This window comes from Bacillus sp. FSL R10-2780 (assembly GCF_038006125.1).
Classification (GTDB): Bacteria; Bacillota; Bacilli; order Bacillales; family Bacillaceae_G; genus Bacillus_A; species Bacillus_A cereus_U.
Genome location: NZ_JBBOUQ010000001.1, coordinates 806438 through 864108 on the forward strand (window position 1 = coordinate 806438; position 57671 = coordinate 864108).

The window sequence follows — 57671 nt, forward strand, 5'->3', positions numbered from 1 at the left end:
TCTGATTGGCAGGCGAGTGGTAGAAAAGATGAATTTATTAATGCGTATGTAGAGCAAAATGTCCAGCTGTTAAAGACAGAAAAGAGAGTGAAACGCTGGTACCATATTCGAGATAGTATCATTCATTTAATAGTAGGTATTGTAGTTATTTCGATGATTTTGTGGACTGGAAATCAAGCAGCAAGTGAACAAATTGCACCTACAGTTATCGCAGCATTCGTATTAATGACATTATCTGTGACGAATGTGCTTATTCCTGTATCAGATGCTATTGATCGAATTCCATCTTATGTAGAATCTGTTCATCGGCTTAATGGCGTAGAAAGTGATACCGCTTTAGATGATGGTAAGGAGTTACATGGAGATAAAGAATACGTTGTACCAAAACATGTAGATATTGAACTGAGTAATGTGTCGTATAATTACCCGAATAGTAATGAATCCGTATTAAAAGATGTATCATTGCAAATAAAGGCAGGAAAGAAAATTGCTATTTTAGGTAGAAGTGGAACAGGGAAATCTACTTTACTAAAATTGTTAACTGGGGCACTACGTCCGGTGAGTGGCCAAGTTATATTGAATGGTGAACAAGCTCATACGGATTTTCTGTCAAAATATATTTCTGTATTAAACCAAAAACCACATTTATTCGATACGACAATTGGAAATAATGTGCGGATCGGTAAACCAGAGGCTAATGATGAAGAGATATGGAAAGCTTTAGAGAAAGCACAGCTAGCACCACACATTGCTTCTCTTCCTTATGGATTACAAACAAAAATGCATGAAATGGGAAAGAGGTTTTCTGGCGGAGAAAGGCAAAGGGTAGCATTTGCAAGAACTCTTATGCAAGAAGCACCGGTCATTGTACTTGATGAACCGACTATCGGTTTAGACCCTAAAACAGAATTAGCGTTAATAGAAACAATGTTTTCTGCAACAGAAGAAAAGACTGTTATTTGGATTACACATCATCTTGTAGGGATTGAACATGTAGATGAAGTGATTTTCCTTGATAGTGGTCAAATCGCTATGCAAGGTAGTCACGAACAGCTACTGAAAGAAAATGAGAAATATCGTAGGTTATATGAGCTTGATAAAGGTATATAAGAATGAAATGCAAAAAAAACACAAATTCTTGGTAGTTCAAGGTTTGTGTTTTTTTGTATTTGTGGCTTATCATATAAGCCGTATAAGCTATTTGATCATGAAATGGTTATATATTGTTAGAAAGGGTGTTTAAAACCTATCCTTTCAAGGCAATACTTGAGCCATAGTGAATGGATTGTTGGAAGGCGTGATTATATGTTTGAAGAGGATGGCATTGTTTTAATTCTGGAGCCTGCTGATGAGCGGAATATGAGGAAATTTATTTTTACAGTACCGAAGTCAGTTTATGAAAAAAAAGAAATTTTATTACATTACGGAACACCTTTAGGCCAAGGATATACGGACATTATAGAAGATATTATTAGTGTACATATAGACATAGATATTATAACAGTAATAGGGCATGTGAGAGGATAAAGAGAAACTTTAATTAGTGAGAGTTATACGTACCTGGAAAACAGACGTACTTAAAATAAGTATGTCTGTTTTTATATTTAAATGAAGATAGTTTCGAGGTACATGTTGAACAGGATAATAATGATTTTTCTAGAATGTATAAGAGGAAGATTAAAAAATAAGATATGATGTGATAAGGTGTATAAGAAGAAAACAAAGTGTTTATAAATGAATAAAAGTATGACAATTATTTAGGAGGTCAAAATGAAGTTTACAAAAACAATGTTACTTTCAATTGTAGTTTCAATTGGTTTGATGGGATGTTCGCTAGTGGAGGAAGGGAAGAACTCCATAGATTACGCTCAAAAAGCGACAGACTATGTAAATGAAATAAGTGCATTTGCAAATGAAGCGCCAGCATTAGCTGAAAAGGCTGTTAATAATGGAGAAGCTCGAAAAGAACTAGAAACGAAACTTACTGAAATTAAACAAGATATACCAGCTTTTAATGAATTAACACCACCGGATGTAGCGAAGGATCTTCACCAGCAAATCGTCGGATATAATGAAAAGTTAAATACATTAATTGATACCTCTATGCAAAAAATAGAGGAAGGAAAAATGAATGTAGAGCAGTTTAAAAACTCTGAGCTTATGCAGACGATAGAACAAGTTCAGGATTTGAAAGATAAGGTTCAAAATTTAGGACAATAGATGATTACACCAATGACAATAATAATGTTGCCAATGATTTTTCGCTTCGTTATGTTCTCTCCTAGGAAGTACCAACTAAAAATTAAAATGATGATATAACTTAATGATTCTAATGCAGATGCTTGCTTTAATGCCAAGCCTTTTAAGGTGATTACATTTAATCCGACATTAATTATAAATTTGTCTTTAAAATATAAAACAATAGAAGGCCATACGTAGCTTTAGAGTTGAAGATAATAGAGGTAGTAGAGTTAGATTTTCCACTGTTCTATAATTTGTATCGTTTTATTTGTTGCATCCATCTCTACTTGAATACCTATTGGTAAAGTAATCATTGGATGAGTATGACAACAATCAAAATCGGCTAGAAAAGGAAGCTTTTGATTTTGTAATACTTCTAATAGTATTTCGTAAGGATTTCTATTTGTACCACAATCATCAAATTGCTCATGTTTTCCAAGGATGATACCTGAAACTTTATCAAAAACGCCGTTAATTTTAAGTAATGAAAAACTTCTTTCGATAGTAGCTGCATCTTTTGAGCTATCTTCAATAAAGAGAATGTCACCTTCTTGAATATGTGGCATATAGGGGCTACCCCAAATACCTTGTATAGTGTTTAAATTCCCACCAATAATACGTCCAGTAGCTTTTCCACCAATTACTGAAATCCAATTGTTCGGTCGAAGATCTTTTTCTTTCGTTTTTTCTTCCCAATTAATAAATTCATCTGACCAAAATAACGGCTGGTTTATGTCGTAAGGAAGGTGTTGATCAGTTAATAAAGTATCCGCAAAATATTTGTATGTGCAATCTACGAAAGGCTCAAATTCACCAAAAGAAGGAACGAGTGCTGGACCATAAAATGTAGGAATTCCTGTTTTTGCATAAATTCCTAGTAATAATGCTGTTGCGTCTGAATAGCCAATCATTATTTTAGAGTTTTCTTGAAAAGAAGCATAATCAATATAAGGTAATAATGAATTTGAATTCATTCCCCCAATTGTCGACATGATACAAGAAACGTTAGGGTTTCTAATCAATTCATTTAGTTCCTCAGCACGATCTTTAATGCTCCCTGAACGATAATAATCATATTGACCTGTTAGTGAACCTTCTAATATATGAAATCCTTTCTTTTGTAAGTATAATTTTGCTCGCTCAAATCTCTTTGGAGAAGTATGGGTTACTGGTGAAGAGGGAGAGTAGATGCCAATTGTATCGCCATATTTTAATGCTTTTGGAAGTATCATTTGTATAAATCCTTTCTATTATATGGTGTTTTTGTGCTTAGATGTTATTGAATATTCTTATATTTCGTTGTTTTTAGTGTAACATACATGAAAAGAGAAAGAGGTTGAAATTATAATTGCTGTAGATGAATAAATATGCTTTTTACCTTGACGATATAAAGTAATTGTTGTTATGGTTAAACATGAGTGTATAAAAGGTTTGCTAAAGGAGTTTTAGAATGAAGCAGTTAAAATGGGGAAGATTAACAATCCCATTAGTAGTAATTCTGGGTATATGTTGGTTCTTTTTCCAAGGAGTTCAAAAGAGTGAAACAAATGTAGATACTCAGCCTTTACAAGTGGCAGAGCTACCTAAAACAGGGCTATCTGAAAAAGTAGTTCCACCAAAATATATACCACCAGAAATTGATGCAAAAGCAGCTATTATTATCGATGCGAGTAATGGAGATGTTATTTATCAAAATAATGAAAATGAAGCTGTTGCCCCTGCTAGTATGTCAAAAATGATGACAGCATATCTCGTTTTAGAGAGTATACATAATGGGAAAGTCCGCTGGGAAGATCCAGTGAAAATAAGTGCAAAATCGGCACAAACAGAGGGTGCAAAAATCCCAATGCAAGTAAATGATACATTAACTGTTAAGGACTTATATCATGCGTTAATGATTGAATCGGCTAATAATTCGGCTGTCGCTTTAGCTGAACATGTAGCTAAGACAGAAAAAAACTTTGTTCAACTTATGAATGAAAAAGCCCAGCAGTTAGAAATGTCAGATAAAGCTAAATTCGCGAATGCTTCCGGATTACAGGAGCCCGACGGAAGTGAAACAAAAATGACAGCAGCTGACGTAGCAAAATTAGCGTATCATCTTATAAAAGACTATCCAGAGATATTAGAAGTGACTCACTTACGTCAAAGTCAGTTAGCATTTAATAATATTAATGTTACAAACACAAATGAGATGTTAAACAAAAATAATAAAGCTTTATATATAGAAGGAATAGACGGATTAAAAACAGGATTTACAGATAGCGCAGGGTATTGTTTTACAGGTACTGCAAAACAAGGCGATAATCGCATTATTACAGTTGTTATGGGGACAAAAAGTAAAACAAAACGTTTTACAGAAACACAGAAGCTAATGTCCTATGCTTTTCAATTGGTTAATTAGGTGAAGAAGTAAGTTAATTGCTAAAAAAAGACAGACAGTTTATTTGAACCTTGATTTTGGTGATAATAAGCTGTTTTTTAAATTTTGGGAGTATGGGGAGTGAAAACTCAAGTGATATCATTTGAGTTTGTTTTTGTTTGTTGATATTATTAAGTTAAGAACTTATTAATAATAAGTTCGAGGGGCATTATATGCTTCGTACATATGATACTGCCTCAAATGAAAAATTGGAGGGAATTGTAATGGCAAAAGATTTTTACTCAGCGATTGAAGACAGAAGATCTATTTACGCGATTAGTAAAGAGCAAGTAGTTTCTGATGAAAGAATTCAAGAAGTGATTTATCATGCTGTGAAACATACACCTTCGGCTTTTAATTCCCAAAGTGCAAGAGTTGTTGTATTACTAGGTGAACAACACGACAAGTTATGGGACGTTACGAAAGAAACGTTACGAAAAATTGTACCTGAAAATAGTTTTGCACCTACTGAAGAGAAAATGAATGCATTTAAAAGTGGCTATGGAACAGTTTTGTATTTCGAAGATAGTAAAGTGGTAGAAAGTTTGCAAGAGAACTTTGCACTATACAAAGATAATTTTCCTACATGGTCTCAGCAATCTTCTGGAATGTTGCAATTTGCGATTTGGACAGCATTAGAGATTGAAGGTTTTGGTGCTACATTACAGCATTATAATCCGTTGATTGATGAAGAAGTAAGGAAAGAATGGGATGTACCTAAAAATTGGAAGTTAACTGCGCAAATGCCATTTGGTAAACCAGTAGTTTCTGCAGGAGATAAAGAATATCAGCCATTAGAAACTCGTGTAAAAATTTACAAATAAAATAAAAGGTGAACAGAGATATAATCTGTTCACCTTTTTATACGTGGTATGAGTTTGTATGCTGAATTGTTTTCATTTGCTCTTTTAGTTCGTTTTTCTTTGTTTCAATGATTGTTACCTTTTTTAATGTTGTAAACGATAATAAGTGAGTAAGAGCATAGTAAAGTTCGATATTATTATTTATGTGATCGTCTATTATTTTTTCCACAAATGCAACTCCTCTTTTCATGTGATTATACATATTTTATCAATAAAACCCTAATAATTCCATGTTTAGTAGGGAAACAAAATAGTCAATTATGTTTTTGGAATGGGACTGTTCTCGAGTGGGGTGGATTTTTGTGCGTGAAATCTTACAAATCATCACTTTGTTTAAAATCATACATAGTATAGAGAATTCATTTTCTTAAAATATTATACTATTGATAAATAAAGTGTTTTTTGTCATGATAAGAGTGTGCCTCATGAAAAAGAACTTTCTAGAAAAACATATTGTGTTTATGTATTAGATTAATGAAATTTCTATATTAGATAAAGAGTGTAAAATCTATATTGAAATAACGTAGGGAATTTTAAATTTTGATGTAATACATTAGAAATTTGAAAAAATCGTTGCAAAAACACGCAGTTTAATGGTAAAGTTCACATGAAGTTCACACGGAAGTCACTTCAATCGTTTAAAATGAACGACGTGTGAAAAATAAAACTCTTGCTAAAAAATGGAACTGGATGAATATTTTACTTTGATAATATTGTAAAGTACTAAGTTTATAGTTTTTCTCAAGAGGATAGTAGGGAAAGGAAGTAAAGACAACTTATGAAAAAAGTAATCGCAGGTTTAGCAGCAGCATCTGTAGTAGGCGTAGCAGTTCCAGGAATGGATTCTGCTCATGCACAAGTTTCAAATGATGCGCTAAAAGAAATTAATGGACAAACTCAAACACAAACTCAAACGACTGTAACTGAAACAAAAAAGGTAGAAACAACTTCTGAATTAAAATACACAGTAACAGCTGATGTATTAAATGTACGTTCAGGTGCTGGTACAGGACATAACGTTATTTCTAAAGTAAAAGCAGGTCAAGCACTTCAAGTAATTGGACAAGAAAACGGTTGGTTCAAAGTTAGTGTAAATGGTCAAACAGGTTATGTAAGTGGGGACTTCGTAACAACTGGTGGCAATAAAGGAACTACTGTTCAACAAGGAACAGGTACTTACACAGTAAACGTTTCTTCACTAAACGTACGTACAGGCCCAAGTGCATCTCATACTGTTTTAGGTTCTGTAAACAAAGGGAAAACAGTTCAAGTTGTAGGTGAAGTTCAAGATTGGTTTAAAATTAACTTCAATGGTGGAACTGGATACGTAAGCAAAGACTTCGTAACAAAAGGTGGTTCTGCTGTATCTAACGAAACACAGCAACCAACTACAAACAACAACAATACTACTACAGTTCAAACTGGTGGTTCATATGTTGTTAACACGGGTGCTTTAAAAGTACGTACAGGCCCAGCTACATATAACGCTGTAATTGGTGGGGTAACGAACGGTACAGTATTAAACGTTACTGGCGCTGAAAACGGTTGGTACAAAATTAACCATAACGGCCGTACAGGCTACGTAAGTGCAGACTTTGTTAAGTTTGTAAAAGGCGGAGTGAACAATGTAGTTACTGGTGGTAACCAAGGTACTAACCAAGTACAAAAACCAACAGCGCCAACAGGTGGAGATACATCTTCAATCGCTGGATTCGCTAGATCTTTAAATGGTTCAAAATATGTATTTGGTGGTCAAACTACTGCTGGTTTCGACTGCAGTGGATTCATTCACTACGTATTAAATCAAACTGGTCATTCAGGCGCTCGTCAAACAGTTGCTGGATACTGGAGCTCTAAAACAAAAACTAGCAATCCACAACCAGGTGATTTAGTATACTTCTCTAACACTTATAAATCAGGTCTTTCTCACATGGGTGTTTACCTAGGGAACGGTCAGTTCATTAGTGCAGAGAATGAAAATGTTGGTGTAAGAATTAGTTCAATTAATAACTCTTACTGGGCTAAACACCTAACAGGTTACACAAAAGCATACTAAGAAAAAGTAGTTTATATACTACTTTTCGTATAGAGAAAAGGCTTTCCAGGGAAACTTGGGAAGCCTTTTTCATAGTTGGATAAACTGTCAGTATAGTAGTATTTATCCCGCTATTTGCGGGATAATAATCAGCGGGGGATGGACAACCTCCGCTGATTAAAGTTTCACTTTATGTCAATTTTCCATGCAAAAACTTAGCATATAAATCATGAAAATAGTTTGGACGGAATAAGTTTGCTGCATGACCTGCTAATGGAATTTCTTTATATAAAACGTTCGGAAGAATGGACTTCAAATCAAAGAGACACGATTTATAGAGATGATCATGTTCTCCCATCACCCATAATATAGGGTGATGAAGTGCTTTTAATTTAGATTTCAAGTCAAATTCTAAGCGGTGTCGTAATGACTCAGCAATAATGGACGAGTGTAATTGTAATCCGAAACGGTAATAAATATTTCGTGAAATAACAGCGAACGGATTTGCCCTTAGTATTCCACTTGGAAAAATAGTACTAGCATACTGAGAAAGCCAAGATGAATATTCATCACCACGTTTTTCCCAAAATTTCTGAAAAACATTATATAAACGGGAAGGGTTATTATAATGTCCACCAATATGACAAATGCTCAATACTTTTTCTGGATGCATTTGTGCAAATGTCGTAGAGATATAACAGCCATAGCTTAGAGCACAAATATGAGCCTTTTTAATTCCCTCTTTTTCATACAAGTTCAATAATTGATCTACGAGGCGCTGTATTGAAAAGTCGATAGCTTCTCCTTTATCGTCGCCGTGACCTAATAAATCATAAGTTATAATGTTGTAGGATGCAGAAAATCGTTTATGCTCTTTTTTGAAGGCGCGGCGATTTCCAACTAATCCATGAATAAAAATGATTGTTTCCTTTTCGGAATGTGTATTTGTTTGCAAAAAGGATACTCCTTTCAATAACTGGAGATTTATATAGTATTTTAAATTAGTTATCTATAATTCACATAGAATAATAATAAGTACCAGGTAATAATATCAGATGTTTACACTTGTTGTAAAGATGAGTTTATATGTATATTTTGTAAAAATAGAAAAAGTGTGTTTACATTCAGTTTACATTTATAGCGTATTCTAGTTTTAGAGATAATAGTTTTGTTTATAACGAGGAGATGAACGACAATGGAAGTTAGGAATATAGAAAAGAAAAAAGGGAATTGGAGGCAGTTTTTACGTCTCATTAAAGATACAAATCCACCGAAAGGCATTCTTATTTTTGCATTACTAATGAGCTTACTTTCTACTGGAGCGAGTTTGTTTATTCCAATGCTAACAAAAGGTTTAGTTGATAATTTTTCGCTTTCCTCAATTAGTACGGGACAAATTGTTGGATTAATTGCATTCTTTATTATTCAAACAATTGCTGCAGGATTGTCTATTTATTTACTGAATTATATTGGACAAAAAATTGTGGCTGGACTTAGGGAACGATTGTGGAAAAAGGTACTTATTTTACCAGTGTCTTATTATGATCAAAACAGAACGGGAGATACAATTAGTCGTATGACAAATGATACAGGTGTTGTTAAAACATTAATTTCTGAGCATTTGTCAAACTTATTAACAGGCGGTATCTCAATTATTGGATCATTAATTGTATTATTTGTTTTAGACTGGAAAATGACAATTTTACTTTTAACGGTTATTCCGTTATCGGTACTAATTTTAGTTCCACTTGGACGAAAAATGTATAAGATTTCAAAAGCACTTCAAGATGAAACGGCTTCGTTTACAAGTGTGTTAACACAAGTGTTATCAGAGATTCGTTTAGTGAAATCTTCAAATACGGAAAAAAAAGAATATGAGACAGGTAATGCAGGTATCCAAAAATTATTGCAATTTGGTTTGAAAGAAGGAAAAGTGCAAGCATTAATTTCACCAGTTATGTCGTTTGTTTTAATGGCATTACTTGTTATTATCGTAGGGTATGGTGGAATGCGAGTTTCTAGCGGTGCATTAACAACAGGTGAACTTGTAGCATTTATTTTGTATTTAGTTCAAATTATTATGCCGATGAGTCAGTTATCTATGTTCTTTACTCAGTTCCAAAAAGCAATTGGTGCAACCGAAAGAATTAATACGATTTTAGAATATGAAGTAGAAGATCATGAGACAGGTAGGAATGTTACAAATGCGAAGCAGTCGATCGTTATTGAAAATGTACATTTTGAGTATAACGAAGAAGAGAAAGTATTGAAAAATATCGACTTCACGATTGAATCTGGAAAAGTAACAGCGATTGTAGGACCAAGTGGTAGCGGAAAAACAACTTTATTCTCGCTGTTAGAACGTTTTTATGAGCCGACTAGTGGTTTCATAAAATTAGGGAAAGAACCAATTACAGCATATTCATTACAGTCATGGCGACGTCAAATTGGTTACGTTTCACAAGATAGTCCGTTAATTGATGGAACGATTCGTGATAATATTTGCTACGGTGTTGAGGGCGAAGTGACTGACGAAGAAATTGAAAAAGTAGCAGCGATGGCGTATGTTGATGCGTTTATTCATGATTTACCAAGTGGATATGCAACAGAAGTTGGAGAGCGTGGTGTGAAGCTTTCTGGAGGGCAAAGACAGCGAATTGCGATTGCTCGAGCGTTACTACGAAATCCGCAAATCCTGATGTTAGATGAAGCGACTTCAAGTCTTGATAGTAAATCGGAATCAGTTGTTCAGAAGGCGTTAAATAACTTAATGAAAGGCAGAACAACTTTAGTTATTGCACATAGACTTTCTACTGTTGTAGATGCAGATAAAATTATCTTTATTGAAAAAGGGAATCTTACAGGAAGCGGTACGCACGATGAGTTATTACGTACACATGACATGTACCGTGAATTTGCAATGCAGCAGTTAAAAATTAAAGAAGGAGCATTATAGAATGAAAACAATCAGTGAGGGAGCACTTCACTGATTGTTGATTTTAGAGTGCTAAAAAGTATGTTAAGCAGAAAGGATATGATTCCTTGATACCTAAAATATTAATTGTAGATGATGATCCGCACATTAGAGAACTTGTTTCTGTATTTTTGGAACGAGAAGGTTTTCAAACATATGAGGCCGTTGATGGATTAGATGCTCTTCGAAAAATAGAAGAAGTGAAAGTCGATATGGCGATTCTTGATATTATGATGCCAAATATGGATGGGTTTGATTTGTGTTTTGAATTAAGAAAATACTATGATATTCCGATTTTGATGCTAACTGCTAAAGGAGAAACATCTCAAAAGATAAAAGGGTTTCACCTCGGAACAGATGATTATCTTGTGAAACCCTTTGATTCTTTAGAATTAGTTGTGAGAGTGAAGGCATTATTGAAACGTTACCAAATTACAGTATCTCAGTCTATTCAAGTTGGGAATGTACTGTTAAATCGTAAAACATTTGAAGTTAACGCCGGAGAACAAACGGTCACATTGCCTCTAAAAGAATTTGAGTTACTCTTTACATTAGGATCTAAGGCGGGAAGAACTTGTTCAAGAGAGCAATTAATTGAAGACGTATGGGGATATGATTTTGAAGGGAATGAACGCACGCTAGACGTTCATATTAATCGGTTGCGTGAAAAGTTTCAAGAAGAGCAATCGAAGTTTAGTATAAAGACGATAAGGGGTTTAGGGTATCGCTTAGAGGTAAGTAAATGAGACAAAGAAAACGAATGAGTAAGATGAAGATGTTAAAAATAATGGGGGCGATAATAGCACTCTTTACTTTTCTTACTATAATTTGGTCTATAGCCTTTTTTGTATCGTCTAGTGTAATGAAAGCTTTGGAAATAAACGTATCGCCTTTTGTTACGTTTCTAATTAGTGATATGGTCGGCTTTGTATTCAGTGTTCTTATTTGGGTATTGATCGGAATATTAATGAGACCGAAGCGAGAAGCGATGATTTGGACGATCATTGAACCGATACAAAAAATTGCAAAAGGAGATTTCTCCGTAAAAATACGAAATGAAGAAAAGTATGATGGAGAGATTGGAGTACTCGTAAAAAGTATAAATGATATGACAGATGAACTGAATGCGATGGAGAAACTGCGCCAGGAATTTGTATCGAATGTTTCTCATGAAATACAGTCACCATTAACTTCTATAAAAGGATTTGCTAGAGCGCTACAAGATGATAATCTGCCAGCTGAAAAAAGAAAGCATTATCTTACCATTATTGAAACTGAAACAACGAGATTATCTAAACTGAGTCAAAATTTATTAAAGTTAACACTTTTAGAATCAGAAGAGTATGTACCAGAAAGAGTGACTTATCGATTAGATCAGCAGTTAAAGCAAGTTGTATTAAATAGTGAACCGCTTTGGGCTGAAAAAGAAATTGAGTTAGACCTTGATTTAGAAAAAGTGCAAATGATTGCTGACCAAGAAAGTATGAGTCAAGTATGGATAAATTTAATTCATAACAGTATTAAATTTACTCCAAGTGGTGGTACGATTACAATTCAGTTAAAAGAACATGCGGAGTTCCTGGAAGTAAGTATTCATGATACGGGAATTGGTATATCAGAAGAACAGAAGCAACATGTTTTTGAGCGTTTTTATATAGCGGATTCTTCACGAAACCGTGCTTATGGAGGAAGTGGCCTAGGTTTAGCGATTGTAAAAAAAGTACTCGACCTTCATCAAGGAGAAATAAAATTCGAAAGCGTGGAAGGGAATGGTACAAAATTTATTGTACGTATTCCAAATCATGAAGAAAAATAGTGTTAGGAGGAGAACCTTCTAACACTATTTTTTTTTTAAAAATGCATTTACCATTACCATAGTTACCTATAAGTAACCTACGCACATGAAAGTGCATCATTGCCTTTTTGCATAAATATAGATACACTTTTAATATAATAAACAACTGAGATGATTAAGGAGTGTTACACTTGGCAGAATTATTACAAGGAAAAAATGCTTTAATTACAGGAGCAGGTAGAGGGATTGGTCGCGCTGTAGCGATCGCATTAGCGAAAGAAGGCGTAAATGTTGGTCTTTTAGCTCGTTCAGAAGAAAACTTAAAAGCAGTTGCGAAAGAAGTAGAAGCAGAAGGCGTAAAAGCTGTTATTGCGACTGCTGACGTATCTTCATATGAAGAGGTGACTACTGCAATTGAAACGTTAAAAAATGGTTTAGGATCTATCGATATTTTGATTAATAACGCTGGCATTTCTAAGTTCGGTAAGTTTTTAGAACTAGAAGTTGCTGATTGGGAAAAAATCATTCAAGTAAACTTAATGGGTGTATACTATGCAACCCGCGCCGCTTTACCAAGCATGATTGAACAACAATCTGGTGATATTATTAATATTTCATCTACAGCAGGACAAAAAGGTGCACCTGTAACAAGTGCATATAGTGCTTCTAAATTTGGTGTTCTTGGTTTAACAGAATCGTTAGCAATGGAAGTTCGTAAACATAATATTCGTGTAACAGCGTTAACTCCAAGTACAGTAGCAACTGACATGGCTGTAGACTTAGGATTAACTGATGGAAACCCTGATAAAGTAATGCAAGCAGAAGATATTGCAGAGTTTATCGTAGCGCAGCTGAAATTAAATAAACGTACATTTATTAAATCTGCTGGACTTTGGTCTACTAATCCGTAAGGGCTAAAGTTATCCCGCATTAACGGGCAGTAAAACTCCCACCTCAAAATTCGGCTGGAGCAAAGAAGTTAGGTGGGAGATCAACTGCCCGTAAACGCCCGATTGGTTCAACTAATAATCAGTGGGGGATGAACAAAACCCCCACTGATTAAAGTTTCACTTTATAAACAAAGAAGGGACATCTATTCTGTAATGGAATGGGTGTCCCTTCTTTATTTTTTGTATATAAAACAGAATTTTCGGTATAATTAAATATGAATGGTAGAAAAGTATTAAAAACTTTAAGGGGATGGTATTTACATGAGTACGATTGAGAAATGGACGGCTGTGGATCAATATATGAGTGATGTATTAATACCGAAAGATTCTACATTAGAAGAAGTTCTTCTAGCAAATGCTGCAGCTAATTTGCCGGCACATGATGTATCGCCAACTCAAGGGAAGTTTTTACAACTATTAGTACAAATTCAAGGAGCTCGTAATATTTTAGAAATTGGCACTCTAGGCGGATATAGCACTATATGGCTTGCAAGAGCATTGCCATCTGGAGGGCGAATTGTTACATTAGAAGCAAGTGAAAAGCATGCTGAAATTGCACGGAGCAATATTGAACGTGCCAATTTGAATGATAGAATAGAAATACGAGTAGGATTAGCGTTAGATTCTTTACAGAAAATAGAAAACGAGAAGTATGAACCATTTGATTTTATTTTCATAGATGCTGATAAACAAAATAATCCGGCTTATTTTGAATGGGCAATGAAACTATCACGCCCTGGTACTGTAATTATTGGGGATAACGTAGTACGTGAAGGAGAAGTTATTGACAATACTAGCAGCGATCCTCGTGTACAAGGGATACGCCGATTCTATGAATTAATAGCTGCTGAGCCGCGTGTAAGTGCTACGGCGCTTCAAACTGTCGGAAGTAAAGGGTATGATGGATTTGTAATGGCAGTCGTTAAAGAATGATGTAAGGAGATAAGTGGAATGAAAAAGATGTTTCAAAAATTATAACATGTATCGTGTGTAACAAAGTTAGCCCGAGGACCTCCAACATACATAACAATATAAGTTTATATAAAAAATTGGAGGTTAGGAATAGATGAGAACTGAAAAAGAAATGCTAGACTTAATTATAAATACAGCAAAAGAGGATGAAAGAATTCGAGCTGTCATTATGAATGGGTCACGTGTGAATCCAAATGTGAAAAAAGATTGTTTCCAAGACTATGATATTATTTATGTTGTAAAAGATATACAATCTTTTACGTGTAATCATAGTTGGATTCATAGATTTGGAGAAATAATGATTGTGCAAATGCCGGAAGAAATGTCGTTAGTTCCAGCGGATGAAGACGGGGAATTTCCGTATTTAATGCAGTTTATGGATGGAAACCGGATTGATTTAATGCTAGTTCCAGTGGATTTAATAAATAAATTTATTGGACAGGATAGTTTAAGTAAATTACTACTGGATAAAGACAATTGTATTGGAGAATTTCCGCCAGCAAGTGATAAAGATTACGTTATAAAAAAGCCTACAGAAAAAGAGTTTTTCGATTGCTGTAATGAATTTTGGTGGTGCAGCACAAATGTAGGGAAAGGGTTATGGAGAGAGGAATTTTCTTATGCGAAAGGAATACTTGAAGGCCCTGTACGAGATATGTTAATCGTAATGATAGAATGGCATATTGGCATGAAAACAAATTTTACAGTGAATACCGGAAAGTTTGGTAAGCATTTCGAGCAATATGTTGAAAAAGATACGTGGGAGCAATTTAGAAAGACATTTTCAAATGCAGAATATGAAAATATATGGCAGTCATTCTTTGTAATGGGAGATCTATTTAGGGAAGTTGCGAACGAAATTGCTAACGCTTATGGATATCAATACCCGCAAGGTGATGATGACAGGGAGACAAGTTATTTAAAACATGTGAAAGTTTTGCCGAAAGATAGTACATCGATTTATTAATTTTATAAAGCAGTAAGACTGTCCTAATTATGGACAGTCTTATTTTTGTATATTGATAAGAATTTCTCTAACAAAGTGCAGATGAATCACATATGAAATTTTAGGGAGGTTTTTATCATGTATTATTTTTATGCGCCAGAAATGTTCGTTCCATTTCAGTTGGGGACAGAACGTAATATTTCGTATGCTTATATGCCATATCATTCATTTTATTATGGAGACTATATAAACGCATTGCCATACGCATTACATGTTCCTCAAAATTATGAAGCCCAAATGAAAGAAGAGGATCGAGGGTCATGGACACCATTTTCATGGGTCGAAAAATATGCGTATGCATTTTCAGGACCATACAATAAAGCAGAAGTAGCTCTTACATTTGATGATGGACCAGATTTAGTATTTACTCCAAAAATTTTAGATAAGTTAAAACAACATAATGTGAAAGCTACATTCTTCTTGCTTGGTGAAAATGCAGAAAAGTTTCCGAATGTAGTAAAGCGTATCGCGAATGAAGGGCATGTAATTGGTAATCATACGTATAGCCATCCGAATTTAGCGAAAGTAAATGAGGCTGAGTACCATAATCAAATTATAAAAACGGAAGAAATATTAAATCGTTTAGCTGGTTATGCACCGAAATTTATTCGTCCACCATATGGTGAAATACTTGAAAATCAATTGAAGTGGGCAACAGAGCAAAATTTTATGATTGTACAGTGGAGTGTTGATACAGTTGATTGGAAAGGGGTAAGTGCTGATACGATTACAAATAATGTGTTAGGGAATTCATTTCCAGGTAGTGTCATACTTCAACATTCGACTCCAGGTGGACATTTGCAAGGGTCTGTAGATTCGCTAGACAAAATCATTCCGCAGTTAAAAACGAAAGGAGCACGTTTTGTAACACTTCCAAGCATGTTCCAGACATCTAAAGAGAGGAAATAGAAATGTTAATAATTGGAACGTGTGAGGTTGTATAGTATAATAAAAGTGTAAGTTAAGAGGGGATATAGTTGATGTATGCACTAGTAAACATAGGAATGAGCATATTGATTGGTATTATATTTATACTTGCCGCACTTGTTCTTCAAAAGAATCCACCAACAGATATAAACACAGCATATGGTTACCGGACGAAACGATCTATGAAAAATAAAGAGTTATGGGCTGCTGGTAACAGGTATAGTACGGCAGTGATGAAACAAAATGGATACATTATGATGTTAATTGGAAGTGCTATTAGTATATTGTTTAGATATCCCCATACAACAGCAGTGATTGTGGCTGTCATGCTGTTGTTAATCATTCGCTTATTTATGCGGGTAGAGAAAAGGTTGAAGATACTTGAGCAATAATAAAAAAGGACTCCCGAGTAATTTAAACTGGGAGTCCTATTGTTTTTATAAACTATTATTTTTTAGCAATTCTTTTCCTTGTTCTACAACAAATTCATAGTATTCAAGGTCATATGGATAAATATCTTCAAATGTTATCGTTATAGGCTTACTGTTTAAAACAGAAATAGCCGTTAAAGATGAAATATCTTTTTTAAATAGTTGTAGAAATGAAGTTGCATGTACTTTCATCACATCGTCTACTTCTTCACCTGGTGCGAATGGAAGCGGATTGACGACATTGTGAAAATACATATGACAAAACTCGCGATCAGTAAGATTTGAAATTTCATAATCTATTTTAAAGATTCCGTTGTATGCTAAATCAGTCGTTTGAAAGGAAAGCCCCAATTCTTCTTCAATTTCACGTAGGCCACCGATTTGTACATCTTCATCATGCATAATGTGTCCAGCGGATGTAATATCCCATATACCCGGAGCTTCTTTTTTATTTTTAGAGCGTAATTGGAAATATAAGAACATATCCTCAGCATCTTTTTCTACAAACCAGCAATGAAATGTTTCGTGCCAATCACCGTCACGATGCACTTCATCACGTAATTTCTTTCCAAGTGTATTTCTTTCAGGATCAAATATTGTTAACCACTCTGTCATTTTAATTCCCCTTTCTGCAAATTTTATTATACAATATTTGTATTGAATTTTGGGAAAATAAAGAAAAAGGAGTGATTATAAGTGAAGAGAGAGAGTAAGGAAATAAAATCAATAATTTCAACTGAGGAAGAATTACGACAAATATTGGGGCAACCAAGTGAACGTGCTTTGAAAAAAGTTATTTCATCACTTGATCATCATTGTGTAGATTTTCTGTCTAAATCTCCTTTTCTAGTATTATCTACTGCAAATAAATTCGGAGAATGTGATGCTTCGCCGAGAGGAGACGCACCTGGATTTGTATATGTATTAAATAAAAATAAAATTATCATTCCAGAAAGGCCGGGTAATCGTCGTATAGATTCAATTTTAAATATTATTTCAAATCCGCACGTAGGGTTAATCTTTTTTATTCCTGGTCTTGGGGAAACACTCCGAATAAACGGTAAAGCATATATTACAAACGATGAAGAAATTTTGAAAGAAATGCAGGCGAAGGGACGTAATCCGTTACTTGGAATTGTTGTTGAAATAGAAGAATGCTATATTCATTGTGCAAAAGCTTTTATTCGTTCAAAAATGTGGGATCCAGAGTCATGGTTAAATACAACAGAGCTACCTTCAGCAGCGAAAATGTTAATGGAGCATGCGAAAGTGAATGCTTCAGAAGAGGATGTTGCGCGCTCTTTAGAAGAAAGTTATACGAAAAGATTGTATTGAACAATTGTAACTACTCAGTCATTCTATGAAAAACCGACAGAAAAGCACTTTTTTAATGGTCGAGAGGGACTGGCTATGTATAGGAGCGGTCAGGGCCTTTTCCTGCCACGCGCAAAGTTTTAAAATAAAGGAAGGTAGCAAGGTGTAGGTCCATTTTTTATCTTCATGGCAGCAATCTATATGCTGAAAAGTGAAAGTAACTTTCTATAGGTAATAAGGGGCGTATTTTCGCTGGAATAATACTCCTTACCAAACTCCTAAATGAAATGTATGGCTGAGTAGGTACAAAAAATTCACTTTATAAATATAGTGTTAAAGCGTAAAACTCTTTTTGTTTTAGAAAGAAATTTTAATATGGATATTGTTGGCTTGTCTGTGATGAATATATGTGACAGAGAATAAGTTTGTTTTAGATAATTTGTTATTGTAAAATATAATAATGTATTTCCTTTAAAATAGTAAATAAAAATAGGCTTGCTTTTTAAAATTTTCATAACTATAATAAGTTAACAAATAGACATGAACGAAAAAGTAACGATAAGGACATGAGATGATTTTTACGGTTTACAGAGAGGGAAGCCAAGGCTGTGAGCTTCCTAACACGAAAAATGATCTTACCACCTTTGAACTTCAATAGTGAACGAGTAATCTAGTAATTATTGACGGTATCAGCCGTTATCTGAACTTGAGCAACCTAGAAGGAAATAAGCCTGGGTTGGAACAAGGGTGGAACCACGAAAACACATTCGTCCCTTTCCTAGGGATGAGTGTGTTTTTTTATAGTTATTAGATTGAAAATTAAAAATAATTAAAAAATAGTATTGATTTTGTTTTTTATGCGAGTATAATGAGTTAACAAATATATATGAACGGAAAAGTAACGATAAGGACATGAAATCATTTTTACGGTTTACAGAGAGGGAAGCCAAGGCTGTGAGCTTCCTAACACGAGAAATGATCTTACCACCTTTGAACTTCAATAGTGAACGAGCAATCTAGTAATTATTGACGGTATCAGCCGTTATCTGAACTTGAGCAATCTAGAAGAAAATAAGTCTAGGTTGGAACAAGGGTGGAACCACGAAAACACATTCGTCCCTTTCCCAGGGATGAGTGTGTTTTTTTTATTACTTTGAAAGGAGGTGCGGTAACATGAAACGATTAGTACGTACGGAAATAACCACCACCTGCATGAAAAAATGGCAGAGCAAGGTGATTGATAGAGATAAAAAATAAAATTTTAGGAGGAGATTAGAAGATGAATAATGTTATTAATGTTGGGGTATTAGGGTTAGGTACTGTCGGAAGTGGTGTTGTCCATATTTTGAAAGAACATTATAAAAAAATCACTCTTGATACAGGATATGAAGTAAAGGTAAAGACAGTCGTTGTACGTGATTTGGAAAAAGAACGTGATGTTTGCATTGATGGAATCGTAGTAACAAGTAATGTTGATGAAGTTCTAAATGATTCAAATATTGATATTGTAGTAGAGGTAATGGGCGGAATTGAAGAAGCGAAAGAGCATATTGTGAAGGCTTTACAAAGTAAGAAACATGTCGTAACAGCAAATAAAGATTTAATGGCCGTATACGGTGCGGAGCTTTTGCAACTGGCAAATAAAAATGAATGTGATTTATGTTATGAAGCAAGTGTAGCGGGTGGGATTCCGATATTAAGAGGATTAACAGACGGGCTAGCGTCAGATCAAATTGAAAAAATAATGGGAATCGTAAATGGAACAACAAATTATATGTTAACAAAGATGAGTCAAAATGGATGGTCGTATGAAGAGGCTTTACAGGAGGCACAAAAATTAGGTTTCGCAGAATCCGATCCAACAGCGGATGTAGATGGGCTAGATGCTGCGAGAAAGGTAGCAATTCTTGCTAACTTAGGTTTTTCGATGAATGTTTCTTTAGATGATGTTCAAGTTAGAGGTATTCGAAAGGTTGAAAAAGAAGATTTAGAGATGGCCGAAAAATTAGGATTTACTATGAAATTAATTGGTAAAGCTGAAAAACAAGGATCATCCATTCACTTAAGTGTAGAACCGACTTTATTACCAAGTCATCATCCGCTATCGAATGTGAATAATGAATTCAATGCGGTGTATGTTCACGGTCAAGCAGTAGGAGAAGTGATGTTTTACGGACCTGGAGCTGGGAAGTTACCAACTGGTTCTGCTGTAGTAAGTGACATTATTTCAATCGTTAAAAATATGAATCAAGTTCCGAAAAATAAAAGTGTATTAAAAGAACCGGAGCCGTATGAATTACAAGGAGATGAAGAAGTAGTTTCGAAATACTTTTTGCGTATTTCATTACGAGATGAGCCTGGAATGTTACAAAAAATAACAGAATGTTTCGTTGATTATTCTGTGAGTTTAAAAGAGGTAATTCAATTACCTTTGAATCGTGAGCTTGCAGAAGTCGTTGTTGTGACGCATCGAACTTCAAAATATCAATTCGAACAAGTTTTAGGGGCGATAGAAGATGTCGCAAGTGAAATAAACAGTTACTACATTATTGAGGAGGAAAAACAATATGTATAAAGGACTATTAAAACAGTATGCTTCTTATTTACCAGTGAATGAAAACACACCTGATGTCAGCTTAATGGAAGGAAATACGCCCCTTATTCCATTATTAAATATATCAAAACAATTAGGGATTCAGTTATACGGAAAGTATGAAGGAGCGAATCCAACAGGTTCTTTTAAAGATCGTGGTATGGTAATGGCCGTTGCAAAGGCGAAAGAAGAAGGGGCAGAGGCAATCATTTGTGCATCTACAGGTAATACATCGGCATCGGCTGCAGCTTATGCGGCACGCCTCGGGATGAAATGTATTATCGTAATACCAGAAGGGAAAATCGCGCATGGGAAATTAGCGCAAGCAGTTGCTTATGGAGCGGAGATTATTTCAATAGAAGGGAATTTTGATGATGCACTTAGAGCTGTAAGAAATATTGCTGCAGAAGAGCCGATTACATTAGTAAACTCAGTGAATCCTTATCGAATTGAAGGGCAAAAAACAGCGGCATTTGAAATTTGTGACCAGTTGCAAAACACACCAGATGTTCTAGCTATCCCTGTTGGAAATGCTGGGAATATTACAGCGTATTGGAAAGGGTTCTGTGAATACGAGAAAGAAAAAGGCTATAAGAAGCCAAGAATTCACGGTTTTGAAGCGGAAGGAGCCGCGGCAATTGTAAAAGGACATGTCATTGAGGCACCTGAAACGATTGCAACAGCGATTCGCATCGGTAATCCAGCAAGTTGGTCGTATGCAGTAGAGGCAGCCGAGCAGTCTAATGGTGAAATAGATATGGTGTCAGATGCAGAAATATTACATGCGTATAGATTGTTAGCAAAAACTGAAGGAGTTTTCGCAGAGCCAGGATCGAATGCTTCATTAGCGGGCGTAATTAAACATGTTCAATCTGGAAAAATCAAAAAAGGCGAAACAGTTGTTGCAGTTTTAACTGGAAATGGTTTAAAAGATCCTGATATCGCAATTTCTTCTAATAAATTTGATATTGCAAGTGTGTCAAATGATATAGAACAAATTAAAGAGCATATTAAAGGGGTGATTATGTCGTGATACCATTAAGAGTTCGTGTTCCTGCTAGTACAGCGAATGTTGGACCTGGATTTGATTCTGTTGGAATAGCTTTGTCATTATATTTAGAAGTGAGTGTAAAGGGAGAAGCTGATAAGTGGCAAGTGATACATTCTTTTGACGATTCAATTCCAACAGACGATAAAAATTTAATTGTTAGCACGGCATGTAAAGTATGTCCTTCTTTATCACCCCATATAATAGAAGTTACTAGTAATATTCCGCTGACAAGAGGGCTAGGAAGTAGTGCATCAGCGATTGTAGCAGGAATAGAGCTTGCGAATCAACTTGGAAATTTACATTTAACAACTGATCAAAAGGTCCAAATTGCTACAAATTTTGAAGGACATCCAGATAATGTTGCTGCTTCTATTTTAGGTGGAACTGTAATCGGAGCACTGGATGGAAAGAATGTTTCGGTTGTAAGGATTGAAAGTAAGGAATTAGGCGTAATTTCTCTTATTCCGAATGAAGAGCTAAATACGGATGAAAGTCGATCTGTATTACCAGAGATGTTTCCGTTTCATGAAGCGGTTAAGGCTAGTGCGATAAGTAACGTATTAGTAGCTGCGTTATGTCAAAAGGAGTGGGAAGTTGTAGGTGAAATGATGGAAAGAGATCATTTCCACGAGCCATATCGTTTAGAACTTGTACCGTTATTACCATCAATTCGTAAATGTGCAAAAGAATTCGGAGCATATGGCACAGCGCTTAGTGGCGCGGGACCATCCATTTTTATTTTAACTCCGTATGAGAAGCGTCAAGAAATTGCTGACCAATTAGCAAGAGTATTTGCAGCTATGAAAGTATGTGAGCTTGAAATCGATCATAAAGGGATTACTGTAAATAAGGAAGAACATATTGGATTATAAAGAAAGCTAGCATCGCTAGCTTTCTTTAAGTTATGGGGAATTTATTTTAACTAGGATTTTTTGGGAGTAATAATATTTTAGAAAGAGAATATAAAATGAATATTAATTTTAGAGGTGATTATATGAGTTCAAAAGAGTCACCAGAAGAAAAAAGAGAGAGTATGAGACAAAGTGAATTGAAAAATAATCCTACCGGTTCTTTGAATGATGGACTCAACAGGGCGGAATCAGGTAGCTCTGTTGATATGACAGGTGGTATGAATTGGAAAGGTACAGGGATATTAATTTTAGTGCTAGTTTTAGGATATATTATATACAGTTACTTTTTCAGTTAAGGAAAGCTTGTTAAAATTTTGATTTGTTTGAACTCATAATTAGTAAAAATGAACTTATTTTTACACTTTGAAGAGGGTCGTCCAAAAAAAATTGGACGGCCCTCTCTTATTATTTGTGTTCGATATAATTTCATGTACTGTTGCAAATTTACCCAATAAGAACATGACTCCATTTCAAAGTTCGGCTTTTGGGGCAGGCCCTATTATTTTTTGCCACATTCCTGTAACAAAGCTCCTGTATATTCAGTGGTGGAGGTGCAGAAGATGAAAAAAATGATAGCAATATGTCTTCTTACTACTATGTCATTTTCGACTTTAGTCGGGTGTGATGTAAAAGGTAATAATGCTTTACAAGAGTCTAAAATAAAGAAAGCGACGTATAAAGATTTTACTTACGATGTAAATCCAGAGACTTTCACGTTAACTGTAGAACATGGTGGTGTAAAGGAACAGGCATCGCAACCGTTACCGAAAATGAAGGTGTCGAATTTAAAAAAAGACAAGGATCGCACATCGTGGGAATATACAGATCAAAAAGTAAAAGTAAACTTAGAAAAGAAAAAAGATCACTTAAATATTGAAGTGGAATCGACTGGTGCAGAAAGTTTTACATGGCCGAAAGTACAAGCTGAAAATTATACACTTCCGTTATGGGAAGGTAAGCAAATTCCAAGTAATGATGAGAATTGGAAGAAGTTTTTAAAGGATGATGCATATTCATTTGCTGAATCATTTTCTATGAAGTTTTTTGCATTAAATGGTTCTAAATATTCGATCGTATATATTGCGAATAATATGTTTAATAATGAATTGAAATTTCATTCAGATCCGAAAATAGGGTTTGATTTTACACATGAATTCCCGAGTATAAATAAAAATAAAACATATGGCTTTCAATTATATGTGACAAATAATGATGCAGTAAGTATCGCAAAACTATACAAGGACAATATTATTGAAAAAGGTGAATTTAAAACATTACAAGAAAAGGCAAGAAAAAATAAAGAAATTGAAAAACTTTACGGTGCAGGTCATTTTTATTTTTGGAATCAAAATGGTTTATCAGAAAGTAATGTAATTTGGCCAAAGCTAAGGGAGCAAATAAATAGTCCGCTGTTTAGCCATATAAAAGAGCTTATTCAAAAGAATAGTTCAGAGCCTGGGGAACTGAATGTATTTGAACAAGTAAGTAAACAAGATTTCATTGATAAGTATCAAAAAAATGTTATTTTGCGTTATGTAAACGAAGCATTATCAATGAAGGAATTGTATAAAGAGGATATTTTCCCGAAAGTTGATCAGGAAGCTAGTGTGTTATTAAAGAAAGGTGTAGATCACTTATCGAAGACAGAGCTGTATAGCTTAAATAAACATTTACTAAAGTCAGTACTCGGTGATGCGGTTGAAGAAGTAAGTAAATGGGGTAATGCAGATGGAACGGATATACTAAAGGAAATGAAAGAGGCCGGGATAGAAAAGGCGTGGATTGGTCTACCGAACTGGGAACAAGGATATATGCAACCTAATTTTGTTACAGAAGCTAAGAAAATGGGATATTTAGTTGGTCCGTATGATTCTTATCATTCCATTCATGAAAAAGGTGATAAAAATTGGAACACAGCGTCCTTTAATGATCCATCGTTATATGAAGAGGGTACTGTAACGAAGAAAAATGGAGAGAAAGTGCAAGGGTTTTTAGGGAGAGGCCGAAAATTAAATCCGACATTATCACTTCCTAGTGTAAAAGAACGAATGAACGATATATTACAAAATGGCCCTAAATATAATTCATGGTTTATTGATTGTGACGCGACGGGCGAAATTTATGATGATTATTCAACAAAACATGTAACGACACAAGAACAAGATTTAAAAGCACGATTAAAACGAATGGATTATATTGCACAAGAAAAAGGTATGGTAGTTGGCTCAGAGGGCGGAAATGATTTTGCGAGTAGTACGATTGCATTTGCTCATGGCATTGAAACACCAGTTATTAAGTGGGACGATGAAGATATGAGGAAAAATAAAACAAGCCCGTATTATGTCGGTGGGTATTGGTCACCAAATCAAAATGTTCCTGAAAAATATGCAAAACAAGTACCGTTGAAAGAAGAATATAAACAAGTATATTTAAATCCGGTATATTCGGTACCGTTATATAAATTAGTATATAATGATTCCGTTATTACAACGCATCACTGGGAATGGGGAAGTTTGAAAGTAAAAGATGAGGTAGGAAATCGTATGTTGTATGAGTTATTGTATAATGTTCCTCCTTTGTACCATTTAGATGAAGTAGAGTGGAATAAGCATAAAAAAGAAATTACAGAGCATCTGAAAGGTTGGAATGAAGTTCATGAAAAGGCAGTAAAAGAAGAAATGACGAACTTTGCATATTTGTCAGAAGATAAGTTAGTACAATCTGCTTCATATGGAAAAAACATTAAAATCATTGTGAATTTCTCTAATGATGATGTGGAAATAGAACAAACGAAAATAAAAGCAAAGTCAGCTTTAATTAATAATAATGGGAAGCAAATAATATACACACCAAATGAGAAATAATAAAGTGAAACTTTAATCAGTGGGGGATTTATCTCTCACTGATTATTAGTCATCACCAATCAAAATTTTACGGCACAAACTTGACTCTTTATTCCTACTAAATTGTGAGGTGAAAATCTTACTACCTCAAATAAAAGAATGATAATTCTGTAAATTCGAATGTTCCGAAGTGTTGGGTTTTTTAAGTTGATAAATAGTGACTTGCCAAAAATAAGCACAAGAGTATAATGTGAAATGGAATACATGTTGGATTCATGAAGTAACCTTACAAAATTGTAAGGTAATTGAAAGGAAATTCAATATGAAGATTAATAGACTTACATTATACTAGGGAAAGAGAAAGAGAGGCGAATGGGTATGAGCTCTGAATTAGAACAAAACACGAGAAGTAATAAAAAACGTTCTAAAAGAAAGTCATTAAAATGGTTCATTTTAATTCCATTTTTCCTACTTATTTTTGGAGGAGTAGGATATGGATCGTTTATATATAACAAAGCAAAAGCTGTTGTAAGTGATGCGTATGCAAAAATTGATAAGTCATCAAAGCGTGATAAAGAAGTTGAACCTTTAAAGGATAACATTTCAATATTAATCATGGGTGTAGATGGAAGTGAAATGAGAAAAAGCCAATACGGCGAAGCAGTTCGGACAGATGCACTTTTATTAGCGACAATTAATAAAGATGATAAGTCAGTTAAATTAGTAAGTATTCCACGTGATTCACGTGTTTATATTCCATCTAGAAAAAAATTAGATAAAATTACACACGCACACGTATTTGGTGGTGTTGAAAGTACACGAGATACAGTGGAACGATTTTTAAATGTTCCAGTTGATTATTATGTGAAGTTTAACTTCGAGTCATTTGTACAAATTGTAGATTCAATTGGTGGTATTGATATTGATGTACCGGTTGCTTTCACTGAACAAGATAGTAAAGACCAAGCAGGTATGATCCATTTAGAAAAAGGTTACCAACATTTAAATGGAGAACAAGCACTTGCACTTGCGAGAACGCGTAAAATTGACAGTGATGCAATGCGTGGTCAAAGACAACAACTTGTAATTGAAGCAATTGCGAAAAAAGCAATGTCTGTTCAATCTATTAGTAAAATGGGCTCTCTACTTGATGCAGTTGATAAAAATATGAAAACAAACTTAACGTTTGATGATATGCTTGCTATTACGAAAAATATGGCAGGATCAGATTTGCAAATGGAAAAGATGCAAATAGAAGGAACGGATAAACGTATTGGTGGTATTTATTATTACATTCCAAACGAAAAAAATGTGAAAGATATTTCGAATAAGTTAAATGAGCATTTAGGTGTTACACCAAAACCAACTCGAAATGAATAAGTATAAAAAAAGGTTGGCCTCAGCCAATCTTTTTTTATGGAAATGGATTGCTTTATTTGTTTTTTTAGTAGAAAAGCTACTAGTTTTTTCAAGTCTACATTCAAATCATTTAAATTTATATAAACAAAAGGTGTAATTGTACGATATACTAGAGGAGAATAATTGGTAATTAACTCCTAAAGTAGAGAAAATAGATTCATCTCATTACAAATTGAAAGCGAATTGAATTGATGGAAGATCAAACAGGTTAAAACAAATCTTCTTGAAAGTTGTACATAGTGCAATCAAGAATTGGTATGAAAAGAATAAAGAGTTTGTTGAGGCAGGAACAACAATTTTGATAAAACTCCCACTATAATTTATATAAAGTTTATATGGTGTAATAAGAATAAATAGATGTATAATTATATTGGGTGATTTATATATAAGATTAATAGGGAGAGGGAATCGATAGAATGGAAAAAGCTTTTAATATTAAACGAGTAGTAGTCGTTTTAATAGCGATTGCAGCAGTAGCTATTGGGTATTTCATGTTTCAATCTATTACTTCACCAGCAAAAGCTGTTGCGAAACAAGAAAATGTAATACAGCTTGCAAGTGAACAACCGAAAGTTGAAATGAATAAAACGGCACCAAGTCGTTTTAATGGACAGGAAAGAAAAGTTGCTTACCTTACATTTGATGATGGGCCAGGAAAATATACGGCTGAATTATTGAATATGTTAAAACAGCATGATGCGAAGGCGACATTCTTTTTAATTGGTGCGAATGTGAAACAGTTTCCTGATTTAGTAAAACGTGAAAATGTAGAAGGACATTATGTTGGAATGCATAGTATGACACACAATTTTGCGAAGTTATATAAAAATGGCGAGTATGTTAATGAAATGAAAGAAGATCAAGGCTTAATCGCAAATATTATTGGGAAAGCCCCTAAATTAACACGTCCTCCATACGGATCGATGCCTGGTTTAAATGAAGGTCTCCGAAATAAAGTAGTTGAGGATGGTTTAAAAGTGTGGGACTGGACAATTGACTCTTTAGACTGGAAATACAATAAAGTGCCAGTTGATGCAGCGGCAGCGCAAATCGCTCAAAATGTATTAGCTGGTGCAACAAAACCGCAAGAAGTCATTTTAATGCATGACATTCACCCGCAATCAGTTGCTGCTGTGCCAGCAATTTTAAAGGGTCTAAAAGAAAAAGGTTATGAATTTGAGGCATACCATGAAGAGAATCACTTCCCAGTGAATTTCTGGCACGATAACCGTATGTAATTGGAGGAATTGAAGTTGAAGTATGGAAAAGTAGCAGTAGTTGGAGCATTATCAGTAGGATTATTATCAGGTTGTTTCGGTGAAAAACCAGAAGAAAATTTATATACGGCTTTTGAAACAGCAGCGACACAAGAAAAATCGTTAGCTGATGATACGAAAAAGTTAGAGCAATTAGAAAAGCAAGGGCAAGAACTATATTCTCAAATTTTACAAGAAGGTAAAGAACATAATGAAGCAGTCACGAAGAAGATAGAGGAAGCTACTGCAAATGTAAATGAGCGTGAGAAAGTATTGAAAAACGAGAAAGAACTGTTAGAGAAAGCTCAGAAGGAGACGAAATCAGTTCAAAGCAATATAGAGAAGCTTGAAGATAAGAAATTACAAAAACAAGCTAAAGCAGTAGAAGAGTCGTATAAAAACCGTTATGCTGCATTCCAAAAAATGAATGAGGATTACACGAAGGCGTTAGCGAATGAAAAAGAGCTGTATGAAAAATTAAAAGTAAAAGAAACGAAGTTAAAAGAAATTGGTGAAAAAGTTAAAACTGTTAATGAGTTAAATGTGGAAGCTCAAAAGGCGAAAGAACAATTTAATAAACACACAAAAGAGTATAATGACAGTAAATTAGCATTTTACAAAGATGCACAGATTAAGACTAAAGAACAAAAATAAAGAATGATCTTAATCCTAATAAAAAAGCTATAGAAAAAGCCGGAGAAACATTGCAAAAAGTGTTTTTTCGGCTTTTGTCGTTAAATGAATAGAAAAGACTGGAATTGATATCATAAAAGAGTTATAGTGTATTATTCGAAGGAAAACATTGTAAAGTAAGGAGAATGAAATATGTCATATGAATTTTTATTCAAATTAGGTTTAGCACTCTTTTTAGGATTATTCATCGGAATAGATAGGCAGCTAAAGAATAAACCGCTTGGTGTGAAAACAAGTATGGTTATTTCCGTAGCGAGTTGTTTAATTACAATGGTTTCAATTGAATCAGTGAATGTTTATTCTGTACCGGGTCATACAAACATGGATCCAATGCGTCTCGCTGCTCAAATTGTAAGTGGTATCGGTTTTCTTGGAGCGGGGGTAATTTTACGAAGAAGTAATGACGTTATTTCTGGATTAACGACAGCTTCAATGGTGTGGGCTGCTTCAGCTTTAGGTATTGCGATTGGAGCAGGATTTTATATACAAGCGACGGTTGCTATGGTTTTAATTATATTAGCAATCAATGTACTTCCTCACCTTGTGAAAATTGCAGGCCCATATTCATTGAGACAAAAGGACTTGTCTATCAAAATTACTGTAAATGAGCATCGAGAGTTAGACGGGATTTTTAAGCAAATTAAAAATTTAAATATGCAAGTGAAGCGAGTGAAAATTAAAGATATTGATAATGGAGCATCTCAGCAATTAGAAATGGTAATTTTAGCTCCAGAAGATTTATATACAACTGAGTTATATAGTTCTCTAAAAGAAATCGATCATGTTGTATCTGTTGAAGTTGAAAGTAGATAAAAAAGATTGAAAAGGGTGATGAAAATTCACTCTTTTTTTATATGGGAAAAAACATTTTGCTATAATCATTTACAAAAGGGGATGCAAATGATGGAGATACATATTCGAAGGGCAACGAAAGATGATATTGCAGGTATAGTAAAAGTGCATGTGGAGAGCTGGAAAACCACATATAAAGGGATATTCGCTAACGAAATTTTAGAAAATGTAACATTCGAACAAAGAAAAAAGCAATGGGAAAACATTTTTCAAAAAGAAGACAATCTACAATATAGATTTATAGCAGAGATGTTAACTGGAGAAATTATTGGATTTATCGATGGTGGAACTGAAAGAATGGGTACATATAATTGTGATATGGAATTATATGCGATTTACATTTTACAAGATTATCAAGGTTTGAAAGTAGGGAAAAGATTATTTCAAGCTTTACTGTCAGAATGTATAAATAATAATATGGAATCTCTTTTAGTTTGGGTAGTTTCTAATAATCCTTCTAAAAAGTTTTATGAAAAATATAATCCGGAAAAAATTGACACGAAACTTTTAGAAAGACTAAATGTAGAAGAAATAGCATATGCTTGGCGAGATATGGATTGTTTATACAAATCACTATCAATTTAGAAGAAGATAATATTATTATGTAAACTTAATTTACAAGAATGAAAAAATACATCAATTATTATATTGGTGTATTTTTTGTTGATGGATTAAACGTTTTGAAAAGATGAAAAGTTTAGTTAGATAAAAAAATTCTGAAATATATATTGAAATGATTATCATTATCAATTAGAATCATAGTTGATAATAAAATTCAACTGTCAGAAGTTTTATAAAAAAATGATAGTGTTCGTCTAAAAGAGGAGGAGCAGTATGCAGCATGCGAAACAAATCGCGGAACATGCAACAATACAAAGCTTTTTAAATTGTTATTTAAGAGAAACAGGAAGTGGAGAATGGATTACGGAGGATAAAAGGATAGAGGATATTTTCTGCCATTCATTTCAAAGAGATACTATCCCCACTTATTTATGCTGCCCTTTATCGGCACAAAACGTTACTTTGTATGGGGAAGTTATATATAAATCATCAACGGACCGTCATCTATTTGGAGAACAATTTTATTACCAAATTGGCGAAAATAAAAATGTTATTAAAGCAGATTATATTACGGTTATTATGTTTTTAATAAAGGAAATGTCTATTAACTATGGAGAAGGTACGAATCCTGATGAACTTATGCTTCGAGTTATTCGTAGTTGTCAAAATATTGAGAAGTTTATACAAGGAAGGGAGCAGGATACAGCTGAATTATATGGTTTCCATACGACTTTTATAGAGGCGGAGCAATCTTTATTATTTGGACATTTAACTCATCCTACACCAAAGAGTAGACAAGGTATATTGGATTGGAAAAGTTCAATGTATTCTCCTGAATTAAAAGGGGAGTGCCAACTTCACTATTTTCGGGCACATAAAAGTATAATAAATGAAAAGTCATTGTTACAAGATTCCACAACGGCGATGATAAAAAAGGAATTAAAGTACGATGAAAAGGTTAATCAAGAATTTATTGAAAAGTACTGTCAAGAAGATGAATATTCATTAATTCCAATCCATCCGCTACAAGCAGAATGGCTATTACATCAATCTTATGTGCAAAATTGGATGAATCAAGGCGATCTTGAATATATCGGTCCAGTAGGTAAGTGTTATATGGCGACATCATCACTTAGGACGTTATATCATCCTCATTCCAAGTACATGCTTAAATTTTCATTCCCTGTAAAGGTGACGAATTCAATGCGTATTAATAAATTGAAGGAACTTGAGAGTGGTCCTGAAGGGAAGGAAATGTTAAATACTAAAATTGGTGAAGTGTTAGAAAAGTTTCCGGGGTTTGATTTTATATGTGATCCCGCCTTCATTACAATAAATTATGGTATGCAAGAGTCCGGATTTGAAGTAATTATTCGGGAGAATCCTTTTTATAGTGAAAATGAAAATGATGCAACGCTTATCGCTGGATTAGTACAAGATGCAATTCCAGGTGAAAGAACTCGTTTAGCGAATATTATCCACCGCTTAGCAGATTTAGAAGGTAGAAGCTGTGAAGAAGTAAGTTTAGATTGGTTTAGACGATATATGAATATCTCTTTAAAGCCGATGGTATGGATGTATTTACGTTATGGCGTTGCATTAGAAGCGCATCAACAAAATAGTGTTGTTCAATTGAAAGATGGTTATCCAGTTAAGTTTTACTTCCGTGATAATCAAGGTTTTTATTTCTGCAATTCAATGAAGTCAGTGCTAGATAATGAACTAGCCGGTATTGGCGAACGTACTGGAAATTTATATGACGATTATATTGTAGATGAAAGGTTTCGTTACTATTTAATTTTTAATCATATGTTTGGACTTATTAATGGTTTTGGTACAGCAGGATTAATTAAGGAGGAAATTCTTCTCTCTGAATTAAGGTCTGTACTTGAATCATTCCTTCCATATAACCGTGAACCTTCTACATTTTTAAGAGAATTGTTGGAAGAGGATAAGTTGGCATGCAAAGCAAACTTGCTAACGAGATTTTTCGATGTTGATGAACTGACAAATCCTTTAGAGCAAGCAATTTATGTACAAGTAGATAATCCACTCGTTAGAGAAGTGGCTGTTCGTTCATAAGTAGTGCTAAAATTTCACGTAATACAAATAATGGAATTCAATATTCCGTATTATAGCGGAGGGATTTATGAAAGAAGAAGTTTATCACATAAAAATATTGAAGGCACTCCAATCAAAAGAGTACATTTCAGTAAGAAGAAGAGTATTCCGGCAATTAGTAGAATCGTTAATTTATGAAGAAATCATTACGCCGATTCGTATACAAAAGGGAGAGCAAATACTTTTTATAATACAAGGTCTTGATGAAAAGAATCAAAATGTAACGTACCAATGCTATGGACAAGAACGTATGACATTTGGGCGTATTTGTTTACATGACTCATTAATAATGAGAGTTCAAGATGAGGAAGAAGAAATACAATCAGTTTCACAATTTTTACAGGAGATTTTTCGAATTGTTCAAGTTGATCGAACGAAATTGGATTCTTTTATTCAAGAATTAGAACAAACAATCTTTAAAGATACGATTGCACAATATGAGAGAAGTTGTGAAGAAGACTATCTTGCGAAATCTTATGATGAGCTTGAAAGTCATTTAATAGATGGACACCCGTATCATCCTAGTTATAAAGCACGCATCGGGTTTCAATATCGTGATAATTTTCAATATGGATTTGAATTTATGCAACCAATGAAAATTATATGGATTGCAGTTCATGAGAAATATACGACTGTAGGATATGAAAGTGAAGAGAGTTATAACTGTACCTTTAAAGAAGAAATTGGTGAAAAGAAAATCGAAGAGTATATGGATCGTATTCGAAAAATGGACTGTGATTCGAAGAAGTATATGTTTATACCTGTTCATCCTTGGCAGTGGGAGAACTTCATTATTCCGAATTATACTGACCATATACAGGATAAATATATTATTTATTTAGGGAAATCAGAAGATGATTATTGCGCGCAACAGTCGATGCGGACATTAAGAAATGTTACGAACCGAGCGAAACCATATGTAAAGTTATCAATGAATTTACTCAATACTTCAACTATCCGTACATTAAAACCACATTCGGTTGTGAGTGCACCTGCTATATCGAATTGGTTAAAAGATATAGTAGATCATGATCCGTATTTAAGGGATGAATCGCGTTTAATTTTGTTAAATGAATTTTCGAGTGTTACGTACGATGCGAATAAAAAAGCTACATATGGCTCATTAGGATGTATTTGGCGCGAAAGCGTTCACAAATATTTAAATAAGAAAGAAGAGGCAATCCCATTTAACGGTTTATATGCCAAGGGAAAAGATGGGACACCAATTATTGATTTGTGGTTAAAGAGATATGGAGTAGAAAGCTGGCTACAATTGCTTATTCGAAAGGCAATTATCCCAGTTGTACACCTCGTTGTAGAGCATGGAATCGCATTAGAATCACATGGACAAAACATGATTTTAGTTCATGAAGAAGGAATACCAGTCCGTATTGCACTAAAAGATTTTCATGAAGGACTGGAGTTTTATCGTCCATTTTTGAAAGAAATCGAAAAATGTCCTGACTTTACTAAAATGCATAAAACATATGCGAATGGTCAAATGAATGATTTCTTTGAAATGGACCGTATTGGATGTTTGCAAGAAATGGTTTTAGATGCGCTTTTCCTATTCAATCTAGGTGAACTGGCTTTCGTGTTGGCAGATGAGTATCAGTTGAAAGAGGAACAATTTTGGATCATTCTTGTTGAAGAAGTAGAAAATCATTTTGAAAGATTTTCACATTTGAAAGAACGTTTTGAAGCATTACAATTATATGCACCTACATTTCATGCAGAGCAATTAACGAAGCGGCGCTTATATATGGATGTGGAATCACTTGTTCATGAAGTTCCAAATCCGTTGTATAGAGCAAAGCAACTTACAATACAAAAATCAGTTGTTACAGGGGGAAATCATGCTAATCGTTAATAAACAAGAATTTAGCAAAAATGATTTTGAATTGAGATTACAAGGTTACGAGGGAGTGGAACAATTTCAAGAAGCAGAAGGAAATAGATTTGCACTTTGTCTGAAAGATCCATTCGATATTATTACGCTTGTGTTTTTCCTAAAAGAAAAAAGAGCATCTGTGCTACTTATTCATGAAGATACGCCAAAGGATACAGCTATTGAAATGGCAAAGCGTGCAAAGTGTACTGCACTTTTATACGGAGAAAGTAACGACTTTACAAAATTAGAAGTTCCAAATCTATTACAAGAAGAACCGTCTTTATTGCAATATAGTTCAGGCACAACAGGAGAACCAAAACTAATTCGTAGAGCATGGACGGAAATTGAAACGGAAATTGCTGCTTACAATGAAGCTTTAAAATGTGAAGAAGACGAAGTGCCAATTGTAATGGCTCCAGTTTCACATTCATACGGATTAATTTGTGGCACGTTATCAGCAATTACGAGAGGTAGCAAGCCTATAATCATTACTAATAAAAACCCTAAATTCGCATTAAATATAGTTCGTAATACCGAAAAACATATCATATATACAGTACCACTTATGCTACATATTATGGGGAGTTTTCCACAAGGGACTTTTCAGTTTCATAAAATTATGACATCAGGATCACCATTGCCAGAACCGTTATTTTATAAGTTAAAAGGCATGACGAAATATATGATGCAGCAGTACGGCTGTTCTGAAGCTGGTTGCATTAGTATATGTCATGATATGAAGACACATTTAGACTTAGGGAAGCCACTTTCTCATGTAAGTATTAACATAGGTTCAAATGAAGATGAACCTGAAGAAATCGTAGTGAAAATTGCTGGAAAGGATATTTATACGAAAGATTTAGGGTATAAATCTGAGCAAGGCCTTCATTTCATGGGGCGAATAGATGATGTTATTAATGTGTCCGGTCTAAAGGTCTTTCCTATAGAAGTGGAAGAAACGATGCTTCGATTAGAAGGTATTCAGGAGGCGATTGTATACCGCGGCAAGCATCCTGTGATGGGGGAAATTGTAAAAGCGAAAGTAGTCTCTCGTATTGAACCAGTACAAATAAGAGAATGGTGCATACAGCATTTACCATTTTATAAAGTACCGCATGAAATTGAAAATGTAGCAGAGATTCCGAAAAATAAAACAGGGAAAGTAAGTCGTAAGTTATTAGAGATGGGAGAGATAACAACATGAGTCGTGAAATGTTAAAAGAAGCAGTTTTAAGCATTATGAGAGAAAAAATGGAACTGAAAAATGTAACGCATTTAGAAGAAACGATGCGTTTAAATCAAGATTTATATATAGATTCGGTAATGATGTTACAGCTTATAGTATACATAGAAATGGATTTAAAGCTATGCGTTCCAGAGGATGAGATAGACCCAAAGGCGTTTCTTACTGTAGGATCTTTGCTTGAATTTATGGAAGAGTTGCAGCCGTTACACGAAGTAAATGTGAATAACTAACCTTTTAGGAAAGTGGATGAGAGTATGACTTCAATTAAAGTTCACTGTTTAGTGAGTTGTTTTTGTGAAATTATAAAAAGGCGTAGCGATATAGATTTCCGTCCATTTTATTTCGGATTATGGGATGGAGATTTTGATATAACAGAAGGCGGGGTTATTTCTTATCATTCCGAAAACATTAACCATGATAACTACTTACTCTGGTATGAAAAATTGTATGGTATTAAAGTGAACGAATGGTACGATCATTCAAAAGATAAAAGTAGCAATGTAGAAACATTTTTAGAATTAGTAGAAAATAAGCCGGAAAATCGTTACGTAATTGTAATGGTTGATATGTCTTTATTGCCTGAGAGAGAAAATAAGTTTCATCAAAAACCGTTTCCGCATTACTTAATGATATCGAAGACAGAGAAAGAAGATGAATGGTTCATGCTTGATCCTGATTTTCGCTGGGAAGGGAATATGGAAAGAGAAAAAGTGCTCCATTCTGTTAAAGATAACCCATTTGGTGGAGGTTATTTCATTGATATAGAAGGAATTCAGGAGCCAACACAAGAGATGGTAGAAAGTTATTTCATGGAAACATTCAAAAAGAATGATAACAAACTAACTATGGAATTAAAAAATTTAATAATAAAAATGGTAAATGAAGAGGATGGGTATTCACTTTCCAGGCTCGTAACGGCAGTAAAGCAAATACCCGTATTGGCAATACGTAAATATAGCTATGAACATGCCTTTGCATACTTCCGTGAAACTCTACAATATTCGGAGCAAGAATTTGATTATTGGTGTGATCGAGTGGAAGACATTGTACAAGGATTTACAAATGTACAGTACCGCGCAATCAAAATGGTAATGACAAACGATAAAGATATGTTAATCCCAATTGTTGAGAAGCTTAATGAAATGAATACAATTGAACTGCAGATTAAGGATGAATTAGAGAAACAGTTTCTGTCATGGAAAGACATGATAACAAGTCAGTCTGTCTTAACTAATACAAGTTCATTGAATATAAGATAAGGGAGTTCAAACCAATGAAATATTCGCTATGTACAATTTCATTTCGCCATCAACTAATTTCATTTACTGATATTGTTCAATTTGCATACGAAAACGATTTTGAAGGAATTGAGTTGTGGGGGACCCATGCACAAAATTTATATATACAAGAGCGTGAAACGACAGAACGAGAAATAGATTATTTAAAGGATAAAAATTTAGAAGTTACGATGATAAGTGATTACTTGGACATATCATTATTAGCAGATTTTCAAAAAACGATGGAAAAATGTGAACAGTTGGTAACACTAGCTAATTGGTTTAATACAAATAAAATTCGTACGTTTGCTGGGCAAAAAGGTAGTGAGGATTTCTTGGAACAAGAGAGAAAAGAGTATGTGAAGCGAATTCGCATGATTTGTGATTTATTTGCTCAGCACAATATGTATATACTATTAGAAACACATCCAAATACGTTAACGGATACTTTACCGTCTACTTTGAAATTGTTAGAAGAAGTAAATCATCCATATTTAAAAATAAACCTTGATTTTCTTCATATATGGGAGTCTGGTGCAGACCCGATAGATAGTTTCCAGCGACTAAAGCCGTGGATACAACATTACCATTTTAAGAATATATCATCAGCGGAGTATTTACACGTGTTTGAACCAAATAATGTATATGCCGCTGCTGGAAGTCGTATAGGAATGGTCCCATTATTTGAAGGTATAGTAAATTATGATGAAATCATCCGGGAAGTGAGAGATACTAATCATTTTGCTTCGCTTGAATGGTTTGGGCATAATGCGAAAGATATACTGAAAGAAGAAATGAGAGCATTAACAAGTAGAAAATTAGAAGTAGTAACCTCATAAGATGAAATGATGTAAGAGTCTTGTTTAAGAGACTCTTTTTTTATGGAATAAATAACCAAAAATTACCATGTATTTAATTTCGGATTTGGTACAATTTAATATATATAAGGAGGTGATCGGTAATGGCTAGAAATCGTAACGCTAATCAATTAGCATCACATGGAGCACAAGCAGCTCTAGATCAAATGAAATATGAAATTGCACAAGAGTTTGGTGTACAGCTTGGGGCTGATACTTCTTCACGTGCAAACGGTTCTGTAGGCGGTGAAATTACAAAGCGCCTTGTAGCGATGGCAGAACAACAGCTTGGTGGCGGATATACTCGCTAAATGTAGAAGGTTATAGGAGAAAGGAAGGATTCTTCCTTTCTTTTTTATTTTCAATTAATTGGTATGGATATATTGTGAACAGGATTCAAAGAATAGGAGTAATGCTATATTTTACCCAATTTCTTTTGTTGTAAATGGAAAGTAGTAAAGATGAAATAGCCCTGGTGGAATGTAAACATAATTTCCAGCAGGGCTATTACATGGTAAGAAATATATGATGAAAGGTTCCGAAATCAACATGTTAAAAAAAGAAAACTGTTGTTTAATTGCACTTGCATCAGTTCCACTTGTTATGACGTTAGGTAATTCAATGCTTATTCCAATCTTGCCAACCATTGAAAAGAAATTACATATTTCATCTTTCCAGGTATCCATGATTATTACAATTTATTCTATCATTGCAATTATACTTATACCGATTGCTGGTTATTTATCAGATAGATGGGGACGAAAGATGGTAATGGTTCCAAGTTTATTAATTGCAGCTATTGGAGGAGCGATAACGGGCTGGGTATCATGGAAAGTTGATAACCCTTACGTTTGGATTCTTATCGGAAGAGCAATTCAAGGGATAGGTGCTGCGGGTGCTATGCCAGTTGTCATACCATGTGTAGGTGATTTATACAAAGATGAAAAACAGGTTAGTGCAGGTTTAGGAATCATTGAGACGTCAAATACATTTGGAAAAGTATTGAGTCCTATATTAGGATCAGCTCTTGCAGCTATTGTATGGTTCTTACCATTTTGGGCGATTCCAGTTTTATGTGTAATATCGATTGTTTTATTACTGGTACTAGTAAAGGCGAAGAAACAAGAAGAAGAAGTCCCACCACTTAAAGAATTTATTCAATCTATTATCTCTACGTTTCGAGAAAAGGGAAGATGGTTAATTGCCATTTTTATACTAGGTGCAATTATTATGCTTATTTTATTCGGAATACTTTTTTATCTGTCAACTATACTGGAGTCGAAGTACGATATTCATGGTATATGGAAAGGGTGTGTACTCGCTATTCCTTTACTTGTACTATCACTTAGCTCATATATGGCTGGTAAAAAAATTGGAGATAAACAAGATATTATGAAAAAGTGTATCTATATTGGATTTTTACTGGCTGCTGCATCTGTCTTCTTACCTTTATTTCTAAAAGGAATCTATTTGCTACTTCTTTGTCTCGTTATTATGGGGGGAGGAATTGGTATGGCGTTACCGTGTCTAGATGCTCTTATTACACAAGGGATTGAAAAAGAGCAGAGGGGGACAGTTACGTCATTTTATAGTTCAATGCGATTTATCGGTGTAGCAGCTGGACCACCCCTGTATTCTTTTTTTATGAAAGGGGCGGACCATGAAGTATTTTATTTAACAAGCATCTTCGCTGCTATTGGTGCGGGCATAGCAATTATTTGGATTAAACCAGCAAAAGATACAATGATGGTAAAACAGAAGCCGGAACCAACGTCATAATCCGAAAGAGAATTGCATGTTAATTACACAACATGCAATTCTCTTTAATTAGTTAGGAAAAATAACTTGTTTTAACATATAAAGTGCGACTCCCCATATGATTAGCCCTGAAAATTTATTTAATACTGTAATCGTTTTTCCTGTCGAGTCTAATCCTTTTAGAAATTTTCCAGCAAAAGCTAAACTAATAAACCAAATCCAAGAAACTATAATTGTTGCAAAAGTGAAAGCCCATTTCTCACTTCCTATGTACTGTATAGAGTTTGTTCCGATTACACCAATTGTATCTAAAATTGCGTGTGGATTTAGTAATGAAACCGATGCGGTGAAAATAATTTGATTTTTTAAAGGCATGCTTTTTTCTTGCTTTACATCATTTGAAGGATCGCTTCTCCAAATAACCCAGCCCATATACATAAGAAAGAAAAATCCAATCATATACAGAGTGGTTGTTAACCAAGAAAAAGTAAGGAGTACAAGGGATACACCTTGTACAGCAATTAATATTAATAATGTATCACATATAGATGCAGTCAAGACTACAGGAGCAGCTCGCCAAATATTTGGTTGACTCGCGCCTTGATTAAAGACGAAAACATTTTGGACACCTAATGGAATGATAAGACCAAATGCAAGGATGATACCGTGAATAATTGCTTCACTCATCATATTACCTCCTACTTAATGTGATTAGTTATGATAGTGTATATTGTATAGAAGAAATGAAAATTTGTATCCATCCATATGGTTGGATAGGTTACCAACCATAAAGTATGTGAGGTGATATAGTGGAAAGGCTCGTTTGGAAACCTAATATGTCTTCGCCTATTCCTTTATATAAACAAATAGAATCTTATATAAAAGAAAGAATTGTTAATGGGGAATGGACAGTTGGAACTAAATTACCTTCACAAAGAGATTTGGCGCATACGTTTGAAGTGAATCGAAGTACAATTGTAATGGCTTTCGATGAATTAGTAGCAAAAGGGTATATTGAGGGGAATGGCCGGAAGGGAACAATTGTTATAAATAATAGTGAGAGTACTTCTACATATGCCCCGCCTCCAAACTGGCAGTCTTATGTAGAAATAGGACTTCATTATCCGAATCTTCCTGCTGTACAAGAGATTAATCAAGCTGAATTTACTCCCAATGTAATTCGATTAGGAACAGGTGAACTTTCACCGAGTCTCTTGCCTGAGAAAAAGATGAAGGGTATTATTAGTAAAATTTTACAATCAAATGTTACACTTGGGTATGAGGAACCGAAAGGAAATCTCCATTTAAGAAAAAAAATTGCGGAATATTTAAAAGGGCATGGGGTATATGTATCTCCTGACTCTATTTTAATTGTTTCGGGGGCAATTCAAGCACTGCAACTTATTTCTATGGGTCTTCTTCCGAAAGGAGCGTCAATTTTATTAGAAAAACCATCATATTTATATTCGCTTAATGTATTTCAATCAGCAGGAATGCGCTTGATTGGAATACCAATGAATGAGAATGGTATAAATACTTCATATATTACAAAATTTAAGAAACAATTTAACGCATCTATTTTATATACAATCCCATCTTTTCATAATCCGACCAATTTTAGTATGAACGCTAAGAAGAGGGAAGAAGTGATGGAGATATGTAATGAAATTGGATTGCCTATTATTGAGGACGCGGTATATCAAGATTTATGGTTCGATGCACCAGTTTCAAAGCCTTTAAAGGCATATGATAAAAATGGTATCGTGCTACATATTGGAAGTATGTCCAAAGTCATTAGTCCTGGTTTAAGAATTGGATGGGTTGTTGGATCAGAATCCGTTATTCAAAGATTAGCAGATATAAAAATGCAAACTGATTATGGTTCAAGTTCTATATCCCAGCAAATTGCAGCGGAGTGGTTTGAAAATGGATTGTATGATGAACATTTACAGTTTGTAAGAAGTGAATTGAAAAAACGTAGAGATTTTATGATAAGTATGTTAGAAAAGTATTGTAGTGGCATTGCAACTTGGCATGAGCCAGTAGGAAGCTTTTACATTTGGCTACATATAAATCTACCAATTTTGAATCGTAGTTTATTTGACAAAGCTTTGCAAGAAAAGGTGTTATTAAACCCAGGCACTTTGTATGATAGAAGTGCTAACCAATTTTTACGTCTTTCTTATTCCTATGCAACTATAGAAGAAATTGAAGTTGGAATAAAAAAGATCGCGCAATTAATTAAAGGGTAAAAGGAGAAAACCATGAAACAATATGTGATTTGCCAAATGATTGATGGAGATAAATATTTAGCTGCTTATGCGGAAACAAAACAGGATGCAATTGAAAAAGCAGAATTATTAGGGTTAAGAACTGGAAATCGTTACATAGTAATTACCGCAGAAGAAGCAGAAGGGTTAACTTATCCTTAAATAATGGGAGAGTACATAAGAAGTAAATAAGCCTAATAATGTACTATATTATTAGGCTTATTTACTATTAAAGTGTGATAGGGAAAATAATATAATTATGAGTCAAGTTGACGGAAATACCGATTTGCTTTTCGATCCTGATTTCCGTCTCTATATTCATCAACATATTGCCTGAAGTTCCAAGATTGTAAAAACTTATTAGCGGCATTATAACCAGAGTTATAGAGCCATTCTTTCTCTTCTTTAGTTAGTTGAAAATTAGTACTGGTAATGGTTCCTGTTGGAATTGTAATAGTTCTAGCCTTTGATTCTTTATCTAAATGACGTAAATCATGAGCTTGCATCATCGTTTTAAATAGTCCTTTGAACATGGAAATAGGTTCTTCATAGTGGGCGGGATCAGCTTGAATCTCATCTTTTACAAAATGAAATCCAAAGGTAGGCCAGCGAGGAGAAGTCGGTGAATCGAAAATCCAAATTGGATAATTACTTAAAATACCGCCGTCAACCATATAACAAGGTTGTTTCCATTTTGGTGTTCTCCATTTCACTGGTTCGAAGAAGAAAGGAATGGTTCCACTCATTCTTACTGCTTTAGCGATAGAGAAGCGATAATTTAAAAATCCGTAGTTTGGCAAGTCATCGGGAAAAATAACCATTTTACCATTGCTTATATCTGAAGCGATAATTTTGAGTTTATTCAAATCGGGTAAGTCTGTAAACAAATGAATTCCTTTTTTTCTAAGCAGGTCTTCTAGCCATTCTTCGAGAAATACATTTGAATAAATACCTAGAGTAGACCAAGCGCTTAATCCTTTACCAATAAAGGGGATTCTATCAAGAAAAGTTTTTTTAGTGAATTTTTCATAATCAATGTCTGTTACAATCGTTTTTAATTCGGAACAGGAGTATCCTGCTGCTAAAAGCGCTGCAATAATAGCGCCGGCTGATGTTCCAGCTAAACGTTCCCATTCATAACCTTTTTCGGCTAACGCGCAAATTGCCCCTACATGAGCAATTCCGCGTACACCGCCTCCCTCGAAAACACCATCAATCTTCATTCAACATACTTCCTTTCAGATGGAAAATTTGAAAATGGCAAAAAAGCACGTATTGTACGCGCTTTTTTACAATAGTTTTTAAGTTTACTAGCAGCCTACAAAGCCGCCCCAACAGCTAGCTCCAATGATGATTAGAAGGATAAATAAAACGATTAATAAAGCGAAACCTCCATAACCGCAACCACCACCGCAACCGTAACCACCGCCGTAACCACCGCAACTATATCCGTAACCCATGTGGAATTCCTCCTTATATTAAAAGTGAAAATGAACGAGGGAAAGTATACTGTAAGAAATTATGAGATATCATGTTTGTAGGAACAATGTATACTATGCTCTTTTAAACTTGTTCGCGTACGAGGGAAGAGCCCGTTTTTTCTTGAGCTTGTTGAATTTACAATGAATGAAGTATAATCTTTGTGCTATGATACAAATAAGTATGTAAATGTAAGGAGAATTTATGGAACAGAAAATTGAAGTATTAATTGATAAATATGAACTAACACATTTGAAACAGGAGCTTGTAAATACTATATTTCCTTGTATAAAAGTTGTGCCAAAGGTGCAGGAGACAATCGGAAAAGGTAGTTCAAAAATGGGCGGAGTTCCTGATTTGCCAAATACATTTGAATATCCAACATACAAAGAGAATCCGTTACGTTTTATCGCACAATTTAATTTAAGTGATTTACAAAACGTTGGTATGGATCACAATCTTCCTAAGACAGGGATGTTATATTTCTTTAGTATTGAAAATTACTTTGAAGAAGATGTAAATCCAAACGAAGCGGGACGTGTGCTTTATTATGATATCCCTGTAGAGCAATTACGTAGAGCAGATGAAGTTCAGGGGGAATTTAATCAATGTGCAATTTCATTTGAACTGACGTATAAATTACCTGAGCTTTTCATTGAAGATGAGGCGGATTCAGATCGTTTCTTGCAATTACTTGAAGAGCTAATCCCAGACAACTATGATAATCATCAAATGTTTGGAGAACCATTTTCTGTACAAGATGAGGTATTGTATGAGACTGGACAATATATGGGAATAGATCCACAGCATATGACGCTCTTATTCCAAATTGATTCAGATACTAAAAATTGTAATATGATGTGGGGAGATTTAGGAATGCTTTATTTCTGTATTGGAAATGAAGACTTGAAAAATCGCCAGTTTGAAAATACATGCTGTGTATTACAAACTTGTTAATGAAGAAGGTTGTTCTTGTAAAAAGAACAACCTTTTTACAATGTTAAATATGCATAATCTCATATGACCTATTTTGAAAAGTATTGTATACTCTGAAACTATACGATACTTTTTCGTATAGTTATAGAATGTAAGGAGTGACAAGATGAGAAAGCCAAATAAGTATGTGACAGTTGCCCTGCTTTGTTCAACAATTGTAATGGGTGGCTTACACGCGTCGTCTGTATCTTACGCAGCTACGAAATCGACTGTAGTTACTACACAATCAGATGCTAAATTATTAAATGATTTTCGAAAAGAATTAAAAAAACATATTGATAATCGAGATGAAAATATTACAATCGCATATAAAACAAAAGATAGAAATGCTAGAGATGTTATGGACCAATTATACAAAGAATATAATAAAATTGTAGATGCTGATGAGTATGTAAAATATAATGTAGCGTCTACTAAATATTCTATAAAAGGGATGCCTGGGAATTATACATTTACATTACAAGTGAAGTATCGTGAATCAAAAGAGCAAACACAGTATGTAAAGTCTCAGGCGAAAGCAATTGTAAATTCTATCATTAAACAAGGCATGGATGAACATGAAAAAGTGAAAGCTATTCATGATTATGTTGTGAAACAAGTATCATATGATACGTCTTATCAAGCATATACAGCGTATGAAGCGTTAGCGAATCGTTCTGCCGTTTGCCAAGGATATACATTGTTAACATATCAATTACTAAAAGAAGCAGGTATTCAAAATCATATTGTAACAGGTACAGGGAATGGACAAGCTCATGCATGGAATTTAGTGAACATTGATAACAAGTGGTACCACCTTGATACTACATTCGATGATCCGGTGCCAGATAAAGCTGGGCGCGTAACATATTCATATTTTAATATATCTGATGACCAATTAAGCAAAGACCATGAATGGGATCGTAGTAAATATCCAGCGGCAACTACAAGTTACTTCAACGAATTAACAAGCAAAATAAAAGCCGGTAGTTCAAAAACTGCTGTATATGAACAAATGTTAAAAGAAACAAATTTAAAGTATTTATCTGCACAATATGGAGCGGAAAATTACAATGAGTTTAAGAAAAAAATACAGCAACAATTTGCTTCCAAGCCAGAAAAAGTAGAAGTACGATATAAGCAGTCAATGGATGGAACGATGCAAGATATAAAGAAAGTATTAAATGAAATAACTTGGCCAAAAGGTGCAAAGCGTGTATCTTATCAAGTTGCGCCATATAGTGCAATGACAGGTTATTCATTAGCGACAATTACATTTACGTATTAATGAAAAAGAGCATCTTTAAAAGGTGCTCTTTTTGCGTTTGATTTATAATGTCATTGACTATTTAGAATTGAGTGATAAAATAATCAGGAATAGAGGATGTGATAGCTGAATGAATTTGTTCGAAAATAATATATTTGCATTGATATATTTTTGTCTAGTAATCGGACTTATCGCTTTGTTTTTTGTATCATTTACTCTGTTCATTAAAAGATTATTGCAAAACAACACTATGAAAAAAAACATGTGATTAATATGAATCAGAAGCTAGATCGGATTATTGAATTGCTTGAAAAAGATAAAAAAGAATGATGGAAGATGTATAAAAAGGAGAAACAAATGGCTAATTATATAAAGGAATTACGTGAAAAAATAGGGCATGATTATGTTATTTTGAATTTTGCAGGTGGTTGTGTATTTAATGAATTTGGTGAAGTGCTTCTGCAAAAAAGAGGAGACTTTAATGCTTGGGGATTTCCGGGTGGCGCAATGGAAATGGGGGAGTCTGCTGCAGAAACTGCGATCCGAGAAATTAAAGAAGAAACAGGATATGATGTGGAAATTGATGAGCTCATTGGTGTGTATACGAAATATTTTCAAACATATCCGAATGGAGATCAGGCACAGGCAATTGTAATATTCTTTAGGTTTTCAATCGTTGGAGGGAACAAAAAAATAGACGGTGATGAAACATTAGATCTGAAGTTTTTCCCGTTAGACAAAATGCCGCCATTGTTTAATAAACAACATGAAGATTGTTTGCAGGATTTATTAGAGAAAAGAGTAGGGGTATTTCGTTAATATATAGAAAAAGAAGCTAATTTCCATTTAGCTTCTTTTTCTATATAAGTTACTTCCACCAATCATCAAACATAGATGCTGGGACTTGTCTTTTATGTTCACTCACTTTGTAACGCTTCTCGATCTTTTCAGCAACGTCAGCTGGAACGGATTTACCTTCTAAATAGTCATCTAATTGATCGTAAGTAATACCTAATTCTGTTTCATCAGCTTGACCTGGTTTTTCATCTAATAAATCAGCTGTTGGCATTTTTAAGTAAAGTCGCTCGTCTGCACCTAACTCTTGTAATAAAGCACGTCCTTGGCGCTTCGTTAAACCTGTTAATGGTAATAAATCTGCACCGCCATCTCCGAATTTTGTAAAGAATCCTGTTACAGCTTCAGCCGCGTGATCAGTTCCGATAACAAGTAATCCTTGTTGTCCGCCGATTGCATATTGTGTAACCATGCGAATACGTGCTTTTACGTTTCCTTTATTGAAATCTGTTAATGATTCACCTAATAAGTTTTCATATTGATTTGAGAAGGAATCAACAGTTGAAGCGATATCAAAAGCAACAGATTGATCAGCTTGAATAAATTGTAATGCTAATTGTGCATCATCTTCATCTTTTTGTACTTTGTACGGAAGACGTACGGAGATAAATGTTGCGTTACCACCTTCATTACGAACTTCTTCGACTGCAAGCTGCGCTAAACGTCCTGCAAGTGTAGAGTCTTGTCCGCCGCTAATTCCAAGTACAAATCCTTTAGCACCTGTTTTTCTTACATAATCCTTTAAGAAATCAATTCGTTTACGAATTTCTACTTTCGGATCAATTACAGGTTGAACATGTAATGCTTTCATAATTTGTTCTTGTAATGTCATTATGTTTTCCTCCTATTCATATTAAAGCGGTAAATAAGTTTATATGTATATTGGAACATACTTCTATCCTTTATTATTTCGCAAAACTAACGAATATACAATAGAATGCGTGTATGAATATGAATGAAGTTATTATAAATAAATTGTTTTGTATAAGCAATTTTTTTAAACCTTTCAATAATGTAAGGTTTTTGTCATTTGAATCGATGGAAGGTATTTCCGTACTTTACTAATATAAAAGCATAGTTAGTAGAAGGGCGGAGAAGTAGTATGAACATTAGAGAACTCGCATTTCGAAATGTAACGCGAAATAGACGAACATACTCAGCTTATTTTTTGAGTAGTACATTTGCCATTATGGCCTTTTTTGTGTATTCATTTTTTGCGTTCCATCCGGCATTAAGTGCGGGAGAATTAGGACAGTACGTATTCGTAAGTATGTCTTTTGCACAGTCTATTATTTACTTATTTACATTCTTCTTTATTTTATATTCAATGGGAATGTTTTTAAAAACGAGAAAGCGTGAACTAGGAATTTTAATGATGCTAGGTATGACGAAATATCAATTAAAGCGTCTTATCTTCTTTGAAAATATTATGATTGGAATAGGGGCAATAATTTTTGGGATTCTTTCAGGTATGTTATTTTCAGGAATATTAATATTTGTAGCCCCGATGATTTTAAAATTAGATATTTCTTTATCCTATTACATACCGATGAAAGCGATTGTTGTAACGAGTATTATGTTTTTCGTATTATTTATGATTATTTCATTGTTCAGTGCAGGAATGGTTCGTAAAAATAAAATTATGAAATTGTTTAGAGGATCAGCAGAGGCGAAGCCAGAACCGAAAGCATCAATTATTTCTTCTATATTAGCAGTAGCATTGCTTAGTGCTGGTTATGCAGGCGCTCTTATGTCACATGGTGCAATGGTATTTATTATGATGATTCCTGTTACAACGGTAGTCACTATCGGTACGTATTTGCTGTACAAGCAGTTGAGCGTCTTTATTATTCGATTATGTAAAAAAAGTAAACGTTTCTATTGGACACAGACAAATATTATTACTTTGTCAGATTTAGCATACCGTATGAGAGATAATGCAAGGATGTTCTTTATTGTAACAATTATTTCAACAGTAGCATTTTCAGCAATAGGTACATTGGTTGGGTTTGCTTCGATGACGAAAGAAATTATGGACAGACCAATTGCGTTTCACTATCATTCTAAGCAAGGTAATAGCAATGAGTCACAGCATCTGAAGATTATTGACGAAGGATTAAAGAAACATAATATAGCAGCTTCAAAAATAAATATTTCATCGAAGACAACGGAGGAGCAGTCGTTAAGAAACGCCAGTTTTATAAAAGAATCAGATTATAAGGAGTATGCGAAGTTAACGGGGGAACCGTTCAATACTTTATCAGACAAAGAAGCCTTATTTCTATCAGTAGAAATACCAGGGCCACCGATAAAGGAAAGAAAAGAAATTTCTTTCCAAAATGCCAATGAGCCCTTAAATGTGAAAAAAGTTAATGATTCTTCACTAAGTAAAATACTTATGGGTAATGTGTATGTAATCTCTAAAAATCAATATGATTCATTACAAGATGGATTTAAAGAAGAAAAAGATTATATGTATAAAACAAAAGGAACGAAAGATGAAATTGAGGTTGGTAAAGAGCTTACGAATCAGATTAAGCCTTATCAAGAACATGCAACGTTTAGTGCAGAAGAGTACGATCAAAATCAAAGTTTACAAATCGCAGGACCCATTTTATTTGTAGGTTTCTTTATTGGTATTGTATTTTTCGTTTGTGCAGGAAGTTTCCTTTACTTCCGCTTATTTTCTGATTTGGAGGACGATACTCGTTTATTTGAAATGATTCGAAAAGTTGGATTGACGAGAGGCGAATTATCGAAAGTAGTCACAATCCGCTTAGCGCTTTTATTCTTCGTTCCAGTTGGAGTTGCAACATTACACGGGGCAGTAGCATTAACTGCGTTAGGACAGATGTTTGAGTACTCACTGTTTAAAGAAAATACAATTGTATTAAGTATTTTTGTAAGTATTCAAGTTGTATATTTCTTAATTATACGATCTCGTTATTTAAAACAATTGAAAGAAAGATTGAATATTCGTTAAATGTGTTTTTTTAACTTTTGTACTATATTTTCTAAAAAGAGTAAGCCATTACCAAATATATAGTGATAAAATGAAAATAGCGAGGTGAAAAAAATTAATAGAGAGTAAGGGGGGAGTAACATGAAAGCAACAGGAATTATTCGAAAAGTAGATGAATTGGGACGGATAGTTATTCCTAAAGAATTACGAGATGTATTAGGAATACAAATTAAATCACCACTTGAAATTTTTGTAGAAGAAGACAAAGTCATTTTACAAAAATATCAACCTTACAATGCTTGTCAAATAACAGGTGATGTTTCAGACCAAAATATTTCATTAGCAAATGGAAGCATTACTGTTAGTATAGAAGGCGCAAAACATGTAATAAAAGAAATTGAGCAGTTTTTGAACAAGAGTGAGATTTAGTCTTAATTTATTATTCTTTTGAAAAACTGAAAAAGAAAAGGACCATAATCGGTCCTTTTCTTTTGTTTATTGAGAAATATTTGAGAGGAAGGGAAATGGAACGAATAAAACGAATGTTAAATCTAAACGTATTCAATAGTGGTCTGAAATGAAAATAATACATTTTCAGGAGGGATTACGATGAATAGTAGTACAGCGAATAAACAAAAAGGCATTAAATTAATTCCGTTTACTGTAAATAAAGTGGTTGAGCAAGTAAATGAAATTCCACCAGGTGTACAACTGATTCATGCTCCGCAAGTATGGGGAAAGAGTGCGAAAGGGAAAGATATTGTCGTTGCCGTCTTAGATACAGGTTGTGATATAAATCATGTAGATTTAAAAGATCGTATTATTGGTGGGAGAAATTTCACGAAAGATTATGAAGGTGATTCGAAAATTTATCTTGATAATAATGGCCATGGTACTCATGTAGCGGGGACAATCGCAGCAACCGAAAACGGAGTGGGTGTATTAGGTGTAGCACCACTTGCTAAAATGTTAGTTTTAAAAGTATTAGCTGGAGATGGTTCTGGAAGCTATGAGCAAATTATCGAGGCCATTCATTATGCTGTAAATTGGAGAGGACCGAATAAAGAGAAAGTGAGAATTATTTCAATGTCACTTGGTGGCCCGCAAGATGTACCAGAGTTACATGAAGCTATTCAAAATGCGGTAAAACAAGACGTACTTGTCGTATGCGCTGCTGGAAATGATGGAGATTGTAACGATGATACTTCAGAATTAGATTTTCCAGGTGCTTATTCTGAAGTAATTGAAGTAGGTGCTGTTAATTTAGAGCGGAAAATTTCATGCTTTAGTAATTCAAATCAAGAAATTGATTTAGTAGCGCCGGGTGATGAAATACTGTCTACGTATCCAGAGGGGAAATATGCAGTATTAAGTGGTACTTCAATGGCGACGCCGCATGTCGCTGGGGCGCTAGCACTTCTCATAAAGCAGTGTGAGAGAGAGTACGGTAGAAAATTATCAGAGCAGGAAATATACGCGCAACTTATAAAAAGGACTGTACCTTTAGGGTATGAACGTACATCTGAAGGGAATGGATTAATAGATTTGCTAAAAGAATAGGAATTATTAAAAACCATCTCATATTCATATGAGATGGTTTTTAGTATGGTTCTGTAGCGTTTAATACAACATCTAATAAACCGGGGAATCTAGCATTTAAGTCTTCTTCACGAATTGAAATGAAACGTTGTGGAAAATAGTTTAAGAAGATTACAGACAGAGTATATTGATTTATATTATTTACATTTTACAAACTCTGAAACAAGTTACATAGATTCAATTGGAGAACTGATCCGTTTAAAAGAAGAGGGGAAAATCCGTTCAATTGGGATATCAAATGTAAATGTAGAACAATTAAAAAAGGCGAATCAATATGGAGATATAGATGTTGTACAATCGCCTTACAATATGTTGGATCGCACTGCAGAGGAAGAACTATTACCGTATTGTATAGAAGCTGGTATTTCATTTATACCGTATGGACCTCTTGCCTTTGGAATATTAGGTGGTAAATATACAGAAGATTTTAAATTGAACAAAGTCGATTGGCGCCAAAGTGTAAATCTATTTGAAGAAAATACATATAAGAGTAACTTTAAGAAAGTTGAAAAGTTAAAAGACTTAGCTAAAGAAAATAATATTGAAGTATCTCATTTAGCGTTAGCATGGTTATTAAACAAAAAAGGAATTGATACTGTTATTCCTGGCGGAAAGCGAGTAGCGCAAATAAGAGAAAGTGTTAGAGCAGTGGACGTTTTATTGAGTGAGATGGATATGAAGAAAATCAAATCTATATTAGAGGAATAATAGAAAAGAGGGGTATTACCCTCTTTTCATATATAAGGAGATGGCAAAAATGAAAGGGAGTTGCACCATAGAAGCGTTCTAAAGAAAAAGCACTGTTTTAGCTAAAACAGTGCTTTTCTCTTTGATTGCACAGTTGCTGCATTTTCATCATGTATGCCTGCTTCTTCAGTAATTCGTTTTTTTACTTTATTTAATAGATGGTCTACTGCTTCACCAAAATAATTAGCTTCGCTTTTTGTGCGGGCTTCTCGTAAACATTTATAGTTTTCTAGCAGTTCCTCTTTTTCGGAGTTTGTTAAGAAATCTTCTATTTTCTTTTTTGTCATACGAAACACCCTTTCTTCTGACAAACGACGCAATAGAAAATATTTATTTTTCATTATAACAATAATTTTTAAAGAAAGTATAGATTAACGTCGTAATAATTTGTCAATTTCTTGAATTTTCTCATCAGCTTTCCCAATTTGTGAATTTTTAGCCTGTTCACCACCTAGAGCTTGATGAAGTAAAAATGTTTGGCCTGAAATAGCGGTTACAATAGATACTTTTATAATTTCTTTAATTAAGGTGACATCGAATAAAACAAGTCCAAGAAGTGCAGCTAGGCTACCGGTAAATATATCGGTTAAAAACCCAAAGTGGAAAAACGTTTTTAAACGGCGTGGAAGCAATAACTTACCTTGGTTATTGATCAGATGGGAAACGAAGCCAGTAACGCCACCAACAAGAACAGCAGTTAGCCATTGATACATTTCCATCGAATCCACTCCTTTTAGTGAATAAGATTCGTTTACTAAATATATATTCCTTTTTAAATTTTATATAAGCATATTGAGAAAGTTTGTTCTGGCTAATTGCTTGTTCAATTTAATTATAACAGAAAAATCTGATATATTTCAGTCTATTATATGAAGCCTTTTTTCATTAATATGAATTCAGAAAGGGGTGCGTGAAATGTATATAGATTATCGAATAAGAAGTGTAGATGGTTATACAAAAAATATAGGTGAACTTGTAAGTATGATGGAGCATACGCGGGCAGTAACATTACAGGAAATAGATGATTTAGCAGTGGAGCAATTGGATTTAATAATGCCGAGTGGTGAGAATTCAATTGGTGCTTTACTGAAGCATATAGCGGCTATAGAAAAAGTCCATCAGCTTATTTCTTTTCAAAATCGTGATTTTACAAAAGAAGAATTAGAAATATGGGAAGATGCAATGTATTTAGGGGAAGCGGGGAGATCTATCCGTGGTTATGAAATACAGTATTATGTACAACTTTTACAGAAAGTTCGAGATGAAACAATAGAGTGTTTGAGACAACAGGATGATGAATGGCTAATGTCAGAAAGAAAGTGGCCTAATGACGTAGCGTATAATCAGCACTACCTTTGGTTTCACGTGCTAGAAGATGAAATTAGTCATCGTGGACAAATTAAAATGTTAAAAAACAAGTTATTTGAAAATTATGTTAAATAATGTAGCTTTTTAATGAGATATTCCATATAATGAGAGTAATTAAAATTAGAACGGAGTGATGTATTATGGCGAATATGACTGATATGAATAATAAATCAAATACAAAGGTGGATGGAAAGGGCGATATTATATAAGATAGTTCGCAATCCTTCCACTTAGTACAAACTAGGGAGGATATTTATTTGAATCAAAATATTTTAGAATCGTTCGGCTGGGATTCATTTTTTGAAGAGCAAGCTGTAGAGAAGAATTATGAAGTAGGGCGTATTTTACTTGAGCATAAGCATATATATCGGATTATTTGTAGTGACGGTGAATATATGGCAGAACTGTCTGGGAAGTTTCGGCATGAAGCGTTAACGAAGGGGGATTATCCGGCAGTTGGTGATTGGGTGTATATAAAGAAAATAGAAAATGAGAAAAAGGCAATTATTCACCGTATTTTTCCGAGAAGAAGTTCTTTTTCAAGACAAGAAGCTGGTAACAGAACTGAAGAACAAATTATCGCAACAAATGTAGATTATCTATTTTTAGTGAATGCACTTAACCATGATTTCAACGTAAGAAGGATGGAACGTTATTTGCTGGTGGCTTATGAGAGCGGTGCAATGCCTGTTATTGTTTTAACGAAGAGTAGTTTATGTGAAGATGTGGAACAGAAAATTGCAGAAACTGAAGCGGTAGCAATCGGTGTTCCGATATTTGTTGTTGATAGCTTAGTGTACGTCGGAATAGAATCATTGCAACAATTTGTTTCACCAGGAAAAACAATTGCTTTAGTTGGATCTTCAGGTGCAGGGAAATCTACTTTGTTAAATGCATTAATAGGAACAGATGTAGCAAAAACCGGAGATATACGTGAAGAAGATAGTAAAGGAAGGCATACGACAACTCACCGTGAATTGTTCCAATTACCGAGTGGCGGTTTAGTAATTGACACGCCTGGTATGAGGGAACTTCAGCTTTGGGAAGGAAGCGCGGCAATTCAAACTACATTTTCCGATATTGAAGATCTTGCAAATACTTGCCGCTTTCGAGATTGTAAACATGAAGGTGAACCAGGATGTGCAGTGCGAAGTGCTATAGATAACGGAACTATACCCGTAGAGCGCTTACTAAGCTATAAAAAACTGCAAAGAGAATTGGCATATGTTATGAGAAAACAAAACATTATTCTGGCAAGAGCGGAACGAGATAGATGGAAAAAGGTTTCTAAACAACATAAAAAAATGTAAAAAACCAAAGGGCTTGTTCCTTTGGTTTTTTTGTATTTGTAAATTTTATAATAATGTTATTCGTATATATAGACAAAAGAAATTAATTTGTTTAAACTTTACAAAGTGTTCATCAAAACAAGTTATAAAAATAGAAACTAAGGAATGGAATATATTCAAAATTAGCTCTATTTAATCTTTAAAGCTTAATATTGAAATGCAGGAGGTTTATAATGAGTAAACTAGTAAGTTGGTTTAGAGATATGAAAGTAGCAAAAAAGCTATTAATTTCATTTTTTGTTATATTAATTGCGGCAGTCTCTATTATTGGGGGCATGTCGTATCAAACAGCTAAAAAGAATTTTGAATCACAAATTATGAGTAGCGCTCAGGATAATATAAAAATATTGGATAATTTAATCAATCAAATGATTGAAGCGAAATTCAACGATGTAAATAATTTTGCACGAGTGATTCATAGTGATATGTATCAAGGAGATAATCAGGATGAACTAAGAAAAACATTATCCCAATATATTAGTTTGAACAAAGATGTAGAACAAGTGTATGTTGCTGGAAACGATAAAAAATTTGTACAAGAACCAAATATACAAATGGCAGCAGATTATGATCCAACAGCGCGTTCTTGGTATAAAGATGCAGTGAATAAGCAAGGTGGAATTGTTGTCACTGAACCATATAAGGCACAAGGAAATGGACATATTGTCGTAACAATCGCAAAACAAACTGAAGATAAAAATGGTGTTATTGCGGTAGATTTAAGTTTAGATAATTTATTAAAAACAACAAAGTTAATCAATATTGGTAAAAAAGGCTATGCTTTCATTTTAGATGGAAAACAAAAAATAATTGCTCACCCTCAAGAAAAATCGGGTGACAAGGCAGATGATTCTTGGGGAAAGAAAATATACGAAGATAACCATGGCACTTTTTCATACACTTATGGTGGTAGTGAAAAGAAAATGGTATTCGCGACAAATTTAAAAACAGGTTGGAAAATTGCGGGGACGATGTATTCAAATGAAGTAGTTGAAGCTGCTCAACCTGTATTTTATAATATGTTAATTGTAATGTTTATTTCATTAGTTGTAGGCGGAGCGCTTATTTATTTCGTGACACTTTCTATTACCAAACCTTTAAAACAATTAGTTGTCACTTCTAAAGAAATAAGCGAAGGGGACTTAACTCAAACGATTCAAATACATTCAAATGATGAAATTGGACAACTTGCTAAAGGTTTTAATGAGATGACTCATTCACTACGTACATTAATTGGAAGAATTAATACTTCAGCGGGGCATGTTGCAGCGGCATCAGAAGAGCTAACTGCGAGTGTAAGACAAGCGAGTGAAGCAACGGAACAAATTACAATGGCAATGGATGAAATATCAAGTGGGGCAACGACGCAAACAACAAGTGTAGAAAATGGTGCGATGTTACTGTTTGATGTAACAGAAGGAATTCAGCATGTAGCAAATAGTTCATCATCTATCAATACGGCTTCTACTCATACTCGTGAAAAAGCAGAAGATGGTGGAAAGCTAGTAGGGAAAACAGTAAATCAAATGCAGTCTATTGCAGAATCTGTTTCACAATCTGATGCAGTTATACAGTTATTAAATAATAAATCAAAGCAAATTGGTGACATATTAGAAGTAATCCAAAATATTGCAGATCAAACAAATCTTCTTGCTTTAAATGCTGCAATTGAAGCTGCAAGAGCTGGTGAGCACGGAAGAGGATTTGCGATCGTTGCAGATGAAGTACGTAAATTGGCAGAGCAATCTAGCGTATCTTCCAGTGAAATTAGTAAATTAATATGTGAAATACAAGATGATATGAGTAAGACAGTAAAATCTATGGGTCATGTAAATGAAGAAGTTCAATCTGGACTAGTTATTGCAAATGAAACGAAGCAAAACTTTGCTGAGATTTTACAATCTACAAATGAAATTGCTAATCAAATTAAAACGATGGTTGAAACGGCTAATGGGATGTCAAAAGGTGCCAATGAAGTATCTATTTCAGTAGGGCAAATTGCAATGACAGCACAAAATAATGCGACGAGTACACAAAGTGTCGCGGCGTCTGCTGAAGAACAATTAGCTTCGATGGAGGAAATTGGTTCCGCAGCTGGTACATTATCTCAAATGGCTGAAGAGTTGCAAGGATTAATTGAAAGATTTAAAGTATAAAAAGGGGAGGCTGTCTCAAAATAGCATTAGTGCTATTAGAGACAGTCTTTTTAGCTGATAAACGGATTAGAGGTTCAATGTATTTAATATTTGTCGAAAAATAGAGGAATTTGTTAAGTGGGTGTATAATGAATATAGTATAGATTACATATAAAGGAGATCGGTATGGGAGTGTATTGGGGAACGAAAAGACATTCTTGGCTTAGCTATGTCTCGTTTTGGTTAAGTATTTTATTCTTTGTTGCTTTTTTAATTGAAGTGTTTGTATTTAAAACACTTTCAAATAGCTCATTACAAATAGCTAAATACTTTTATTTTATATTTGTTCCATTAAATATCATTCTTAGTTTAAGGTTATTATTTAAGAAGAATGAAAAGAAAATATTACCGATTTTTAGTTTAATTGTATCACTATTATTTGCAAGTTTAATTATAGTGTTAGCATTAGCAGCTACAGGAAAAGTCTTATGAGGAGAGTGATATAAATTACTCTTCTTTTTTGTGGTTTTTTTAGATGTATAAGTAGTGTGTAGGAAATAAGGAAAGTGATAAGTTATCAGTAAGAGGACGTACTAGTGAATAGAGAGTGAACTGAAAATACTATATGTTTTGTATGTGTATATAAAGCAAATGAATGCAGTAAGATTCGTGATATATGGTACAATAAACATGGATAGTGATAGAGATAAAGGGTATATAAAATACTCATCGTTTTTTAGTAAGAGAGGGGTTATCTTATGCTATACGAGGATTTGATGACATTATTCCAAGCTACTCCGATAGAATTAGATAGAGGCGGCTGGAAATATATAATCCAGGAACAAAATGATAATTATGAGATTGTTGATGAAATGTTAAAAAAGAAAATGAATGTTGAATTGTATTTTAATGAGTATGATGAGGTGAAAATCACTTTATATAAAGATGGAAGCCCTATTACTACTATGCAAAGAATTGCTATTTCAAAAGTTGAGTTGGATGAAGAAGAAGACGGCATTCAATTCGTATTAGAACGCATGCCAAGTCGAATGATTCGTTTGCAATTAAAGCCATACCTTGCAGTAGAAATGGGGCCGTACTGGGAAGTATGTGAAGACTGTGAATGAACATGAAAAAACATCCGTATACACGGATGTTTTTTCATGTTTTTTGAAGTTGTTTAAAGGCAATAATCGGTAGTAAAATGATGCTCACCCAACCGATAATAGGGTATAGAATATGAAGTAATTCACTATATCCGATGAAACTAAAGCAATAACTAATTAGTAATATGAAATAAATAATGTTATTACTTTTCCATCCGGTAATGGATTGCATTTGTTTTGTCATTCCGAATATATTCCCAACTAATGTTGTGAATACTTCACCAAAAATGATAAGAACAA

Annotated in this window: 57 protein-coding genes, 5 pseudogenes and 2 other annotated features (2 of these 64 running past the window's edge); of the genes and pseudogenes, 49 read left to right on the forward strand and 13 right to left on the reverse strand. The window is 34.1% G+C overall.

The features are described from left to right. The 3 genes from cydC to NSQ47_RS04235 form a co-directional block, all read left to right on the forward strand. Positions 1 to 1110: the 3' portion of a thiol reductant ABC exporter subunit CydC gene (gene cydC / locus NSQ47_RS04225; protein ID WP_341036208.1), read on the forward strand. It extends 615 nt beyond the left edge of the window; only the last 1110 of its 1725 coding nucleotides appear in the window; its start codon lies beyond the left edge, outside the window; its stop codon occupies positions 1108 to 1110. A gap of 195 nt (positions 1111 to 1305) precedes the next feature. Then, positions 1306 to 1527, forward strand: a complete 222-nt coding sequence (locus NSQ47_RS04230) for a hypothetical protein (RefSeq protein ID WP_002031341.1) — start codon at positions 1306 to 1308, stop codon at positions 1525 to 1527. Between the two features lie 243 nt (positions 1528 to 1770). Next, positions 1771 to 2220, forward strand: a complete 450-nt coding sequence (locus NSQ47_RS04235) for a DUF6376 family protein (protein WP_016104561.1) — start codon at positions 1771 to 1773, stop codon at positions 2218 to 2220. On the opposite strand, the pseudogene NSQ47_RS04240 reads toward NSQ47_RS04235, so the two are convergent. Then, positions 2202 to 2402, reverse strand: a pseudogene (locus NSQ47_RS04240) (EamA family transporter); the annotation flags it as partial. The gene NSQ47_RS04235 and the pseudogene NSQ47_RS04240 overlap by 19 nt on opposite strands. Positions 2403 to 2471: 69 nt before the next feature. After that, positions 2472 to 3473, reverse strand: a complete 1002-nt coding sequence (locus NSQ47_RS04245; protein ID WP_131231269.1) for a S66 family peptidase — start codon at positions 3471 to 3473, stop codon at positions 2472 to 2474. 218 nt (positions 3474 to 3691) lie between these two features. Here NSQ47_RS04245 and NSQ47_RS04250 point away from each other — a divergent pair, with 218 nt between their 5' ends. Together NSQ47_RS04250 and NSQ47_RS04255 are read left to right on the forward strand one after the other, a co-directional pair. Further along, entirely contained in the window at positions 3692 to 4645 is a 954-nt protein-coding gene (locus tag NSQ47_RS04250; protein ID WP_341036211.1) for a D-alanyl-D-alanine carboxypeptidase family protein, read from the forward strand. A gap of 242 nt (positions 4646 to 4887) precedes the next feature. Further along, positions 4888 to 5487 (forward strand): nitroreductase family protein, encoded by a 600-nt coding sequence (locus NSQ47_RS04255; protein ID WP_341038205.1) that lies wholly within the window; start codon positions 4888 to 4890, stop codon positions 5485 to 5487. Positions 5488 to 5524: 37 nt separating this feature from the next. On the opposite strand, the gene NSQ47_RS04260 is transcribed toward NSQ47_RS04255, so the two are convergent. Next, positions 5525 to 5695 carry a hypothetical protein gene (locus tag NSQ47_RS04260; protein ID WP_186320878.1) on the reverse strand — a complete coding sequence of 57 codons (171 nt, stop codon included), beginning with the start codon at positions 5693 to 5695 and terminating at the stop codon, positions 5525 to 5527. Positions 5696 to 6304: 609 nt separating this feature from the next. Between NSQ47_RS04260 and entFM the strand changes: the two genes are divergently transcribed. Further along, a complete protein-coding gene (gene entFM, locus NSQ47_RS04265) occupies positions 6305 to 7582 on the forward strand; it encodes an enterotoxin EntFM (RefSeq protein ID WP_341036214.1) in 1278 nt (425 codons plus the stop codon). A 169-nt stretch (positions 7583 to 7751) separates the two neighbouring features. On the opposite strand, the gene NSQ47_RS04270 is transcribed toward entFM, so the two are convergent. Further along, complete coding sequence (locus NSQ47_RS04270; protein WP_341036215.1) at positions 7752 to 8516, reverse strand: alpha/beta fold hydrolase; 765 nt, start codon at positions 8514 to 8516, stop codon at positions 7752 to 7754. Positions 8517 to 8756: 240 nt separating this feature from the next. Between NSQ47_RS04270 and NSQ47_RS04275 the strand changes: the two genes are divergently transcribed. The 8 genes from NSQ47_RS04275 (at position 8757) to NSQ47_RS04310 (ending at position 16577) form a co-directional block, all read left to right on the forward strand. Beyond that, positions 8757 to 10517 carry an ABC transporter ATP-binding protein gene (locus NSQ47_RS04275; protein WP_341036216.1) on the forward strand — a complete coding sequence of 587 codons (1761 nt, stop codon included), beginning with the start codon at positions 8757 to 8759 and terminating at the stop codon, positions 10515 to 10517. An 86-nt stretch (positions 10518 to 10603) separates the two neighbouring features. Continuing rightward, positions 10604 to 11281 carry an envelope stress response regulator transcription factor HitR gene (hitR, locus tag NSQ47_RS04280; protein ID WP_341036217.1) on the forward strand — a complete coding sequence of 226 codons (678 nt, stop codon included), beginning with the start codon at positions 10604 to 10606 and terminating at the stop codon, positions 11279 to 11281. Then, a complete protein-coding gene (gene hitS / locus NSQ47_RS04285) occupies positions 11278 to 12351 on the forward strand; it encodes an envelope stress sensor histidine kinase HitS (protein WP_341036219.1) in 1074 nt (357 codons plus the stop codon). The genes hitR and hitS overlap by 4 nt, the downstream gene beginning before the upstream one ends. 170 nt (positions 12352 to 12521) lie before the next feature. Continuing rightward, on the forward strand, positions 12522 to 13241 hold the full coding sequence (locus NSQ47_RS04290) for a 3-ketoacyl-ACP reductase (protein ID WP_002012353.1): 720 nt from the start codon (positions 12522 to 12524) through the stop codon (positions 13239 to 13241). A 300-nt stretch (positions 13242 to 13541) separates the two neighbouring features. Beyond that, positions 13542 to 14213: an O-methyltransferase gene (locus tag NSQ47_RS04295; protein ID WP_002158261.1), complete on the forward strand. Its 672-nt coding sequence runs from the start codon at positions 13542 to 13544 to the stop codon at positions 14211 to 14213. Between the two features lie 133 nt (positions 14214 to 14346). After that, positions 14347 to 15219 carry an aminoglycoside 6-adenylyltransferase gene (locus NSQ47_RS04300; protein ID WP_341036221.1) on the forward strand — a complete coding sequence of 291 codons (873 nt, stop codon included), beginning with the start codon at positions 14347 to 14349 and terminating at the stop codon, positions 15217 to 15219. Between the two features lie 117 nt (positions 15220 to 15336). Beyond that, positions 15337 to 16167 (forward strand): peptidoglycan-N-acetylglucosamine deacetylase, encoded by an 831-nt coding sequence (locus tag NSQ47_RS04305; RefSeq protein ID WP_002158259.1) that lies wholly within the window; start codon positions 15337 to 15339, stop codon positions 16165 to 16167. A gap of 71 nt (positions 16168 to 16238) precedes the next feature. Next, the gene (locus NSQ47_RS04310) at positions 16239 to 16577 is read left to right on the forward strand and encodes an SdpI family protein (RefSeq protein ID WP_341036223.1); all 339 of its coding nucleotides are present in this window, start codon (positions 16239 to 16241) and stop codon (positions 16575 to 16577) included. A gap of 45 nt (positions 16578 to 16622) precedes the next feature. Here the strand turns inward: NSQ47_RS04310 and NSQ47_RS04315 are convergent, their stop codons facing one another. Then, positions 16623 to 17231: an NUDIX hydrolase gene (locus tag NSQ47_RS04315; RefSeq protein ID WP_341036224.1), complete on the reverse strand. Its 609-nt coding sequence runs from the start codon at positions 17229 to 17231 to the stop codon at positions 16623 to 16625. An 81-nt stretch (positions 17232 to 17312) separates the two neighbouring features. On the opposite strand from NSQ47_RS04315, the gene NSQ47_RS04320 reads away from it, so the two are divergent. From NSQ47_RS04320 to NSQ47_RS04410, 19 genes are all read left to right on the forward strand, one after another. Continuing rightward, positions 17313 to 17951, forward strand: a complete 639-nt coding sequence (locus NSQ47_RS04320; protein ID WP_341036225.1) for a pyridoxamine 5'-phosphate oxidase family protein — start codon at positions 17313 to 17315, stop codon at positions 17949 to 17951. Between the two features lie 525 nt (positions 17952 to 18476). Next, positions 18477 to 18708 (forward strand) — a binding site (T-box leader). A gap of 114 nt (positions 18709 to 18822) precedes the next feature. After that, positions 18823 to 19054 (forward strand) — a binding site (T-box leader). Positions 19055 to 19209: 155 nt separating this feature from the next. Next, positions 19210 to 20505 (forward strand): homoserine dehydrogenase, encoded by a 1296-nt coding sequence (locus tag NSQ47_RS04325; protein ID WP_341036227.1) that lies wholly within the window; start codon positions 19210 to 19212, stop codon positions 20503 to 20505. Next, positions 20498 to 21556, forward strand: a complete 1059-nt coding sequence (thrC, locus tag NSQ47_RS04330) for a threonine synthase (RefSeq protein WP_341036229.1) — start codon at positions 20498 to 20500, stop codon at positions 21554 to 21556. The genes NSQ47_RS04325 and thrC overlap by 8 nt, the downstream gene beginning before the upstream one ends. Continuing rightward, a complete protein-coding gene (gene thrB, locus NSQ47_RS04335) occupies positions 21553 to 22446 on the forward strand; it encodes a homoserine kinase (protein ID WP_341036231.1) in 894 nt (297 codons plus the stop codon). The genes thrC and thrB overlap by 4 nt, the downstream gene beginning before the upstream one ends. A gap of 122 nt (positions 22447 to 22568) precedes the next feature. Then, complete coding sequence (locus NSQ47_RS04340; protein ID WP_341038206.1) at positions 22569 to 22781, forward strand: DUF6366 family protein; 213 nt, start codon at positions 22569 to 22571, stop codon at positions 22779 to 22781. Positions 22782 to 23045: 264 nt separating this feature from the next. Continuing rightward, entirely contained in the window at positions 23046 to 25349 is a 2304-nt protein-coding gene (locus tag NSQ47_RS04345; protein WP_341036232.1) for a glycoside hydrolase, read from the forward strand. Between the two features lie 357 nt (positions 25350 to 25706). Beyond that, positions 25707 to 26708, forward strand: coding sequence for an LCP family protein (locus tag NSQ47_RS04350; protein ID WP_341036234.1), 1002 nt, complete (start codon positions 25707 to 25709; stop codon positions 26706 to 26708). Between the two features lie 455 nt (positions 26709 to 27163). Beyond that, positions 27164 to 27985, forward strand: a complete 822-nt coding sequence (locus tag NSQ47_RS04355; protein WP_341036236.1) for a peptidoglycan-N-acetylglucosamine deacetylase — start codon at positions 27164 to 27166, stop codon at positions 27983 to 27985. Between the two features lie 15 nt (positions 27986 to 28000). Continuing rightward, positions 28001 to 28657 carry a YkyA family protein gene (locus NSQ47_RS04360; protein WP_002202330.1) on the forward strand — a complete coding sequence of 219 codons (657 nt, stop codon included), beginning with the start codon at positions 28001 to 28003 and terminating at the stop codon, positions 28655 to 28657. A gap of 171 nt (positions 28658 to 28828) precedes the next feature. Next, on the forward strand, positions 28829 to 29509 hold the full coding sequence (locus NSQ47_RS04365; RefSeq protein WP_002200827.1) for an MgtC/SapB family protein: 681 nt from the start codon (positions 28829 to 28831) through the stop codon (positions 29507 to 29509). An 87-nt stretch (positions 29510 to 29596) separates the two neighbouring features. Next, positions 29597 to 30133, forward strand: coding sequence for a GNAT family N-acetyltransferase (locus NSQ47_RS04370; RefSeq protein WP_033714695.1), 537 nt, complete (start codon positions 29597 to 29599; stop codon positions 30131 to 30133). A 249-nt stretch (positions 30134 to 30382) separates the two neighbouring features. Continuing rightward, entirely contained in the window at positions 30383 to 32191 is a 1809-nt protein-coding gene (locus tag NSQ47_RS04375) for an IucA/IucC family protein (RefSeq protein WP_341036239.1), read from the forward strand. 67 nt (positions 32192 to 32258) lie between these two features. Further along, the gene (locus tag NSQ47_RS04380; protein ID WP_341036241.1) at positions 32259 to 34100 is read left to right on the forward strand and encodes an IucA/IucC family protein; all 1842 of its coding nucleotides are present in this window, start codon (positions 32259 to 32261) and stop codon (positions 34098 to 34100) included. Beyond that, positions 34087 to 35325 (forward strand): AMP-binding protein, encoded by a 1239-nt coding sequence (locus NSQ47_RS04385; protein WP_078181408.1) that lies wholly within the window; start codon positions 34087 to 34089, stop codon positions 35323 to 35325. The genes NSQ47_RS04380 and NSQ47_RS04385 overlap by 14 nt, the downstream gene beginning before the upstream one ends. Beyond that, positions 35322 to 35597, forward strand: coding sequence for a petrobactin biosynthesis protein AsbD (asbD, locus tag NSQ47_RS04390; protein WP_340986305.1), 276 nt, complete (start codon positions 35322 to 35324; stop codon positions 35595 to 35597). Before NSQ47_RS04385 ends, asbD begins: the two co-directional genes overlap by 4 nt. Before the next feature lie 24 nt (positions 35598 to 35621). Then, entirely contained in the window at positions 35622 to 36626 is a 1005-nt protein-coding gene (locus NSQ47_RS04395) for a DUF6005 family protein (RefSeq protein ID WP_002158240.1), read from the forward strand. A 14-nt stretch (positions 36627 to 36640) separates the two neighbouring features. Beyond that, positions 36641 to 37483 carry a sugar phosphate isomerase/epimerase family protein gene (locus tag NSQ47_RS04400; protein ID WP_002158239.1) on the forward strand — a complete coding sequence of 281 codons (843 nt, stop codon included), beginning with the start codon at positions 36641 to 36643 and terminating at the stop codon, positions 37481 to 37483. Positions 37484 to 37605: 122 nt separating this feature from the next. Then, entirely contained in the window at positions 37606 to 37812 is a 207-nt protein-coding gene (locus NSQ47_RS04405) for an alpha/beta-type small acid-soluble spore protein (RefSeq protein ID WP_000113539.1), read from the forward strand. Between the two features lie 217 nt (positions 37813 to 38029). Next, positions 38030 to 39280, forward strand: coding sequence for an MFS transporter (locus tag NSQ47_RS04410; protein ID WP_341038207.1), 1251 nt, complete (start codon positions 38030 to 38032; stop codon positions 39278 to 39280). A gap of 48 nt (positions 39281 to 39328) precedes the next feature. Here NSQ47_RS04410 and NSQ47_RS04415 read toward each other — a convergent pair whose 3' ends face one another. After that, positions 39329 to 39946 carry a LysE/ArgO family amino acid transporter gene (locus NSQ47_RS04415; RefSeq protein ID WP_016104587.1) on the reverse strand — a complete coding sequence of 206 codons (618 nt, stop codon included), beginning with the start codon at positions 39944 to 39946 and terminating at the stop codon, positions 39329 to 39331. Positions 39947 to 40068: 122 nt separating this feature from the next. Between NSQ47_RS04415 and NSQ47_RS04420 the strand changes: the two genes are divergently transcribed. After that, entirely contained in the window at positions 40069 to 41511 is a 1443-nt protein-coding gene (locus NSQ47_RS04420) for an aminotransferase-like domain-containing protein (protein ID WP_341036243.1), read from the forward strand. A gap of 12 nt (positions 41512 to 41523) precedes the next feature. After that, the gene (locus NSQ47_RS04425) at positions 41524 to 41691 is read left to right on the forward strand and encodes a DUF3933 family protein (RefSeq protein WP_000816387.1); all 168 of its coding nucleotides are present in this window, start codon (positions 41524 to 41526) and stop codon (positions 41689 to 41691) included. Positions 41692 to 41786: 95 nt separating this feature from the next. Here the strand turns inward: NSQ47_RS04425 and NSQ47_RS04430 are convergent, their stop codons facing one another. Beyond that, on the reverse strand, positions 41787 to 42752 hold the full coding sequence (locus NSQ47_RS04430) for a patatin-like phospholipase family protein (RefSeq protein WP_341036245.1): 966 nt from the start codon (positions 42750 to 42752) through the stop codon (positions 41787 to 41789). A gap of 87 nt (positions 42753 to 42839) precedes the next feature. Then, a complete protein-coding gene (locus NSQ47_RS04435; RefSeq protein ID WP_341036246.1) occupies positions 42840 to 42989 on the reverse strand; it encodes a YjcZ family sporulation protein in 150 nt (49 codons plus the stop codon). 223 nt (positions 42990 to 43212) lie between these two features. Between NSQ47_RS04435 and NSQ47_RS04440 the strand changes: the two genes are divergently transcribed. The 4 genes and pseudogenes from NSQ47_RS04440 to NSQ47_RS04455 all read left to right on the forward strand — a co-directional run bounded on the left by NSQ47_RS04440 (position 43213) and on the right by NSQ47_RS04455 (position 46069). Then, the gene (locus NSQ47_RS04440; protein WP_002158233.1) at positions 43213 to 43965 is read left to right on the forward strand and encodes a YwqG family protein; all 753 of its coding nucleotides are present in this window, start codon (positions 43213 to 43215) and stop codon (positions 43963 to 43965) included. Positions 43966 to 44110: 145 nt separating this feature from the next. Further along, positions 44111 to 45271: a transglutaminase domain-containing protein gene (locus tag NSQ47_RS04445; RefSeq protein WP_341036248.1), complete on the forward strand. Its 1161-nt coding sequence runs from the start codon at positions 44111 to 44113 to the stop codon at positions 45269 to 45271. A 109-nt stretch (positions 45272 to 45380) separates the two neighbouring features. Further along, positions 45381 to 45580 (forward strand): annotated as a pseudogene (locus NSQ47_RS04450) (DUF4083 domain-containing protein). Between the two features lie 27 nt (positions 45581 to 45607). Further along, complete coding sequence (locus NSQ47_RS04455) at positions 45608 to 46069, forward strand: NUDIX hydrolase (protein WP_341036249.1); 462 nt, start codon at positions 45608 to 45610, stop codon at positions 46067 to 46069. A 49-nt stretch (positions 46070 to 46118) separates the two neighbouring features. On the opposite strand, the gene nadE is transcribed toward NSQ47_RS04455, so the two are convergent. Beyond that, a complete protein-coding gene (gene nadE / locus NSQ47_RS04460) occupies positions 46119 to 46937 on the reverse strand; it encodes an ammonia-dependent NAD(+) synthetase (RefSeq protein WP_002158229.1) in 819 nt (272 codons plus the stop codon). 270 nt (positions 46938 to 47207) lie between these two features. Between nadE and NSQ47_RS04465 the strand changes: the two genes are divergently transcribed. From NSQ47_RS04465 to NSQ47_RS04475, 3 genes are all read left to right on the forward strand, one after another. After that, positions 47208 to 49088: an ABC transporter permease gene (locus NSQ47_RS04465; RefSeq protein WP_341036250.1), complete on the forward strand. Its 1881-nt coding sequence runs from the start codon at positions 47208 to 47210 to the stop codon at positions 49086 to 49088. Positions 49089 to 49208: 120 nt separating this feature from the next. Beyond that, entirely contained in the window at positions 49209 to 49496 is a 288-nt protein-coding gene (locus NSQ47_RS04470; protein WP_002148618.1) for an AbrB/MazE/SpoVT family DNA-binding domain-containing protein, read from the forward strand. Positions 49497 to 49676: 180 nt separating this feature from the next. Beyond that, the gene (locus tag NSQ47_RS04475; protein WP_341036251.1) at positions 49677 to 50627 is read left to right on the forward strand and encodes a serine protease; all 951 of its coding nucleotides are present in this window, start codon (positions 49677 to 49679) and stop codon (positions 50625 to 50627) included. 40 nt (positions 50628 to 50667) lie between these two features. Here NSQ47_RS04475 and NSQ47_RS04480 read toward each other — a convergent pair. Beyond that, a pseudogene (locus tag NSQ47_RS04480) lies at positions 50668 to 50757 on the reverse strand (transcriptional regulator); the annotation flags it as partial. Between NSQ47_RS04480 and NSQ47_RS04485 the strand changes: the two are divergent. After that, positions 50751 to 51374, forward strand: a pseudogene (locus tag NSQ47_RS04485) (aldo/keto reductase); the annotation flags it as partial. The pseudogenes NSQ47_RS04480 and NSQ47_RS04485 overlap by 7 nt on opposite strands. 101 nt (positions 51375 to 51475) lie before the next feature. Here NSQ47_RS04485 and NSQ47_RS04490 read toward each other — a convergent pair. Together NSQ47_RS04490 and NSQ47_RS04495 are read right to left on the reverse strand one after the other, a co-directional pair. Further along, a complete protein-coding gene (locus NSQ47_RS04490) occupies positions 51476 to 51700 on the reverse strand; it encodes a hypothetical protein (protein WP_002158225.1) in 225 nt (74 codons plus the stop codon). Positions 51701 to 51784: 84 nt separating this feature from the next. Then, positions 51785 to 52132, reverse strand: a complete 348-nt coding sequence (locus NSQ47_RS04495; RefSeq protein ID WP_002158224.1) for a DUF4257 domain-containing protein — start codon at positions 52130 to 52132, stop codon at positions 51785 to 51787. A 196-nt stretch (positions 52133 to 52328) separates the two neighbouring features. Between NSQ47_RS04495 and NSQ47_RS04500 the strand changes: the two genes are divergently transcribed. From NSQ47_RS04500 to NSQ47_RS04520, 6 genes and pseudogenes are all read left to right on the forward strand, one after another. After that, a complete protein-coding gene (locus NSQ47_RS04500; RefSeq protein ID WP_340823269.1) occupies positions 52329 to 52856 on the forward strand; it encodes a DinB family protein in 528 nt (175 codons plus the stop codon). Positions 52857 to 53038: 182 nt separating this feature from the next. After that, positions 53039 to 54091 (forward strand): ribosome small subunit-dependent GTPase A, encoded by a 1053-nt coding sequence (gene rsgA / locus NSQ47_RS04505; RefSeq protein ID WP_340823271.1) that lies wholly within the window; start codon positions 53039 to 53041, stop codon positions 54089 to 54091. Positions 54092 to 54447: 356 nt separating this feature from the next. Then, positions 54448 to 55344: pseudogene (locus tag NSQ47_RS28165) on the forward strand (HAMP domain-containing protein); the annotation flags it as partial. A 123-nt stretch (positions 55345 to 55467) separates the two neighbouring features. Next, positions 55468 to 56286, forward strand: coding sequence for a methyl-accepting chemotaxis protein (locus NSQ47_RS28170; RefSeq protein ID WP_407057248.1), 819 nt, complete (start codon positions 55468 to 55470; stop codon positions 56284 to 56286). Positions 56287 to 56451: 165 nt separating this feature from the next. Then, positions 56452 to 56757: a hypothetical protein gene (locus NSQ47_RS04515; protein ID WP_002158218.1), complete on the forward strand. Its 306-nt coding sequence runs from the start codon at positions 56452 to 56454 to the stop codon at positions 56755 to 56757. Positions 56758 to 57023: 266 nt separating this feature from the next. Continuing rightward, entirely contained in the window at positions 57024 to 57392 is a 369-nt protein-coding gene (locus NSQ47_RS04520) for a DUF3979 family protein (RefSeq protein WP_002158217.1), read from the forward strand. A gap of 34 nt (positions 57393 to 57426) precedes the next feature. Here NSQ47_RS04520 and NSQ47_RS04525 read toward each other — a convergent pair whose 3' ends face one another. Then, positions 57427 to 57671: the 3' end of a YkvI family membrane protein gene (locus NSQ47_RS04525; RefSeq protein WP_002158216.1), read on the reverse strand. The gene runs 796 nt beyond the window's last position; only the last 245 of its 1041 coding nucleotides appear in the window; its start codon lies off the right edge, out of view; the stop codon is at positions 57427 to 57429.

Excerpts from the sequence above, each read along its gene's own strand:
- NSQ47_RS04230 (WP_002031341.1), top strand. The coding sequence starts at position 1,306 with ATGTTTGAAGAGGATGGCATTGTTTTAATTCTGGAGCCTGCTGATGAG.
- NSQ47_RS04235 (WP_016104561.1), top strand. The coding sequence starts at position 1,771 with ATGAAGTTTACAAAAACAATGTTACTTTCAATTGTAGTTTCAATTGGT.
- NSQ47_RS04245 (WP_131231269.1), bottom strand. The coding sequence starts at position 3,473 with ATGATACTTCCAAAAGCATTAAAATATGGCGATACAATTGGCATCTAC.
- NSQ47_RS04250 (WP_341036211.1), top strand. The coding sequence starts at position 3,692 with ATGAAGCAGTTAAAATGGGGAAGATTAACAATCCCATTAGTAGTAATT.
- NSQ47_RS04255 (WP_341038205.1), top strand. The coding sequence starts at position 4,888 with ATGGCAAAAGATTTTTACTCAGCGATTGAAGACAGAAGATCTATTTAC.
- entFM (WP_341036214.1), top strand. The coding sequence starts at position 6,305 with ATGAAAAAAGTAATCGCAGGTTTAGCAGCAGCATCTGTAGTAGGCGTA.
- NSQ47_RS04275 (WP_341036216.1), top strand. The coding sequence starts at position 8,757 with ATGGAAGTTAGGAATATAGAAAAGAAAAAAGGGAATTGGAGGCAGTTT.
- hitS (WP_341036219.1), top strand. The coding sequence starts at position 11,278 with ATGAGACAAAGAAAACGAATGAGTAAGATGAAGATGTTAAAAATAATG.
- NSQ47_RS04295 (WP_002158261.1), top strand. The coding sequence starts at position 13,542 with ATGAGTACGATTGAGAAATGGACGGCTGTGGATCAATATATGAGTGAT.
- NSQ47_RS04300 (WP_341036221.1), top strand. The coding sequence starts at position 14,347 with ATGAGAACTGAAAAAGAAATGCTAGACTTAATTATAAATACAGCAAAA.
- NSQ47_RS04305 (WP_002158259.1), top strand. The coding sequence starts at position 15,337 with ATGTATTATTTTTATGCGCCAGAAATGTTCGTTCCATTTCAGTTGGGG.
- NSQ47_RS04310 (WP_341036223.1), top strand. The coding sequence starts at position 16,239 with ATGTATGCACTAGTAAACATAGGAATGAGCATATTGATTGGTATTATA.
- NSQ47_RS04315 (WP_341036224.1), bottom strand. The coding sequence starts at position 17,231 with ATGACAGAGTGGTTAACAATATTTGATCCTGAAAGAAATACACTTGGA.
- NSQ47_RS04325 (WP_341036227.1), top strand. The coding sequence starts at position 19,210 with ATGAATAATGTTATTAATGTTGGGGTATTAGGGTTAGGTACTGTCGGA.
- thrC (WP_341036229.1), top strand. The coding sequence starts at position 20,498 with ATGTATAAAGGACTATTAAAACAGTATGCTTCTTATTTACCAGTGAAT.
- NSQ47_RS04340 (WP_341038206.1), top strand. The coding sequence starts at position 22,569 with ATGAGTTCAAAAGAGTCACCAGAAGAAAAAAGAGAGAGTATGAGACAA.
- NSQ47_RS04345 (WP_341036232.1), top strand. The coding sequence starts at position 23,046 with ATGAAAAAAATGATAGCAATATGTCTTCTTACTACTATGTCATTTTCG.
- NSQ47_RS04350 (WP_341036234.1), top strand. The coding sequence starts at position 25,707 with ATGAGCTCTGAATTAGAACAAAACACGAGAAGTAATAAAAAACGTTCT.
- NSQ47_RS04355 (WP_341036236.1), top strand. The coding sequence starts at position 27,164 with ATGGAAAAAGCTTTTAATATTAAACGAGTAGTAGTCGTTTTAATAGCG.
- NSQ47_RS04365 (WP_002200827.1), top strand. The coding sequence starts at position 28,829 with ATGTCATATGAATTTTTATTCAAATTAGGTTTAGCACTCTTTTTAGGA.
- NSQ47_RS04370 (WP_033714695.1), top strand. The coding sequence starts at position 29,597 with ATGATGGAGATACATATTCGAAGGGCAACGAAAGATGATATTGCAGGT.
- NSQ47_RS04375 (WP_341036239.1), top strand. The coding sequence starts at position 30,383 with ATGCAGCATGCGAAACAAATCGCGGAACATGCAACAATACAAAGCTTT.
- NSQ47_RS04380 (WP_341036241.1), top strand. The coding sequence starts at position 32,259 with ATGAAAGAAGAAGTTTATCACATAAAAATATTGAAGGCACTCCAATCA.
- NSQ47_RS04385 (WP_078181408.1), top strand. The coding sequence starts at position 34,087 with ATGCTAATCGTTAATAAACAAGAATTTAGCAAAAATGATTTTGAATTG.
- asbD (WP_340986305.1), top strand. The coding sequence starts at position 35,322 with ATGAGTCGTGAAATGTTAAAAGAAGCAGTTTTAAGCATTATGAGAGAA.
- NSQ47_RS04395 (WP_002158240.1), top strand. The coding sequence starts at position 35,622 with ATGACTTCAATTAAAGTTCACTGTTTAGTGAGTTGTTTTTGTGAAATT.
- NSQ47_RS04400 (WP_002158239.1), top strand. The coding sequence starts at position 36,641 with ATGAAATATTCGCTATGTACAATTTCATTTCGCCATCAACTAATTTCA.
- NSQ47_RS04405 (WP_000113539.1), top strand. The coding sequence starts at position 37,606 with ATGGCTAGAAATCGTAACGCTAATCAATTAGCATCACATGGAGCACAA.
- NSQ47_RS04410 (WP_341038207.1), top strand. The coding sequence starts at position 38,030 with ATGAAAGGTTCCGAAATCAACATGTTAAAAAAAGAAAACTGTTGTTTA.
- NSQ47_RS04415 (WP_016104587.1), bottom strand. The coding sequence starts at position 39,946 with ATGAGTGAAGCAATTATTCACGGTATCATCCTTGCATTTGGTCTTATC.
- NSQ47_RS04425 (WP_000816387.1), top strand. The coding sequence starts at position 41,524 with ATGAAACAATATGTGATTTGCCAAATGATTGATGGAGATAAATATTTA.
- NSQ47_RS04430 (WP_341036245.1), bottom strand. The coding sequence starts at position 42,752 with ATGAAGATTGATGGTGTTTTCGAGGGAGGCGGTGTACGCGGAATTGCT.
- NSQ47_RS04435 (WP_341036246.1), bottom strand. The coding sequence starts at position 42,989 with ATGGGTTACGGATATAGTTGCGGTGGTTACGGCGGTGGTTACGGTTGC.
- NSQ47_RS04440 (WP_002158233.1), top strand. The coding sequence starts at position 43,213 with ATGGAACAGAAAATTGAAGTATTAATTGATAAATATGAACTAACACAT.
- NSQ47_RS04445 (WP_341036248.1), top strand. The coding sequence starts at position 44,111 with ATGAGAAAGCCAAATAAGTATGTGACAGTTGCCCTGCTTTGTTCAACA.
- NSQ47_RS04455 (WP_341036249.1), top strand. The coding sequence starts at position 45,608 with ATGGCTAATTATATAAAGGAATTACGTGAAAAAATAGGGCATGATTAT.
- nadE (WP_002158229.1), bottom strand. The coding sequence starts at position 46,937 with ATGACATTACAAGAACAAATTATGAAAGCATTACATGTTCAACCTGTA.
- NSQ47_RS04465 (WP_341036250.1), top strand. The coding sequence starts at position 47,208 with ATGAACATTAGAGAACTCGCATTTCGAAATGTAACGCGAAATAGACGA.
- NSQ47_RS04470 (WP_002148618.1), top strand. The coding sequence starts at position 49,209 with ATGAAAGCAACAGGAATTATTCGAAAAGTAGATGAATTGGGACGGATA.
- NSQ47_RS04475 (WP_341036251.1), top strand. The coding sequence starts at position 49,677 with ATGAATAGTAGTACAGCGAATAAACAAAAAGGCATTAAATTAATTCCG.
- NSQ47_RS04490 (WP_002158225.1), bottom strand. The coding sequence starts at position 51,700 with ATGACAAAAAAGAAAATAGAAGATTTCTTAACAAACTCCGAAAAAGAG.
- NSQ47_RS04495 (WP_002158224.1), bottom strand. The coding sequence starts at position 52,132 with ATGGAAATGTATCAATGGCTAACTGCTGTTCTTGTTGGTGGCGTTACT.
- NSQ47_RS04500 (WP_340823269.1), top strand. The coding sequence starts at position 52,329 with ATGTATATAGATTATCGAATAAGAAGTGTAGATGGTTATACAAAAAAT.
- NSQ47_RS28170 (WP_407057248.1), top strand. The coding sequence starts at position 55,468 with ATGGATGAAATATCAAGTGGGGCAACGACGCAAACAACAAGTGTAGAA.
- NSQ47_RS04515 (WP_002158218.1), top strand. The coding sequence starts at position 56,452 with ATGGGAGTGTATTGGGGAACGAAAAGACATTCTTGGCTTAGCTATGTC.
- NSQ47_RS04520 (WP_002158217.1), top strand. The coding sequence starts at position 57,024 with ATGCTATACGAGGATTTGATGACATTATTCCAAGCTACTCCGATAGAA.